This is a genomic window from Halomonas salsilacus (genome assembly GCF_051216275.1).
GTDB lineage: Bacteria > Pseudomonadota > Gammaproteobacteria > Pseudomonadales > Halomonadaceae > Halomonas.
Genome location: NZ_JBPKAQ010000004.1, coordinates 278,945 through 328,166, shown reverse-complemented (window position 1 = coordinate 328,166; position 49,222 = coordinate 278,945). Strand labels below are relative to the sequence as shown.

47 protein-coding genes (1 of these 47 only partly in view) are annotated in these 49,222 nt (G+C 68.7%); 5 read left to right on the top strand and 42 right to left on the bottom strand.

The window, feature by feature from the left end:
• The 16 genes from ACR80S_RS08705 to ACR80S_RS08630 all read right to left on the bottom strand — a co-directional run.
• Positions 1–732, bottom strand: a 732-nt coding sequence (locus tag ACR80S_RS08705) for a sulfurtransferase (protein WP_435403019.1), incomplete at its 3' end; no start/stop codon positions are given.
• Positions 729–2,954, bottom strand: coding sequence for an ATP-dependent helicase (locus ACR80S_RS08700; protein ID WP_435399793.1), 2,226 nt, complete (start codon positions 2,952–2,954; stop codon positions 729–731). The genes ACR80S_RS08700 and ACR80S_RS08705, both read right to left, overlap by 4 nt.
• Entirely contained in the window at positions 2,951–3,508 is a 558-nt protein-coding gene (locus ACR80S_RS08695) for a DUF1285 domain-containing protein (protein ID WP_435399794.1), read from the bottom strand. Before ACR80S_RS08695 ends, ACR80S_RS08700 begins: the two co-directional genes overlap by 4 nt.
• Before the next feature lie 51 nt (positions 3,509–3,559).
• Positions 3,560–4,408: a TatD family hydrolase gene (locus tag ACR80S_RS08690; RefSeq protein ID WP_435403018.1), complete on the bottom strand. Its 849-nt coding sequence runs from the start codon at positions 4,406–4,408 to the stop codon at positions 3,560–3,562.
• A gap of 143 nt (positions 4,409–4,551) precedes the next feature.
• Positions 4,552–4,887 (bottom strand): PilZ domain-containing protein, encoded by a 336-nt coding sequence (locus ACR80S_RS08685; RefSeq protein ID WP_435399796.1) that lies wholly within the window; start codon positions 4,885–4,887, stop codon positions 4,552–4,554.
• A 13-nt stretch (positions 4,888–4,900) separates the two neighbouring features.
• Positions 4,901–5,899, bottom strand: a complete 999-nt coding sequence (locus tag ACR80S_RS08680) for a DNA polymerase III subunit delta' (RefSeq protein WP_435399797.1) — start codon at positions 5,897–5,899, stop codon at positions 4,901–4,903.
• A complete protein-coding gene (gene tmk / locus ACR80S_RS08675; protein WP_435399798.1) occupies positions 5,890–6,579 on the bottom strand; it encodes a dTMP kinase in 690 nt (229 codons plus the stop codon). The genes ACR80S_RS08680 and tmk overlap by 10 nt, the downstream gene beginning before the upstream one ends.
• A gap of 11 nt (positions 6,580–6,590) precedes the next feature.
• Complete coding sequence (gene mltG, locus ACR80S_RS08670) at positions 6,591–7,595, bottom strand: endolytic transglycosylase MltG (RefSeq protein ID WP_435403017.1); 1,005 nt, start codon at positions 7,593–7,595, stop codon at positions 6,591–6,593.
• Positions 7,596–7,631: 36 nt separating this feature from the next.
• Complete coding sequence (gene pabC, locus ACR80S_RS08665) at positions 7,632–8,444, bottom strand: aminodeoxychorismate lyase (RefSeq protein WP_435403016.1); 813 nt, start codon at positions 8,442–8,444, stop codon at positions 7,632–7,634.
• The gene (gene fabF, locus ACR80S_RS08660; RefSeq protein WP_435403015.1) at positions 8,441–9,679 is read right to left on the bottom strand and encodes a beta-ketoacyl-ACP synthase II; all 1,239 of its coding nucleotides are present in this window, start codon (positions 9,677–9,679) and stop codon (positions 8,441–8,443) included. Before fabF ends, pabC begins: the two co-directional genes overlap by 4 nt.
• Before the next feature lie 197 nt (positions 9,680–9,876).
• Positions 9,877–10,110, bottom strand: coding sequence for an acyl carrier protein (gene acpP / locus ACR80S_RS08655; RefSeq protein ID WP_089710620.1), 234 nt, complete (start codon positions 10,108–10,110; stop codon positions 9,877–9,879).
• Positions 10,111–10,241: 131 nt separating this feature from the next.
• A complete protein-coding gene (gene fabG, locus ACR80S_RS08650) occupies positions 10,242–10,985 on the bottom strand; it encodes a 3-oxoacyl-ACP reductase FabG (protein WP_435399802.1) in 744 nt (247 codons plus the stop codon).
• Positions 10,986–11,015: 30 nt separating this feature from the next.
• Positions 11,016–11,984 carry an ACP S-malonyltransferase gene (gene fabD / locus ACR80S_RS08645; RefSeq protein ID WP_435403014.1) on the bottom strand — a complete coding sequence of 323 codons (969 nt, stop codon included), beginning with the start codon at positions 11,982–11,984 and terminating at the stop codon, positions 11,016–11,018.
• Positions 11,985–11,995: 11 nt separating this feature from the next.
• Complete coding sequence (gene plsX, locus ACR80S_RS08640; protein ID WP_435403013.1) at positions 11,996–13,105, bottom strand: phosphate acyltransferase PlsX; 1,110 nt, start codon at positions 13,103–13,105, stop codon at positions 11,996–11,998.
• A gap of 43 nt (positions 13,106–13,148) precedes the next feature.
• Entirely contained in the window at positions 13,149–13,319 is a 171-nt protein-coding gene (gene rpmF / locus ACR80S_RS08635) for a 50S ribosomal protein L32 (protein WP_435399804.1), read from the bottom strand.
• A 32-nt stretch (positions 13,320–13,351) separates the two neighbouring features.
• Positions 13,352–13,879 carry a YceD family protein gene (locus ACR80S_RS08630; protein ID WP_435399805.1) on the bottom strand — a complete coding sequence of 176 codons (528 nt, stop codon included), beginning with the start codon at positions 13,877–13,879 and terminating at the stop codon, positions 13,352–13,354.
• A 172-nt stretch (positions 13,880–14,051) separates the two neighbouring features.
• On the opposite strand from ACR80S_RS08630, the gene ACR80S_RS08625 reads away from it, so the two are divergent.
• Positions 14,052–14,633, top strand: a complete 582-nt coding sequence (locus tag ACR80S_RS08625) for a Maf family protein (RefSeq protein ID WP_435403012.1) — start codon at positions 14,052–14,054, stop codon at positions 14,631–14,633.
• Here the strand turns inward: ACR80S_RS08625 and sppA are convergent.
• The 3 genes from sppA to ACR80S_RS08610 are packed head-to-tail and all read right to left on the bottom strand — an operon-like array spanning position 14,625 to position 17,381.
• Positions 14,625–15,728: a signal peptide peptidase SppA gene (gene sppA, locus ACR80S_RS08620; protein WP_435403011.1), complete on the bottom strand. Its 1,104-nt coding sequence runs from the start codon at positions 15,726–15,728 to the stop codon at positions 14,625–14,627. The genes ACR80S_RS08625 and sppA overlap by 9 nt on opposite strands.
• 3 nt (positions 15,729–15,731) lie before the next feature.
• Positions 15,732–16,385, bottom strand: coding sequence for an HAD-IA family hydrolase (locus tag ACR80S_RS08615; RefSeq protein ID WP_435399808.1), 654 nt, complete (start codon positions 16,383–16,385; stop codon positions 15,732–15,734).
• Positions 16,386–16,433: 48 nt separating this feature from the next.
• Positions 16,434–17,381, bottom strand: a complete 948-nt coding sequence (locus ACR80S_RS08610) for an RluA family pseudouridine synthase (protein ID WP_435399809.1) — start codon at positions 17,379–17,381, stop codon at positions 16,434–16,436.
• A gap of 553 nt (positions 17,382–17,934) precedes the next feature.
• Here ACR80S_RS08610 and rne point away from each other — a divergent pair.
• Positions 17,935–21,234 carry a ribonuclease E gene (rne, locus tag ACR80S_RS08605; protein ID WP_435403010.1) on the top strand — a complete coding sequence of 1,100 codons (3,300 nt, stop codon included), beginning with the start codon at positions 17,935–17,937 and terminating at the stop codon, positions 21,232–21,234.
• A 118-nt stretch (positions 21,235–21,352) separates the two neighbouring features.
• Here the strand turns inward: rne and murB are convergent, their stop codons facing one another.
• Genes murB through ACR80S_RS08560 form a run of 9 tightly spaced genes read right to left on the bottom strand, consistent with a single transcriptional unit; the run spans position 21,353 to position 30,164 of the window.
• Positions 21,353–22,372 (bottom strand): UDP-N-acetylmuramate dehydrogenase, encoded by a 1,020-nt coding sequence (gene murB / locus ACR80S_RS08600; protein WP_435399811.1) that lies wholly within the window; start codon positions 22,370–22,372, stop codon positions 21,353–21,355.
• A complete protein-coding gene (locus tag ACR80S_RS08595; RefSeq protein WP_435399812.1) occupies positions 22,369–22,845 on the bottom strand; it encodes a low molecular weight protein-tyrosine-phosphatase in 477 nt (158 codons plus the stop codon). Before ACR80S_RS08595 ends, murB begins: the two co-directional genes overlap by 4 nt.
• Entirely contained in the window at positions 22,845–23,645 is an 801-nt protein-coding gene (gene kdsB, locus ACR80S_RS08590) for a 3-deoxy-manno-octulosonate cytidylyltransferase (RefSeq protein ID WP_435399813.1), read from the bottom strand. Before kdsB ends, ACR80S_RS08595 begins: the two co-directional genes overlap by 1 nt.
• Complete coding sequence (locus ACR80S_RS08585) at positions 23,645–23,854, bottom strand: Trm112 family protein (RefSeq protein ID WP_435399814.1); 210 nt, start codon at positions 23,852–23,854, stop codon at positions 23,645–23,647. Before ACR80S_RS08585 ends, kdsB begins: the two co-directional genes overlap by 1 nt.
• A gap of 10 nt (positions 23,855–23,864) precedes the next feature.
• The gene (lpxK, locus tag ACR80S_RS08580) at positions 23,865–24,932 is read right to left on the bottom strand and encodes a tetraacyldisaccharide 4'-kinase (protein ID WP_435399815.1); all 1,068 of its coding nucleotides are present in this window, start codon (positions 24,930–24,932) and stop codon (positions 23,865–23,867) included.
• Positions 24,929–26,689, bottom strand: a complete 1,761-nt coding sequence (gene msbA / locus ACR80S_RS08575) for a lipid A export permease/ATP-binding protein MsbA (RefSeq protein WP_435399816.1) — start codon at positions 26,687–26,689, stop codon at positions 24,929–24,931. Before msbA ends, lpxK begins: the two co-directional genes overlap by 4 nt.
• Positions 26,686–27,138 carry an ExbD/TolR family protein gene (locus ACR80S_RS08570; protein ID WP_435399817.1) on the bottom strand — a complete coding sequence of 151 codons (453 nt, stop codon included), beginning with the start codon at positions 27,136–27,138 and terminating at the stop codon, positions 26,686–26,688. The genes msbA and ACR80S_RS08570 overlap by 4 nt, the downstream gene beginning before the upstream one ends.
• On the bottom strand, positions 27,135–27,833 hold the full coding sequence (locus tag ACR80S_RS08565) for a MotA/TolQ/ExbB proton channel family protein (protein ID WP_435399818.1): 699 nt from the start codon (positions 27,831–27,833) through the stop codon (positions 27,135–27,137). Before ACR80S_RS08565 ends, ACR80S_RS08570 begins: the two co-directional genes overlap by 4 nt.
• Positions 27,834–27,875: 42 nt before the next feature.
• The gene (locus ACR80S_RS08560) at positions 27,876–30,164 is read right to left on the bottom strand and encodes a DNA internalization-related competence protein ComEC/Rec2 (RefSeq protein WP_435403009.1); all 2,289 of its coding nucleotides are present in this window, start codon (positions 30,162–30,164) and stop codon (positions 27,876–27,878) included.
• Between the two features lie 123 nt (positions 30,165–30,287).
• On the opposite strand from ACR80S_RS08560, the gene ACR80S_RS08555 reads away from it, so the two are divergent.
• Positions 30,288–30,830, top strand: a complete 543-nt coding sequence (locus ACR80S_RS08555) for a DUF2062 domain-containing protein (protein ID WP_435400087.1) — start codon at positions 30,288–30,290, stop codon at positions 30,828–30,830.
• Between the two features lie 101 nt (positions 30,831–30,931).
• Here the strand turns inward: ACR80S_RS08555 and ACR80S_RS08550 are convergent, their stop codons facing one another.
• The 3 genes from ACR80S_RS08550 to ACR80S_RS08540 all read right to left on the bottom strand — a co-directional run bounded on the left by ACR80S_RS08550 (position 30,932) and on the right by ACR80S_RS08540 (position 35,277).
• Entirely contained in the window at positions 30,932–31,669 is a 738-nt protein-coding gene (locus tag ACR80S_RS08550) for an ABC transporter ATP-binding protein (RefSeq protein ID WP_435399820.1), read from the bottom strand.
• A 7-nt stretch (positions 31,670–31,676) separates the two neighbouring features.
• Positions 31,677–32,918: a lipoprotein-releasing ABC transporter permease subunit gene (locus tag ACR80S_RS08545; protein WP_435399821.1), complete on the bottom strand. Its 1,242-nt coding sequence runs from the start codon at positions 32,916–32,918 to the stop codon at positions 31,677–31,679.
• A gap of 97 nt (positions 32,919–33,015) precedes the next feature.
• Complete coding sequence (locus ACR80S_RS08540; RefSeq protein ID WP_435403008.1) at positions 33,016–35,277, bottom strand: EAL domain-containing protein; 2,262 nt, start codon at positions 35,275–35,277, stop codon at positions 33,016–33,018.
• A gap of 291 nt (positions 35,278–35,568) precedes the next feature.
• Between ACR80S_RS08540 and ACR80S_RS08535 the strand changes: the two genes are divergently transcribed.
• Both ACR80S_RS08535 and ACR80S_RS08530 read left to right on the top strand, forming a co-directional pair.
• On the top strand, positions 35,569–36,612 hold the full coding sequence (locus ACR80S_RS08535; RefSeq protein ID WP_435399823.1) for an agmatine deiminase family protein: 1,044 nt from the start codon (positions 35,569–35,571) through the stop codon (positions 36,610–36,612).
• 160 nt (positions 36,613–36,772) lie between these two features.
• Positions 36,773–37,675 carry a carbon-nitrogen hydrolase gene (locus ACR80S_RS08530; RefSeq protein ID WP_435399824.1) on the top strand — a complete coding sequence of 301 codons (903 nt, stop codon included), beginning with the start codon at positions 36,773–36,775 and terminating at the stop codon, positions 37,673–37,675.
• Between the two features lie 126 nt (positions 37,676–37,801).
• Here the strand turns inward: ACR80S_RS08530 and ACR80S_RS08525 are convergent, their stop codons facing one another.
• From ACR80S_RS08525 to gpt, 11 genes are all read right to left on the bottom strand, one after another.
• On the bottom strand, positions 37,802–39,046 hold the full coding sequence (locus tag ACR80S_RS08525) for a uracil-xanthine permease family protein (RefSeq protein ID WP_435399825.1): 1,245 nt from the start codon (positions 39,044–39,046) through the stop codon (positions 37,802–37,804).
• Positions 39,047–39,121: 75 nt separating this feature from the next.
• The gene (locus ACR80S_RS08520) at positions 39,122–40,765 is read right to left on the bottom strand and encodes a glycerol-3-phosphate dehydrogenase/oxidase (RefSeq protein WP_435399826.1); all 1,644 of its coding nucleotides are present in this window, start codon (positions 40,763–40,765) and stop codon (positions 39,122–39,124) included.
• Positions 40,766–41,127: 362 nt separating this feature from the next.
• Positions 41,128–42,852, bottom strand: coding sequence for an ABC transporter substrate-binding protein (locus ACR80S_RS08515; RefSeq protein ID WP_435403007.1), 1,725 nt, complete (start codon positions 42,850–42,852; stop codon positions 41,128–41,130).
• Between the two features lie 80 nt (positions 42,853–42,932).
• Positions 42,933–43,205 (bottom strand): DUF2160 domain-containing protein, encoded by a 273-nt coding sequence (locus ACR80S_RS08510; RefSeq protein WP_435399828.1) that lies wholly within the window; start codon positions 43,203–43,205, stop codon positions 42,933–42,935.
• A 13-nt stretch (positions 43,206–43,218) separates the two neighbouring features.
• A complete protein-coding gene (locus ACR80S_RS08505; protein ID WP_435399829.1) occupies positions 43,219–44,112 on the bottom strand; it encodes a carbohydrate ABC transporter permease in 894 nt (297 codons plus the stop codon).
• A gap of 1 nt (position 44,113) precedes the next feature.
• Entirely contained in the window at positions 44,114–45,001 is an 888-nt protein-coding gene (locus ACR80S_RS08500) for a carbohydrate ABC transporter permease (protein ID WP_435399830.1), read from the bottom strand.
• On the bottom strand, positions 44,994–46,094 hold the full coding sequence (locus tag ACR80S_RS08495; protein WP_435399831.1) for an ABC transporter ATP-binding protein: 1,101 nt from the start codon (positions 46,092–46,094) through the stop codon (positions 44,994–44,996). Before ACR80S_RS08495 ends, ACR80S_RS08500 begins: the two co-directional genes overlap by 8 nt.
• 1 nt (position 46,095) lies before the next feature.
• The gene (locus ACR80S_RS08490) at positions 46,096–47,184 is read right to left on the bottom strand and encodes an ABC transporter ATP-binding protein (RefSeq protein ID WP_435399832.1); all 1,089 of its coding nucleotides are present in this window, start codon (positions 47,182–47,184) and stop codon (positions 46,096–46,098) included.
• Positions 47,185–47,463: 279 nt separating this feature from the next.
• Positions 47,464–48,093, bottom strand: a complete 630-nt coding sequence (gene upp, locus ACR80S_RS08485) for a uracil phosphoribosyltransferase (RefSeq protein WP_435403006.1) — start codon at positions 48,091–48,093, stop codon at positions 47,464–47,466.
• 127 nt (positions 48,094–48,220) lie between these two features.
• Entirely contained in the window at positions 48,221–48,904 is a 684-nt protein-coding gene (gene ung / locus ACR80S_RS08480; RefSeq protein WP_435403005.1) for a uracil-DNA glycosylase, read from the bottom strand.
• Between the two features lie 3 nt (positions 48,905–48,907).
• Positions 48,908–49,222 carry the 3' portion of a xanthine phosphoribosyltransferase gene (gene gpt, locus ACR80S_RS08475; protein WP_435399835.1) on the bottom strand. The gene runs 165 nt beyond the window's last position, so the window shows 315 of its 480 coding nt (coding positions 166–480); its start codon lies beyond the right edge, outside the window; its stop codon occupies positions 48,908–48,910.

Below are 49,222 nucleotides of genomic sequence, written 5' to 3'. Positions count from 1 at the left end.
GTAGGCCAGGATGGTGTGGCAGGCGGTGACGCCTGACCCACAATAGGCGATCACCTCTTCGGCCTCGGGCAGCTCGGCGGCGAGCTGCGCGGCCGGCTTGAAGCGGCCGTAGGGGGTGAGGTTGTCCATACTGGGCCGGCACACCGCGCCGGGGATATGCCCCGCCACCGGGTCGATGGGCTCGGCCTCGCCGCGGAAGCGTTCGCGGCTGCGCGCATCCACGAGCAGCGCGCTGCCCGATGACAGCTGGGCCACCTCCACCCACCGCTCGTCGTGGAACATCGGCACCCAGGAACTGGCATGGGGTGCGGCGCGATCGCCCTCGGAGAGCTCCTCGCCGGCACCCAGCCAGGCCTTGATGCCGCCGTCGAAGACGCGCACGTCGGGATGCCCGGCCCAACAGGCCAGCATCCACCAGGCTCGCGCCGCGGCCAGCTGACCCCCCATGTCGTCGTAGAGCACCACCGGTAACTCAGGGGCGATCCCCAGCCGCTGCAGGGTGGCGGTGAACGCCTCGCGGCTCGGCAGCGGATGGCGCCCGCCCTGCCCCGGCGGCCCTGCCAGGTTGCGATCCAGATCCAGGTGGTAGCTGCCGGGCAGGTGGGCCTCCCACCACAGGGAGTGGCCCGCATCGGCGTCACCCAGCCTGGCGCGGCAGTCGAGCAGCCGCGGTGGCAGGCGGCTGTCGAGGGCCTCGGCCAGTTCGGAAGCGGTGATCAGGGGGGCGCTCATGGGCGGTCTCCTTCCAGCAGTTCAATGGGCGCGCGGCGCGCGATCAGGCGCCGCCGACCGGCATGGCGAAAGCGCACCTCGATCACCGGGTTGTCCGGGTCGCCCTCCACCAGGTCGATCTCACCCTCACCAAAGACAGCATGGCGCAGCCGCTGCCCCACGTCTAAGACTCGATAGTTAGCGGCCCCCGCGGCCACACCCGAGTCCAGCGGCGCCAGCGGCAGCGGCGTGCCAAGCCTTGCCAGGTAGCGCTCCATCAGGGGCGGCCGCGACACTGCAAGCGGCGCCTCGTCCCTGCCGCCCTGCCGTTCCGGGTGCTCGCCATGCGTCTCGTTCAGCCGCTCGGCGACCCGCTGGCACTCCTCCCAAGCGCTCTCCACCAGGAAGCGGCTCGGCCGGTGGTCGCCGGCGTCGTGGAGCAGCAGCAGCCGTTCCCGCGCCCGGGTGATGGCCACGTAGAAGAGCCGACGCTCCTCCTCAAGGCGCTGGGCCGTCAGGGGGTTGTCTCGACTGTAATGCGGGAAGTCCTGCTCGTTGACCCCGGCCAGCGCCACCAGCGGCCACTCCAGGCCCTTGGCGCCGTGTACCGTGGTGATCAGCACGCCCTCCGCATCGCTCTGGACCGGCCGCTCCAGCAGTTCGATGAAGGCCTCCGGGTCGTTGCCGAGCTCGGCGGCCTGCTCCAGCAGCACGTCGAGCAGGCGCACGTCCTCCTCGCCCTTGTCGCGACGGGCCGCGGCGCGCTTGAGCACCTTCTCGGCCTCCACCGCCTCTACCACATGCTCGAGCAGCCTCGCCGGCGGCCAGGCCGAGCGTTTCGGCAGCTCGCAGAGCAGCGCCCAGCGCTTTCTGAGGGTGCGCTTCTGGTGGGGCTTGAGACCGGCGAGCAGGGGGTCGTGACGCTCCGGCCAGCGCTGGGTGTTGGCCAGCACATCGGCGAGATTCACCAGCCGCTCCCGGGCCACGAAGGGGGTGGGCTGGCTCAGCAGCAGGGCCAGGTGTCCGGGGTCGGCCAGCAGCGACGGCTCCCGGGCCAGGCGCAGGTAGCCGGCCAGGGCCTGCACCAGCGGCAGGCGAAAGACGAAGCGATCCTGCCGGGAGAGCCGGAAGGGAATGCCCTCGCGCAGCAGCGCTAGCTGCAGCGGCACCGAGAGCGACCAGCTGCGCACCAGCACGCAGGTCTCGTTGAGGCGCCTACCCTGGGCCTGCCAGGTGGCCAGCGCCTCGAGCAGGGCACGGCTGCCCTGGGCCTGGGCCAGGCGGGTCCGGGGGTTGCCGGGGGCGGCCAGGCAGAGCTGGTCGGGGCGGCGCCGGTTGGCCTCGATGGCGTGGTTGGCGGCCAGCGCCAGGGCGTGGCCGTGGCGGAATGTGGTGGAGAGCGGATAGTCGACGGCGGCACCGAAGGTCGCGGTGAAGCGTTCCAGCATGGTGTCCGGATGCGCGCCGCGCCATTCGTAGATGCACTGGTTGGCGTCGCCCACCGCCATCACATCGGCCCGGTCGCCGGCCAGCACCGCCAGCAGACGCTGCTGAGCGACGTTGATGTCCTGATACTCATCGATGATGACGTGATCGAGGAAGCCCCGGACGCGGCCGCGCAAGGCGTCGTCGGCCTCCAGGGCGCGCAGCGGGCGGTAGAGCAGGTCCGCATAGCCCATCAGGCCGTGGTCGGTGAGGAGCTCCTCGGCGTGATCGAAAGCCGCCACGAAGTGCTCGGTGGCCTCGCCGAAGTCGAGCCGGGCGTAGAGCTCCGCCGGCGGGACCATCTCGGCCTTCACCAGGGCGCAGAAGTGGGCAAGGGCCTCGAGGCGCTCGGCGTCCAGGGCCGCCTCCCCCGCCTCGGGGGCAGCCCCCAGGGCACGCTGGGTGGCCTGGCGCAGCAGCCGCTCGGCCTGCCAGTCGGCGGTTAGCAGCTGCCGAGGGACCAGCGCTCCCCAGCGGGTCAGGCTGGCGGTGAGGCGGTGGCCCAGGGAGTGAAAGGTGCGCACGTCGGGCAGCGGCTGCCCGACCGGCGCCATGGCGGCGAGCCGCGCCTGGAAATCCTCCCGGGCCGAGCGGTTGAACATCAGCACCAGGATCCGCGATGGCGGCACCCCCCGGGCCAGCAGGAGCAATACTCGGGCCACCATGGTGGTGGTCTTGCCGGAGCCCGCCACCGCGGCGACTCGGGCGTGTCCGGCGGCGTGCTCGACGACAGCCCGCTGTTCGTCGGTGAGCCTCACGCGGTCTCGCCGTCGTCCAGGCGCCCCAGGGGCTGCCAGACGCCGGCGCTGACCAGGCCCAGTTCCTCGCCGCCGCCGGGCAAGGCACGGTGCTCGGCCGCCTCCACCAGGCGGTAGTAGACGTTGCGCCCCAGTCGCGCGGCCAGACCGAAGCGCACCGGCACCTCAGGCACCGTCTCGCCGGTGGGGGTCTCGCTCAGCGACAGGCGGTGGTCCTCGCCCAGCGCCAGGCGATCGCCCACGTTGGTGGTCAACCACCAGGTGCCGTCCTCATCCGGGTCGGCATCCACCACCAGGAAGGGGCGATCCTCCACCCGGATGAGCTGCTTCTCGGCCGGGGTAACCAGGACGTAACGACCGTCTGCCTCGCGGCGCAGGATCGTGGAGAGCAGCCGCACCAGCCGCGGCCGGGCGATCGGGGTCCCCTCATGGATCCAGCGACCGTCGGCGACGATCACCAGGTCCATCTCGCCGGCATGTTTGGGGTGCCAGCGTTCCACCGGAGGAATCTCCCCCTCGGGATCGATATGGGCCAGCAGCGGGTCGAGGTTCATGTCGGCTCCCTTGTCTTGCCATGGTGTCTTGCGATGGCGTCACGGAATGGATCAGCCCAGCAGGCCGCCACCTTGAAGGGCCTCGCGCAGTTCGGCGGGGGCGTCGGGGGCCGCGGCGCGGAACAGGCGGTAGAAGTTGGCGGTGGTCTGCATGGCGACCTCCTCCACGCTGATGCCGCGCTCGGCGGCGATGCACTTGGCCACCTCCACCACCCAGGCCGGCTCGTTGGGTCTGCCGCGGTAGGGCACCGGGGCGAGGTAGGGGCTGTCGGTCTCGATCAGCAGCCGGTCCAACGGCACCCGGCGGGCCACTTCACGCAGCGCCTCGGCGTTGCGGAAGGTAACGATGCCCGAGAACGAGATGTAGAAGCCGTGGCGCACCGCCTCCCGGGCCATGTCGAGATCCTCGGTGAAGCAGTGCAGCACGCCGCCGACGGCCGGGTCGGTGTGCTCGCGGATCAGCGCCAGGGTCTCCTCGCGGGCCTCCCGGGTGTGGATGATCACCGGCAGCGCCAGCTCGGTGGCGGCGATCAACTGGCAGCGGAACCGCTCGCGCTGCACCTCGCGGGAGGGCACCTTGTCCGGCGACGTCTCGAGGTAATGATAGTCCAGGCCACACTCGCCGATGGCCACGGCGCCGAAGCGCTCCGCGGCCTCCTTGATCGCCTCGAGGCTCGGCTCCTCGGCGACGCTGTGCAGCGGGTGCACCCCGGCGGAGAGCACCACATCGTCATGCTCCCGGGCGATGGCGGCGATGCCGGGCAGTGCCTCGAGAGTCACGCCGATGGCCAGGAATTGCTTCACCCCGCGGGCCCGGGCGGCGTCCAGGGTGGCGGCGAGATCGCCGCCGTGGGTCGCGGGATCAAGGCGATCGAGATGGCAGTGGGAATCGACAAACATGGTGATACCGATAGCAGAACGGTGAGTGATGGAGGTGGGAGCGAACGTCGGTTCGCGAATGGCAAGGCCACTGGCGGCTTTTTCAGTCACCGCCTTCGCGCAGCTAGCGGCACTCCCACAGGCAGCCTGGGGCCTGCAACTCGCTAAAGCGTGTAAGTCGGCGCGCCCTTGTCGAGGTGGCCGGCGAGCAGGTTCTCGATGCGATCGCGCACCGCCTGGTCACCGGCGCTGAAGTGGATACCGACGCCGGGCATGCGGCGGCCGGTGACCCCTTCCGGGGAGACCCACACCACCTGGCCGGTGACCGGCGCCCGTTCGCTCTCTCCGGGCAGGGTGAGCAGCAGGTAGATCTCCTGGCCCAGTTCGTAACGCTCCCGGGTAGGCACGAATATGCCCCCCCGCTCGAGCATCGGCATGTAGGCCGACAGCAGGGTCTGCACATCCTGGATATTCAGCGACAGGGCCTTCTGGGCAGCCATGGCCTCTCCTCGTTCACGAGCGCAGCAGCGCGGACCAGCGCACCAACCAGGCTTCAAGCACCAGCTGGGGATTGGGATTGCCGCCCGCGGCCAGCAGGCGACGCTGTTCCCGGGCGTAGTCGAGCAGGCGGAACCAGTCGCGCACCCGGCCATTCTTCACCGCCTGACGGTAGAGGGGCAGCAGATCGGGGTTGCGAAGCTCTCCGGGTTCCCCCGAGAGCCCCAGGCGGATCAGGTCCTCCAGCCAGGCAATACCGTACCACAGGATCGCCTCCACCGACTGGCGATCCAGGCGAGCGGACTCGGCCACCGGCTCGGCGCCGCGCACCAGCGCCTCGAAGCTCTCGAGCAGCTGCTGGCGCAGCGCCCTGGACGCCGGCTCGGCCTGGACCAGGGCGGCCAGCGGCAGTCCGCCGGCCAGACCCAGCCAGAAGCGCGCCTCCTGCTCGTCACCCAGGCGCTCGGCCAGCCAGGGCAGGCAGGCCACCTCGTCGGGAACCGCCAGGCTCCAGTGCTGGCAGCGAGAGCGGATGGTGGGCAGCAGCCGCGAGGGGATGTCGGCGAGCAGCACGAACAGGGTGCGCTCCCCCGGCTCCTCCAGGCTCTTGAGCAGGGCGTTGGCGGCGGCCTGGTTCATGGCCTCCGCCGGGGCGATGAGGATCACCCGGTAGCCCCCCTGCTGGGGAGTCTGGGCCACGAAGGCGTTGACCTCGCGGATGACACCGATGCGGATCTGGCGCTTGCCCTCCTCCGGCTCCACCCGCAGCAGATCCGGATGATAGCCGGACGCCAGCATGCGGCAGCCGTGGCAGGCACCGCAGGCGCTCTCCCCCGGGGCGGCGCAGAGGGTGCGGGCGACCAGGGCATCGGCCAGGGAGTGCTTGCCGACGCCGCGCGGTCCCGAGATCAGCAAGGCATGGGGCAGCCGGTCAGCATCGGCCAGGCGCGTCAGCTCGGCGAAGCGTGGCCGCAGCCAGGGCAGCGGCTGGAGGGACTCGGACGCTACTGCCATGCCGACACCCGCTCGGCCAGGAGCGCCTCGATCTGCTCCCCCACCGCTGCCAGGGGGCGCGAGGCGTCCACCACGGCGATGCGCTCGGGGTCGGCGGCGGCGCGAGCCAGGTAGGCCTGGCGCACCGCCGAGAAGAACTCACCGCGCTCGCGCTCGAAGCGATCCGGCGCCCCGCCGCGCAGGGCCACACGCTCGCGGGCGGCCTCGATGGGCATGTCCAGCAGCAGGGTCAGGTCGGGGGCGAGGCCCCGCTGCACGAAGTGCTCCAGTTCGGCGATGCGCGCGGGGTCGATGCCCCGCCCGCCGCCCTGGTAGGCGAAGGTGGCGTCGGTGAAGCGGTCGCACACCACCCAGGCGCCGCGCGCCAGCGCCGGACGAATCACCCGCGCCAGGTGCTGGGCCCGGGCGGAGAAGACCAGCAGCAGCTCGGCGTCGTCATCCAGCGGCTCCTCGACGCTCGGGTCGAGGAGCATCGAGCGGATCGCCTCGGCGCGAGCCGTGCCGCCAGGCTCGCGGGTCTGCACCACCTCGAGGCCGCGGGCCTCGAGCCAGTCGACCAACCGGGCCAGGTTGGTGGACTTGCCGACTCCCTCGCCCCCCTCAAGGGTGATAAAGCGGCCATATCTCTCCGACCTATCCCCGGCGTCCCTCGCTGGCCGATCAGGGTCGTTATTGCTCATGCCTGCTCCCATCAGCGATTGCGGATATACCGGTTGACCGCATTGTTGTGCTCGCGCAGGGTCCGCGAGAAGTGGTGAGTGCCATCGCCCCGGGAGACGAAGTAGAGGGTCTCGCCGGGCAGCGGATTCACCGCGGCCTCGAGGGACGCCCGGCCGGGCATGGCGATGGGCGTGGGCGGCATGCCGTCGATCACGTAAGTGTTGTAGGGGGTCGCCTCGCGCAGGTCGGCGCGGGTGATGCGGCCCTCATAGCGCTCGCCCATGCCATAGATCACCGTGGGGTCGGTCTGCAGGCGCATCCCGGTCTCCATGCGGCGCTTGAAGACGCCGGCGATCTCGCGACGCTCCGCCGGTGCCCCGGTCTCACGCTCGATCAGCGAGGCCATGATCAGCGCCTCGTAGGGGGTGTCGATGGTCAGGTCGTCGGCACGCACCTCCCAGACTTCCTCTAGGATACCCTCCATGCGGGTGAGCGCCTGGCGCAGGATCTCCACGTCACTCACCCCCTTGTGGTAGCGATAGGTGTCGGGGAAGAACCAGCCCTCGGGGAACACGCCCTCGCGGTCGAGCAGCGCCATCACCTCCTCGTCGGAGAGGCCCGCGGTGCGGTTCTCCAGCTTGGGGGCAGCGTCGAGCAGCTCGCGCATCTGGTGGAAGGTCCAGCCCTCGGGGATGGTCAGCGGGTAGGTGACCACCCGGTCGCTGCCGAGCAGCATCACCAACTCGCGCCCGCTCATGCCGGGCTCCAGCATGTATTCGCCGGCGCGCAGGCTCGGCACGCTTTGCGGCTCCAGGCGGGTCAGCAGGCGGAAGGCCCAGTCGTCGGCGATGACCCCGCGCTGCGCCAGGTCGGCCACCACGCGGTTGTAGCCGGCGCCGCGGGGCACCTCATAGAGGGTCGGCTCGCTCACGGTGATGGGGGCCTCGAGGCGAGACTCCCAGTAGCGGTAGCCGCCGAACAGGGCGGCGCCGGCCAGGAGGGCCAGCACCAGCAGAATTTTCAGCACACGCAGCATCGGCGTCCTCGCGGTCTCATCTCGGGTCGGGTCACGTCAGATCGGGTCAGGAACGGGGTAGCCCAGCAGGCGATGGGCCTCGGCCTGAAGGTCTCGGTGAATGCGCGTGAGCGACCAGCGCTGCCGCTCGATGCCAACGTCATCATCGAGGCGCACCACCGGCCAGACCCCCTGCACCGAGTTGCCCAGCCACACCGCCTCGGCCTGATCCAGCGCCTGGGGCCCGGCATCGACCTCGGCAATGGGCAGGCGTTCTTTCAAGGCCTCACGCAGGGTGCCCGCCACGCCGCAGCGGTCGAGCCGCGGCGTCTCCAGGCGACCCTCGCGCTGCCAGAAGAGATTCATGGCGGTGGCTTCCACCAGCCGGCCATCGCTGTCGCAGAGCAGTCCCTCGGCCACCGCCTCGTCGTCCCATTCGGCCCGCGCCATCACGTTCTCCAGGCGATTGAGGTGCTTGAGGCCAGCCAGCGCGGGCTGTATACCCAGCCGCAGGCGGCAGAAGCGAACCCTTACGCCCTGCTGCCAGCGCGTCTCGGCCGGGGCGAAGACGGCGAGCTGCCAGCGCAGCCGCGCCTGGGGGGAGACCGGCGGCCGGTAGCCTCGCCCTCCGCTGCCGCGGGTCAGCATCAGCTTGAGCACCTCGAGCCCGGTGCCGGCCTTTGCCAGGGGGGCTGCCAGCTCACGTCCGGGAGGCATGGGAATGCCCAGCGCATGGCAGCCGCGGGCCAGGCGCGCCAGGTGCTCGTCCCACAGCAGCGGTCGGCCGTCGCGCAGCAGCATGGTCTCGAACAGGCCGTCCCCATAGGCGGCTCCGCGATCGTCCAGCGGCCAGGCGCCCTCGCCCCTCACACCCGGGAAAAGACCAGGGTGCCGTTGGTGCCGCCGAAACCGAAAGAGTTCGACAGCGCCACATCGATCTTCATCTCCCGGGCGGTGTGCGGCACGTAGTCGAGCACACAGCCTTCCTGGGGGTTGTCCAGGTTGATGGTAGGAGGCGCCACCTGGTCGCGGATCGCCAAAATGGAGAACACCGCTTCCACGGCACCGGCGGCGCCCAGCAGGTGACCGATCATCGACTTGGTGGAGCTGACCGCCACGGACTTCGCCGCCGCCCCCATCACCTTCTCCACCGCGCGGCTCTCGGCGAGATCGCCGGCCGAGGTGGAGGTGCCGTGGGCGTTGATGTAATCGATGGCCGAGGGGTTGAGGCCAGCATCGCGGACGGCGTTGCTCATGGAGAGCGCCGCCCCGCTGCCGTCCTCGGGCGGGGCCGTCATGTGGTAGGCGTCGTCGCTCATGCCGAAGCCGGTCAGCTCGGCGTAGATGGTCGCGCCGCGAGCCTTGGCATGCTCGTAGGCCTCCAGCACCAGGACCCCGGCGCCGTCGGAGAGCACGAAGCCGTCGCGGTCGCGGTCCCAGGGGCGGCTGGCCGCCTCGGGGTCATCGTTACGGGTAGAGAGCGCCCGCGCCGCGGAGAAGCCGCCCAGGCCCAGGGGGGTCGTGGCCATCTCGGCGCCACCGCAGACCATCACGTCGGCATCGCCGTAGGCGATGGTGCGGGCGCTGTAGCCGATATTGTGAGTGCCGGTGGTGCAGGCGGTGGTGATGGCGATGTTGGGACCGCGGAAACCATGCAGGATGGCCAGGTTGCCCGAGATCATGTTGATGATCGAGCCGGGCACGAAGAAGGGCGAGATGCGGCGCGGTCCGCTCTTCAACATGGCGCTGTGATTGTGCTCGATCATCGGCAGGCCGCCGATACCGGAACCGATGGCCACGCCGATCCGGCCGGCGTTCTCATCGGTGCACTCGATCCCCGAGTCCGCGATGGCCTGCCCTCCGGCGGCCACGCCATACTGGATGAAGAGGTCCATCTTGCGGGCTTCCTTCGGGTTCAGGTAGGGACTGATATCGAAGTCCTTGACCGAGCCACCGAAGCGTGTGTTGAATCCGCTGGCATCGAAGTGCTCGATGGGGGTAATGCCGCTCTTGCCGGCCTTGATGTTGGACCAGCTCTCCTCGACGCTATTCCCCACCGGCGTGACCAGTCCCAGACCGGTCACCACAACCCTTCTACGTGCCATCAGTGTTCCTCCAGACATCCAATATGACAGGCCTCCCCCAGGGGAAGCCGTCCGCTGCGGGCATTATAACGAGTCTCCCCGCCCCGCGCTGCCCTGACAAGCCCTGCGGCACCCTGCCACGAAAAAGCCGCCTCGCTGGGCGGCTTTTTTCCGAGGAACCAGGTCCCCGCGTCAGGCGGCATCGACCGCCACCAGGCTTACTGGTGGGAGTTGACGTAGTCGATGGCTTCCTGAACGGTGGTGATCTTCTCTGCTTCTTCGTCCGGGATCTCGGTATCGAACTCTTCCTCGAGCGCCATGACCAGCTCGACGGTATCCAGGGAATCGGCACCCAGGTCCTCGGTGAAGGAGGAGCTGTTCTGGATGTCCTCTTCCTTGACGTTCAGGCGCTCGGCCACAACCTTCTTCACGCGCTCTTCGATGGTGCTCATTATGACGTACTCCAGTCGTTCAAATTGGCCGTCCAGATGACCAGCCGTTGGGGTTCCAGATCCGCAGACGAAAGCTGCGAAGTAGTTTATAGACGCCCCGGGGCCGGCGCAACCGCCGTCCCTGCAGGGTCTCAACGCATGTTCATGCCGCCGTTGACGTGCAGTGTCTCGCCGGTGATGTAGCTCGCCGTCTCGCCGGTGAGGAAGCCCACCGCCGCGGCGATCTCCTCGGGTTGACCCAGACGCGCCAGGGGAATCTGGCCCAGCAGCATCTTGTGCTGCTCCTCGGGCAGCGCCTCGGTCATCTCGGTGGCGATGAAGCCCGGAGCCACCGAATTGACGGTGATGGCGCGAGAGGCGACCTCGCGCGCCAGTGCACGGGTGAAGCCCTCCATGCCCGCCTTGGCGGCAGCATAGTTGGTCTGGCCCATGTTGCCCATGGTGGCGACTACCGAACTGATGTTGACGATGCGACCGAAGCGGGCCCGGGTCATGCCGCGCAGGCACGCCTTGCTGACGCGATAGACCGACGTGAGGTTGGTGTCGACGACGTCATCCCACTCCTCTTCCTTCATGCGCATCAGCAGGTTGTCGCGGGTGATGCCGGCGTTGTTGACCAGGATAGTCGGCGCGCCGAACTCCTCGGTAACCGCCTTGACCAGGGCATCCACGCTGGCCGGGTCGGTGACATCGAGCCTGCGCCCCGCGCCCTGGATGCCCTGGGCCTTGAGGTCGGCGTCGATCTTCTCGGCGCCGGCGTCGCTGGTGGCGGTGCCGATCACGATGCGCCCCTGACGGCCCAACTCATGGGCGATGGCGCGGCCGATACCGCGGCTGGCACCGGTGATAAAGGCAACTCTCGTTTCGGTTGTCATGGTGATCTCGCCTTTGTCCTGAGGAATGGATCAGCCGTTGGCCGCGTTGCCGTTGGCTACGCTGCGGGCCAGTTCCAGGGCCGCCTCAAGGCTGTCCGGATCATTGACCGCCAGCCCCTTGCTGCCGCGGGCGATACGCTTGCCCAGACCGGTGAGCACCTTACCCGGACCGCACTCGATGAACACCTCGGCACCGCCCTCGACCATGGCCTCGACGCAGGAGGTCCAGCGCACGGGGCGATAGAGCTGTTCAATCAGACGGGTACGCAGGGTCTGTGTGTCCGCGTGGGCCTGGGCGTCGACGTTCTGGAACACGGTATAGCGCGGCGAACGCAGCTCGATCACATCCATGGCCTCGGCCAGGCGCTCGGCGGCGGGCGACATCAGTGCGCAGTGTGACGGCACCGACACCGGCAGGGGCATGGCCCGCTTGGCGCCGGCCGCCTGGCAGGCGGCAATGGCACGCTCCACGGCGGCCTGACCGCCGGCGATCACCACCTGGCCGGGCGCATTATAATTGACCGCAGCGACCACCTCACCCTGGGCGGCCTCGGCACAGGCCTGCTCAACGACGGCATCGTCGAGACCCAGGATCGCCGCCATGGCGCCCTCGCCCACCGGCACCGCGGCCTGCATCGCGTCACCGCGCAGGCGCACCAGCTTCACGCCTTCGGCAAAGGACATCACGCCGGCACACACCATGGCGCTGTACTCGCCGAGACTGTGGCCGGCCATGGCGCCGGGGCGCGGCCCCTCCAGTTCCTGCCAGACCCGCCAGATGGCGACGCTGGCGGTGAGCAGTGCCGGCTGAGTGCAGGCGGTGGCGTTGAGCGCGTCCGCCGGACCTTCCTGGACCACCTGCCAGAGGTCATAGCCCAGCGCGTCGGAGGCCTCCTCGAAGGAGGTGCGCACCACGCTGTAGCGTTCCGCCAGCTCCCGCAGCATGCCGATCTGCTGGGAACCCTGCCCGGGGAACACGAGGGCGAGGGATTGAGTCATCATGTTCACCTTTACTCTTGTTGGCTGTCATCCTCACCGGGAAGGCCCGGTGCGAGGAGATCGGGATCGCTGGCGACTCGACCGGCCCTGCCGACCGACTCGCCAACGCCCCGCCTCGGCGCCAGACCGACCGCCAGGCAGCGCGGCAAATCGTGACGCACCTCCTGTACCGCCCGCAACACCGCATAGCGGAAGCCGGCAGCGTCGGCACCGCCGTGACTCTTCACCACGATGCCGGCCAGGCCCAGCAGGCTGGCGCCATTGTAGCGCACCGGGTCGAGCTCGCCCTTCAGGCGTCGCAGCGCCGGCCGCGCCAGTGCCCCCACCAGGCGGCTGCTCAAGTGGGCCTCGAAGGTGGCCTGAACCCGCGCCACCAGCATTCGTGCCAGGCCTTCGCTGGCCTTGAGCACGGCGTTGCCGACGAAGCCGTCGCACACCACCACGTCCACCCGACCCGCGAAGATACCGTCGCCCTCCACGTAGCCGCGATAGTCGAGCTGCTCCATGGCGCGCAGCCGTGCATCCGCCTCGCGAACACTGGCCGTGCCCTTGGTGCCCTCCACCCCGACGTTGAGCAGCGCCACCCGGGGCGCCGCGATCCCGTCCACGTGACGCGCCATCAGCTCGCCCATCAGGGCGAAATCGACCAGCCGCTCGGCGGAGGCCTCGACATTGGCACCCAGGTCGAGCAGGTAGCAACGTCCCTGGCTGCGCGTCGGCATCGCGGTGCTGATCGCCGGACGCGGAATACCGGCCACGGTGCCCAGCGCCTGTCGTCCCAGGGCCACCAGCGCCCCGGTATTGCCGGCGCTGACCCCGGCCGCCGCCTCACCGGCCGCCACGGCGGCCAGCATCCTGGCCATGCTGCTGGCCTGGCCGTGACGCAGCGCGTCGGCAGGACGCTGCCCCGGGGCGATCACCTCGGCGGCATCCACAACCTCCAGACGCGAACCAGCCGCGACGAGACGCCGCGGCAGGCAGAAGATCTCACCCTCCAGCTGGCGTCGGGGGCCAAACAGCCGGATCTCGAGACGAGGGTCGTGCAGAGCCGCGCTGGCCGCCCCCCGCACGGTGGCACGGGGACCGAGATCGCCGCCCATCGCGTCGATGGCGATCCGCACAGGGAGTCAGCGGCCAGACGTTACCGAAGGAAGCGTCGCCGTCTCAGGCGTCGACGACCTTGCGGCCACGATAGAAACCGTCCGGAGAGACGTGGTGGCGCAGATGAGTGGTGCCGGTCTCCTGGTCCTGGGACAGGGCCGGGGCGGTCAGGGCGTCGTGACTGCGACGCATGCCGCGCTTGGAACGGGTCTTGCGGTTCTTTTGAACTGCCATGGGATGTCACTCCAGAGTGAAACGATGATAAATCAGGATTTGCCCTTGAGGTGCTTGAGCACGTCGAAGGGACTCGCTGCGGGCTCCCGGGATGCCGCGGCATCCTCCCCGCTGGTCAGCTGGTCGCGAGAGACCTCACAGTCGGCCTCATCGTGGTAAACCACCTGTGGCAGGCTGAGGATCAGTTCGTCCTCGACCACCGTCAGCAGGTTCAGCTGTTCGTCTTCCACCAGCACCGGCTCGTGAGTGCTCGGCAGCTCGGCGGCCAGGTCGTCGCTGGTGACCATGCCGAGCAGGAACTCGCTCTCCACGTGCTGCGCCATCGGCGACAGGCAGCGCCGACAAGGCAGCTGCAGATCCGCCTCCAGGCGGCCGTGAATCACGCGGCGTCCTTGGGGATCGATGCCGAAATCCAGGGCAACCCGAAGATCGCCGCTCTGAGGCCCGATCTCTTCGGTCAGGCGCGCAAGTTCGGCAAGGGCCATCAGGCCCTCGAGATGCTCGGATCGGGCTGCGAGCTTGTAGGGCTCGACCCTGCTGGGAAGTCGTGTGGTTAACATAGGCGCGCAATGATAGGCACTCCCCCTGCCCCTGTCAAAGCCGCCGTGGCGCAATCTCGCCTGCGTCCGGCAAGCGGGCTTCAACGACCTCCCCGAGCCTTGCTGCCAGCGTCCTTGAGCCCGACGGCTTCATGCTACGCTGCCGCCATCCCCTCGATCAGGAACTGCCCCCATGCCCCGTCTTGTCCTCGCCTCCGGTTCCCGCTGGCGCCGCCAGTTGCTCGACCGGCTGGAAATCCCCTACGCCTGGCAGAGCCCCGACATCGACGAGACCCCGCACTCGGACGAGCCCCCCGAAGCCCTCGTCGAGCGACTGGCGCTGACCAAGGCCCGGCGGCTGGCCGAGGCCTGGCCGGAGCATCTGATCATCGGCTCGGACCAGGTGGCCCTCTTCGAGGGCGAGATCCTCGGCAAGCCCCTGGATGCGTCCACCGCGCGCGCCAACCTGGCCCGCTTCTCCGGCCACCGGGTGCGCTTTCTCACCGGCCTGGCGCTGCTGGATTCCCGGCACGGCCGCGAGCGGGTCTGCCACGAGACCTACGACGTGGTCTTCCGCCGCCTCGGCGAGGACGAGATCGCCCGCTACGTAGATAAGGAGAAGCCCCTGGACAGCGCCGGGAGCTTCCGCATGGAGGGGCTCGGGATCGCCCTGTTCGAACGACTCGAGGGCGATGACCCCAACACCCTGGTCGGCCTGCCGCTGATCCGCCTCTGCGCGCTGCTGCGCGAGGCGGGACTGGACCCGCTAGGGTAGCTGGTAGCGCAGCGGCGAGTCGGCGCGGGGCACACCCAGCAGCTCCATGGCGACGCGGCCGAACTGCCGGGAAAAGCGCTCGAAGGGGTCGAGGCGCGGGGTGTAGTCGCGCACCTTCGGCGCGGGCAGCCGCTCCCGGGCCAGGCCGCCCAGGCTGCCGATGCCGTCCACCAGGCCGAGCTCCAAGGCCTGCTCGCCGCTCCACACCAGGCCGCTGAAGAGCCGCTCGTCGTCGCCGAGGCGATCGCCTCGCCCTTCGCGCACCGCCTCGATGAACTGGCGGTGGGTGGTCTCCAGCACCGACTGCCAGAACTGGCGCTGCTCGGGTGCCAGCGCCGAGAAGGGGTCGAGGAAGGCCTTGTTGTCGCCCGCCGCAAACACACGGCGCTCCACGCCCAGGCGCTCGATCGCCTCCTCTAAGCCGAAGCTGGCCGAGATCACCCCGATGGAGCCCACCAGGCTGGCCGGTGCGACCAGGATCTCGTCTGCCGCCGCGGCGATGTAGTAGGCGCCGCTGGCGCCCACGTCCTCGATCACCGCGATGATCGGCTTGTCGCCCTCGGCACGCAGCCGCATGATCTCGTCATAGATGCGCTGAGACTGCACCGGGCTGCCACCTGGGCTGTCGATTTGCAGCACCACCGCCTCGCTCTCCTCGGCCTCCCAGGCGCGATTGAGCCCGGCAACGATGCGCTCGGCACTGGCCGGTGACTCTGAATCGATCACGCCGCGCACCTTGACCACCCCCAGGTGCGGGCCGACGCCGCCACGGCCGGGAGGACCGGCCAGCAGGCTGTAGAGGCTCGCCGACAGCGACGCCAGGATCACCGCCACGAGCAGGAAGCGGAAGAACAGCTTCCAGCGCCGGGAACGGCGCTGCTCCGACAGCACGCCGCCGATCCAGCGGTCCATCATCTCCATCTGCTGAAGACGCTGACGCTCACGCAGGGTCTCGGCGCTCTCCGCCGGCGCCGCGCCCTGTTCGGACGAGGTACGGCGCACCTCGCGCTCCGCCCGGGCCTGCTCGGGGGGCCGCTCCGGCCCCTGGGTCCAGGGGTCCTGGCTCTCGCCGCGCTTCTGGTCGTCGTCGCTCATCGTTTACCTTCCTTGCAGCCAGTCAAACAGGTCGGGTACCGCCTCGGCGGTGAAGGTCGGCCGACTGGCTGCCAGCCGCGCCGGCGCATGCACGCCCCAGGTCACCGCCACCCGGTCCATGCCGATGGCGCGGGCCATCTCCAGGTCGTACTCGGTATCGCCCACCATCACCGCCTCCGCCAGCGGCACCTCGAGCTCCGCCAGCAGCTCCTCCAGCATCAGCGGATGGGGCTTGGAGCGGGTCTCGTCGGCGGTGCGGCTGGCGTGGAACCAGCGCCCGCTGTCACTCTCGCGGAAGATGCGGTCGAGGCCGCGGCGGCTCTTGCCGGTGGCCACCGCCAGGCGCTGATCGCCACGACCGTGCAGGCCGGCAAGCCCCTCCTCCACGCCGCAAAAGAAGCGCATGGGGGTGTCGTTGCCCTCCACGAAGTGCCAGGCGTAGCGGCTGCGCAGCAGCTCGGCGCGCTCCGGGTCGATGCCCGGGCACAGGGTGGCAATCGCCTCGGGCAACCCCAGGCCAATGATGTTGCTCACGCTCTCCGGCGAGAGCTCTCCCCAGCCGGCGTCCCGCGACGCCGCCTGCATGCAGTCGACGATGCGCGCCACCGAATCCATCAGGGTGCCGTCCCAGTCGAAGATCACCAGTCGATAGCGCATTGTCGGCTCCGTGTAGTCGATGCAAGTGGTATGGGGGCGTGGCAAGGCTCAGGCGTCGCGGCGGGTCCGGGCCAGCACCGCCTTGAGCTCCTCGGGCAGCGGCGCCTTGATCTGCACCGGGCGGCCGCTGGTGGGCTCGGGGAAGCTCAGCGACTCGGCGTGCAGGAACAGCCGCGGGACCCCGAGCGACGCGCTGAGGCGCTGGCTGTCTCGGCTGGCGTACTTGTCATCGCCGAGCAGCGGGTGGCCGGCGTGTGCCGCATGCACACGGATCTGGTGGGTGCGGCCGGTGACCGGTTCGGCCTCCATCAGGGTCGCCCTCGCGAAGGTCTCGCGCACCGCAAAACGGGTCCGCGAGACCTTGCCGGTCGGATCGACCCGCACCCGACGCTCGCCGTTGGCCAGGGTGTAGCGGTCCAGCCGTGCCGCCACATAGTCACGCTTCGCCGGCCAGCGGCCGGCCACCAGGGCCAGGTAGCGCTTGTCCATCTGCTGCTGCTTGAGGGCGGCGTTGAGCGCCAGCAGCGCCGGGCGCGACTTGGCCAGCAGCAGACAGCCGGAAGTGTCACGATCCAGGCGGTGGACCAGCTCCAGGAAATCGAGCTCCTCGCGGACCTGACGCAGCGCCTCGATCAGGCCAATCTTGACCCCGCTGCCGCCGTGAACGGCGAGACCCGCCGGCTTGTTGATCACCAACCAGTCGCGCCCCTCCACCAGCACGCTGCCGGCCAACAGGTTGCGCAGGTTATCGCTCACCTCGAGCACCGCCTCACGGGGCGAGAGCTTGAGCGGCGGGATGCGCACCAGGTCTCCGATGGCCAGGCGGGTGTCCGGCTTGACGCGCTTCTTGTTCACCCTCACCTCGCCCTTGCGCACGATGCGATAGATCAGCGCCCGTGGCGCCCCCTTGATGCGGGTCATCAGGAAATTGTCGACCCGCTGGCCGTCCTGCCCTTCCGTCACCTCGACCCACTGTACGTCGCGCCCTTCGGCCATGCCGAGACTCCACTGCCGGAAACTGCCAAAAGGGTCATTCTATCGCAGCGGGCGCCCCGGCGCGCCAATTGCTGGCGCGGCCCTGTTGCTGTTATATTGCCTGTTCGCTTCAATGGGCCAAAATCAGCCCGCCAGGCGCCTGCTCGACAGACACGCAGGCCGAAGCGAAAAGATCAGGCCGCGACGACGTCGATACGTCCCGCCGCCCGCAGCAACGGAAAGACAGCGAAATAGCGCCACGCCCGGATCCCCCGATGTTTCCCCCGTCATGGAACGTCGGCAGGCCACGGGACACGTTCAACAGCGTGCCGGAGACCGGCGGCGGCGAATCGATGAATGCCAGGTGTTGGCGGTGACCGCAGGGCCGGATGGGTGACCCCCGCCGAGACATGTCCTGCCTCCGCCCCGTACTCAACAGCTCGTGCCGTGACGCCTCGTTATCGAACCGCCACGGCCGAAGATATGCGTATTCCTGCGATACGCTGAGAACAGGCACGCAGCACACAGAGGTTCGTCACGTCGCACTCGCCGGCACCCCATAGTGCGAGACAATATGAAACGGATGCTCATCAATGCGACCCAGCCCGAAGAGCTGCGCGTCGCGCTGGTCGATGGACAGCGCCTCTACGACCTGGACATCGAGTCCGGTGCCAGGGAACAGAAGAAAGCCAATATCTACCGCGGAAAGATCACACGCATCGAGCCCTCCCTGGAGGCCGCCTTCGTCGACTTCGGCGCCGACCGTCACGGCTTCCTGCCGCTGAAGGAGATCTCCCGCGAGTACTTCGTCAAGGAGCCCGCCTCGGGCCGCCCCAGCATCAAGGAGGTGCTGAGGGAGGGCCAGGAAGTCATCGTCCAGGTCGACAAGGAGGAGCGCGGCAACAAGGGCGCGGCGCTCACCACCTTCATCAGCCTGGCCGGCCGCTTCCTGGTGCTGATGCCCAACAACCCCAAGGCCGGTGGCATCTCGCGACGCATCGAGGGCGAGGAGCGCAGCCAGCTCAAGGAATCCATGGGTCAGCTCACCGTGCCCGACCGCATGGGCCTGATCGTGCGCACCGCCGGCATCGGCCGCTCCCCGGAGGAGTTGCAGTGGGACCTGGACTACCTGATTCAGGTGTGGGAGTCGATCACCGAAGAGGCCGGCAAGCGTTCCGCCCCCTTCCTGATCTACCGCGAGTCCAACGTCATCATCCGCGCCATGCGCGACTACCTGCGCCAGGATATCGGTGAGGTGCTGATCGACAGCGAGGCGGTCCACCAGGAAGCGCTGGCCTTCATCCGACAGGTGATGCCCTCCTATCAGTCGAAGATCAAGCTCTACGTCGACGAGGTGCCGCTCTTTTCGCGCTTCCAGATCGAGTCCCAGATCGAGACCGCCTACGAGCGTGAGGTGAAGCTGCCCTCCGGGGGTTCCATCGTCATCGATCACACCGAGGCGCTGGTCTCCATCGACATCAACTCGGCCCGCGCCACCCGCGGCAGCGACATCGAGGAGACGGCGCTGCAGACCAACCTGGAGGCCGCCGACGAGATCGCCCGTCAGCTGCGCCTGCGCGACATCGGCGGCTTGGTGGTCATCGACTTCATCGACATGAGCCCGGCGCGCAACCAGCGCGAGGTCGAGAACCGCATGCGCGACGCGCTGAAGCTGGATCGCGCCCGGGTGCAGATCGGCCGCATCTCGCGCTTCGGCCTGATGGAGATGTCCCGCCAGCGCCTTCGCCCGTCGCTTGGCGAGACCAGCGGCGTGGTCTGCCCGCGCTGCGTCGGCCAGGGCACCATCCGCGACGTGCGCTCCATCTCGCTCTCGATCATGCGCCTGATCGAGGAAGAGGCCATGAAGGAGCGCAGCGCCCAGATCCGGGCCATCCTGCCGGTGCCGGTCGCTACCTACCTGCTCAACGAGAAGCGCGCCGTGCTGGCCGAGATCGAGCGTCGCCAAGGCGTGCGGGTCCTGCTGCTCCCCAGCATCGAAATGGACACGCCCCACTACGATGTCCAGCGACTGCGCGACGACCATGTGGACGAGGACGGCACTGCCTCCCTCTCCAGCTTCGAGCTCGCCACCGAGACCGAGATCGGCCGTGAGCCCGAGTCTACCTTCGCCAAGCCGGCGCAGCGCGCCGAGGCGGCGGTGAAGACGGTGATCCACCACGAGCCCGCACCCGCCTCCCTGCAACAGGAAGAGACACCAACTGCGCAGGAACAGGCCCCCGCGGCCCCGACCGCCCCGGCCCCGGCGGCCAAGAGCCCCGCCAGGCCGCCGATGGTGCAGCAGCCGGTCGTCGAGCCCCAGGCCGGCGTGTTGGGCCGCCTGGTCAAGGGCCTGGCCAAGCTGCTGGGCGGCGACGAAGCGCCTGCCGACAGCGGGCAGAAGCCCCCCGTCCGCACCGAGGAAGCGCGCGGTGACAAGGGCGGCCGCAAGCCCTCACCGCGCGAAGACGAGCGCAGCGGCCGCAACAACCGCCAGCGTCGCCCGCGCAACGAGGAGCGCCGTAGCGCCCCGCGCCAGGAGAACGAGCGCGGCGACAGCCGAGCCGATGGCGCCGACAATCGTGGCAACGCCGGCCGCGGCGGCCGTGGACGCGGGCGCCAGGACGACGCCCGTCAGGCTCGCCCGCCGGAGACGCCCCGGGCGGGTGATGAAAAGCCTCGTGATGAAAAGCCTCGCGATGAAAAGCCCCGCGATGATAAGCCTCGCGCCGACTCGCGTCGCTCCCGCGGCGGCGACAAGCGCGACGAGCGCCCTGCCGAGAAGCCGGTCGACGCGAAGAGCGAGGCACCCAGGCCCGAAGCCCTCAAAACCGAGGCGCCGGTAGACGATGGCAAGCCCAAGCGCGCCCGCAACAATCCGCGCAACCGCAGCCGTCAGCATGCCATCAACCCCAAGGCCGAGGCCGAGCAGCAGCGGCTCCAGGCCGAAGCCGCCGAGAACCAGCCGGCCGAGGCCCAGCCGGATGCGACAGCCGACGCCCCGCAGGCGGACAGGGTCGAAGCCGCCAAGCCCGCCGTGACGGCAGAGACCAGGGGCGAGGCTCAGACTGAGGCCAAGTCAGAGCCCAAGGCCGAGACGCCCAAGGCGGAGCCGCAGCCCACCGCGCAGAAGCCCGCCGACGCCAAGGCAGAGCCCAAGGCCGAGACGCCCAAGGCGGAGCCGCAGCCCACCGCGCAGAAGCCCGCCGACGCCAACGCTGAGGTGAAGGCCGACACGCCCAAGGCAGAGCCGCTGCCCACCACGCAGAAGCCCGCCGACGCCAAGGCAGAGCCCAAGGCCGAGACGCCCAATGCGGAGCCGCAGCCCACCGCGCAGAAGCCCGCCGACGCCAACGCTGAGGTGAAGGCCGACACGCCCAAGGCAGAGCCGCTGCCCACCGCGCAGAAGCCCGCGAACGTGAAGGCCGAAGCAAAGCCCGACACGCCCAAGGCCGAGGTGAGGGCCGACGCGGCCAAGGCGGAGCCGCAGCCCGGCGCGCAGAAGCCGGCCGACGCCAAGACTGAGCTGAAGGCCGACACGCAGAAGCCCGCGAACGTGAAGGCCGAAGCAAAGCCCGACGCGCCCAAGGCCGAGGTGAAGGCCGACGCGGCCAAGGCGGAGCCCCAGCCCGGCGCGCAGAAGCCGGCCGAGGCAAAGACCGAAATACCCAAGGCCGAAATGCCCAAGCCCGATGCGCCCAAGGCGGAGTCGCAGCCCACCGAGGCCAAGGCCGAGGTGAAAGCCGAAGCCCCTAAGGCCGAGGAGACGCAGGAGGAGCGCCGCGCCAATCGCCGTCGTCGGCGCGCCCACAACGACCCGCGGGAGATCCGCCGTCGTGAGCTGGAGGCCAAGGCCCAGGAAAGCCCTCAACGCTAGGAGAAATGGCAAGCAGGGCCGAAGAGGCCCTGCTTTCCTCCCCTGCAACAACAGCGCCCGCAGCCATAGCTGCGGGCGCTGTCGTTTCGGGTCAGGCTGTCAGGCTGTCAGGCCAGACTCATCGCTCACCGGGGAGCCGAGGCTCCCGCTCCAGCGTCACACCGAAGCGCTCACGCACCGTTGTGGCCACCCGGTCGGCGAAGGCAAGCAGTTCGCCGGCACTGCCCCCGCCGAAGTGCACCAGCACCAGCGCCTGGCGGTCATGCACTCCGAAGTGCCCTTCACGCAGGCCCTTGAGGCCACAGCGGTCGATCAGCCAGCCGGCGGCCAGCTTGACCCGCCCATCGGGCTGGCGAAAATGGGGCATCTCGGGGTGCTCGGCCAGCAGACGCTTGGCCTGCTCGTCCTTCACCAGGGGATTCTTGAAGAAGCTGCCGGCGTTGCCGAGCCGAGCCGGGTCGGGCAACTTGTCACGGCGAATCGCACTCACCGCTTCGGCCACCGCCAGCGGTGTCGGGGTCTCCCCCACCCGGGCGGCCAGATCGCCGTAGCCAAGGCGCAGCGTTGCCGAGCGCGTCAGCCTCAGTGCCAGCCGGGTGATCACCACCCGCCCCGCCAGCCGCCCCTTGAAGACGCTGTCGCGATAGGCGAAGGCGCACGCCTCGGGCGTCATCCACGCCGCGCGGCCGTCCGCCAGGTCGACCACCTGCAGCGCCTCCAGCACCTCGCAGAGCTCGACCCCGTAAGCGCCGATATTCTGGATAGGTGCCGCGCCGCAACGGCCCGGAATCAGCGCCAGATTCTCGGTGCCCCAGAGGCCGAGGCCGGCCAAGGCCATCACCAGCTCATGCCAGACCACCCCCGCCTCAGCGTGAACCCGGACCGTCTCGCCCTCGCCCTCCTCCAGCCACCAGTCGCCCATGGCGGGCTGCAGCACCAGGCCGGGAAGGCGCTCGGGCAGGATCAGGTTGCTGCCGCCGCCCAGCAGGGTCAGTGGCCAGCCGTGAACGCGGGCCTCACTCAAGGCCGCCTGCAGCTCGACCAGACTGGCGGGCGCGGCGAAATGCGCCGCCACGCAGGGCAGGCCCAGGGTATTGGCCGCCGTCAGGTCGTGCTCGGCGGCAAGCGTCAGACTCAAGGGCGCCCCTCCAGGCGCGTCTCGATCTGTGCCAGCAGGCCCCGGGCGCCCTGCTCCACGAGGTCGAGCACCTCCTCGAAACCCTGCTTCCCGCCATAGTAGGGATCGGGCACGGCACGGTCGGGCAGACCGGCAAACTCGAGGAAGAGCCCCATATGAGCCTCCAACTCGGCCGGCGCCAGGGCGCGCATCGCCGCCAGGTTGTCATGGTCCATGGCCAGCAAGTAGTCGAAACGGCCAAAGTCGTCGGCGGCCAGCTGCCGGGCGCGCAGCGCGGAGAGGTCCACGCCGCGACGAGCGGCGGCCTCACGGGTACGCGGGTCCGGCGCCTTGCCCACGTGCCAGTCGCCGAGGCCGCAGGAGTCGACCTGGACCCGATGGGCCAGGCCTCGCTCGTCGAGCAGGCGTCGGAAGATTCCCTCGGCGGTGGGTGAACGGCAGATATTACCCAGGCAGACAAACAGTACGCGCATCAGTCACCTCCCCTGTTGGCTTTAGCTTCCAGCAGGCCACGCACCCGGGCCAGGTCCTCGACGGTATCAACCCCGGCGGGGTGCGGCTCCCGGGCCAGCGCCACCTGGATGGCGTGGCCATGGTGCAGCGCGCGCAGCTGCTCGAGCTGCTCGAGGTGCTCCAGGGGGGAGGGTGTCCAGTCACGGTACTCGGCCAGAAACCCCGCCCGATAGGCATAGAGCCCGATGTGGCGCAGCCAGGCGTCGGTCTCGAGCAGCTCGGGGCGCATGGCGAAGGCGTCGCTGTCCCAGGCCTCTCTATCCCAGGGCAGGGGCGCCCGCGAGAAGTAGAGGGCGCGACCGGAGAGCGCACGCACCACCTTCACCACGTTGGGATTGAACAGGCTCTCCACATCGCTGATCGCCTCGGCCAGGGTGGCGATGGAGGCATCGGGGTCGTCGAAGAGCCGATCGGCCACCTGGTCGATCAGCGTCGGAGGGATCAGCGGCTCATCTCCCTGAACGTTGACCAGCACGGCGTCGTCGGCCAGGCCCAGTCGCTCGGCCACTTCGGCCAGGCGATCGGTGCCTGAAGGGTGGTCGGCGCGGGTCATGAGCACCTCGGCGCCCAGCGCCGCCAGGGCCTTTTCGATGCGGGCGTCGTCGGTAGCCACCACCACCCGGGTTGCGCGGCTCTCGCAGGCACGCCGCCAGACGTGGGCCACCATGGGCTGGCCGGCGATCTGGGCGAGGGGCTTGCCGGGCAGCCGCGAGGAGGCGTAGCGTGACGGAATGACGGCGATGAACTCCCGCACGGCCATCACGCGTCCCCCGTGCGCCCGGGCGAGTCGTGAAGCTTCTCGTCGACGGTGAGCTGACGCGCCTCCTCGGGCAGCATCACCGGGATGCCGTCGCGCACGGGATAGGCCAGGCCGTCGAACAGGCAGAGCAGCTCCTTGGCCTCGCGCCGGTACTTGAGCTTGCCCTTGCACAGCGGGCAGACCAGCATGGCCAGCAGTTCCTTGTCCATCGTGTTCACCTCACTCCTGATGGTGAGCCGGCGCACTGCCGGCTCGCGAATTCGTTTCTTCCCGGATAGCCGACGGCGGCGCGCCCAGCCTCGCCAGCCGCTCATCGAGCCAGCCGACGAAGGCAGGTTCGGGCCTGGCCTCTACCTCCAGCACCCAGCTGTCGCCGGGGGTCAGGCCACGACACTTCACTGCGTCCTTGGCGGTCATCACCAGCGGTCGGCCATCGTCGAAGGCGAGCTCCTCGGCGCGATAGGCGTGGTGGTCGCCGAAGGCGTGGGCCGCCGCCTCGACGCCGAGCCCCGCCAGGGTCTCGAAGAAGCGCGCCGGCCGGCCGATGCCGGCCACGGCGTGCACCGGCGTGGAGAACGGCAGCGGCGCCAGGGGCAGTCGCTCGCCGTCGTCCAGCCGTCGCCAGCTTAGGGGCGCGAGGTCCATGGTGAAGGCGCCGGCGGGTGGGGTGAAGGCCGGCTCGCCGTTGATCACGAGGGCATCGACGCCCTCGAGGCGCGAGAGCGGCTCGCGCAGGGGGCCGGCAGGCAGGCAACGCCCGTTGCCGAAGCCCCGGACCCCATCCAACACCACCAGTTCGAGATCGCGCCCCAGAGCCAGGTGCTGCAGACCATCGTCGCTGACCAGGATATCGCAGCCCGCCTCGAGCAGCTTTCGCGCCCCGCGCGGACGGTTCGGGTCAGCCACCACCGGCACGCCGGTCTGATCGGCCAGCATGCGCGGCTCGTCACCGCAGTGGGCCGCCGGCGTCTGGTCCTCGACCCGCAGCGGATAGGCGTCGCTCCTGCCCCCGTAGCCGCGGGAGAGGATCCCCGGGCGCCAGCCGCACTCGACGAGGTGGCTCACCAGCCAGGCCACCAGCGGCGACTTGCCGGTGCCGCCCAGAGTCAGATTGCCCACCACGAGCACCGGCACCGGGGCGCGCCATACCTCCCGGCGGCCCGCCGCGTAGGCGTCGCGGCGACGCGCCACGGCGGCGCAATAGAGCGCTTCCAGGGGGCGCAGCAGGGCGAGCCAGGGCGAGCCCACATAAGCCGCCGCCAGCCAGCGCTCCGCCACTCCCCTCATGCCGGGTCCGCTTCCTGGAACTGCAGGCGATGCAGGGCCGCATAGGCGCCGTCACGGCCGATCAGTTCGGCGTGGCTGCCCTGCTCGATCACCTCGCCTTGCGCCATCACCAGGATGCGGTCGGCGCGCTCGATGGTGGAGAGGCGGTGTGCGATCACCAGAGTGGTACGGCCCTTGCAAACTTCCTCCAGGGCCGCCTGGATATGGCGCTCGGATTCGGTATCCAGCGACGAGGTGGCCTCGTCGAGGATCAAGAGCGGCGCGTCCTTGAAGATGGCGCGGGCGATGGCCAGACGCTGGCGCTGACCGCCGGAGAGCATCACGCCGTTGTCGCCCACCACGGTGGCGTAGCCGCCGGGCAGGCGCTCGATGAACTCGTGGGCGTGGGCGGCCCGGGCGGCAGCCTCGATGGCGGCCGGCTCGGCATCCGGCACCCCGTAGGCGATGTTGTCGGCGATGCTGGCGTTGAACAGGGTCACCTGCTGGGAGACCAGGGCGATCTGGCGTCGCAACGGTGCCAGGCGATAGTCGTCCAGGGGCACGCCGTCGATCAGCACTCGCCCCTCAGTGGGCCGGTAGAAACGCGGCAGGAGCCCTACCAGGGTCGACTTGCCGCTGCCCGACCGGCCGACGATGGCGACCATCTCCCCCGGGGCCACGTCCAGATCGATCCCCTTGAGCACATCGGGCTGGTCCTCTCCGTAGCGGAAGCGCACGCCCTCGAGGCGTACCCGGCCCTCGAGACGCTCGGCCTCATGGTGGCCCTCGTCCCGCTCGGCGGGCACCTCCAGCAGGCCGAACAGCTCGGCGGCGGCGGCCAGGCCCTTCTGGATCTCGCTGTTGATCTCGGTGAGCTGGCGCACCGGCTTCGCCATCAGCGAGGCGGCGGTGATGAAGGCCACGAACTCGCCGGCGGTCATGTTGTCCATCAGCGCCGGCGACATGGCCAGCCACACCAGCACCGCCAGGGCCAGGGCCACCAGCAGCTGGATGATCGGCGTGCTGACCGCCTTGGTCAGCGCCTCCTTCATGCTCTGCTGGCGGTTGTACTCGCTGGCCGCCGCGAAGCGGGCCTTCTCGAAGGGCTCGGCACCATGGGTGCGCACCACCCGATAACCGGAGAGCGCCTCGGAGGCCACATGGGTGACGTCTCCCATGGAGGCCTGAATGCGCGCCGAGATGCGCCGGAAGCGCTTGCTGGCGTAGCTGACCACACCGCCGATCAGCGGGGTCACCGTCAGGAACAGCAGGGTCAGCATCCAGTTGGTCCACAGCAGATAGCTCACCAGGCCGATGACGAAAAGTCCCTCGCGCAGCAGGATGGTCAGCGCCTTGGTGGCCGCCCCCGTCACCTGCTCCACGTGGTAGGTGACCCGCGAGATCAGGTGGCCACTGGAGTGGCTGTCGAAGAAGCGCCCCGGCAGGTGCAGCATGTGGTTGAAGACATCGCAGCGCAGGGTGTGGACCACGTTGCGTGCCACGTTGCTCATGAAGTAGGTGCCGAGGAAGGTACCCAGCCCGCGGGCGGCGAACATGCCCACCACAAACATCGGCAGGAAGAGCCGAAAGCTTGCGCCAGGGTCCTGGATGCCATCGATCAGCCGCTTCATCATCTCGGCCATGGCCGTGCTGGAGGCGGCGTAGATGGCATAGCCGACGATCGCCAGGGCAAAGGAGCGCCAGTGGGGGCGCACATAGCTCAGCAGACGCTTGTAGAGCGTCCAGCCCGAGTGTTGGGGGGTCCCGTCCTGGTTCACGGCGTCTCCGCTGGTGAGGAAGTGGTCTCGCTGGTCGAGGTATCACTGGGGCGGGTCTCGGTGGTGGCGATGCGCACCCGCTGGATGCCCTGCAGGCCGGCCTGGTCGAGCACGCGCACCACGTCGGCGTGGCTGGCGCGGCCGTCGGCCTCCACCACCAGGCCGTGCTCGCGGGCCTCCTCGGCCTCGGCGGCCAGCGCCGCGGGGAGCTCGGCCGGGGACAGCTCGCGCTCGCCGAGCCGGTAGATGCCGGTGGCGGTGATCACCACCGTGACCGGCGAGACCTCGGCGGCGGCACCGCTGGTCGTCTTGGGCAGTTCGAGTTCCAGCGCCTGGCGGGTCTCGAAGGTTGTGGAGACCATGAAGAAGATCAGCAGCAGGAACACCACGTCGATGAGCGGCGTAAGGTTGACCTCCACCGGGTCGCGGCGGGTACGCGCAAACCTCACGGGCGCTTCACCCGCGGCGCCATGCGCCCATCGGCCTCCAGGCGCTCCTCCTCTCCGGTGACCTCGTGGCGTTCGGCCAGGGTCAGCTCGCCGCCGAAATGGGCAAGGAACTCTACCACCTGGCCCGACTGCTCCTCCATGCGCAGAGTGATGTCCTCGATCCGGCGCAGGAAGTAGCGATGGAACATCAGGGCCGGGATCGCCACGGTCAGGCCCGCCGCGGTGGTCACCAGAGCCCGGGAGATGCCGCCGGCCAGGTCGGCGGTGCGGCTGGCGCCGTCGCCGGCGACGATCACCGAGAAGACCTCGATCATGCCCACCACCGTGCCCAACAGGCCGATCAGCGGGGCGATGGCGGCAATGGTGCCCAGCGGGCTGAGGAAGCGTTCCATGTCGTGGATCACCGCCGTACCCGCCTCCTGGAGCCGAGCCCGCACCTGTTCATGGCCGAGCCGGGCGTTGCGCATCCCCGCGGCCAGCACGCCGCCGAGCGGCGAATGGCTTTCCAGCCAGAAAAGGTTGATCTGGCCGCGGGCCACCAGGGTGCAGACCTCCTGGCCGAGTCCCCGGGGAGCGATACGCCCGGCGCGCAGGGTCCAGAGGCGTTCGATGATGATCACCGTGGCCAGCAGCGAACAGCCGAGCAGCGGCAGCATCAGCCAGCCCCCGGCGATCAGGGCCTCCATCATGTCCATGCGCTTCCCCTCGAAGATGCCCCGTGATGCGTGTTCCCGATCTCAGAGCGATTCTAACGCAAGGCAGTCGGCTCCGACACCGCCCCACCGCCAGGGCTGACGTCGCAGGCTCTCAACGAGACGGTCCGGCCCTCCCCCGAGACGCAGGGTCAGGGCCCCATCCAGCGCCGTGCTCCACTGGCAGCTGCCCGCCGCCCGGAAGCGTCTCACCACCTCGTCGTGGGGGTGGCCGAAGGGGTTGCGCCGACCGGCACTGTAGACCACATGGCGCGGGGTGAGCCACTGGACCAGTTGGGGGCCGGAGCTGGTGTGACTGCCGTGGTGGCCCGCCACCAGCAGGGTCACCGGCGCCTCGGCCTCGAGGAGAATGGCGCGCTCCACCCGGCGCCCCACGTCGCCGGTGATCAGCAGCCGCTGCCCGGCCACGCTCGCCTCCAGCACGCAGGAGCGGTCGTTGCTGGAGAGCGTCTCGGTGTCGGCCGGCGGCCACAGGAAGCGAAAGCGCACGCCGTCCCGCTCCCAACCCTCCCCGGCCCGGCAATACGTGAAGGGTACGCCAATCGTCTCGCCGGGGGGCGCCAGGAAGCGCCCCACCCGATGGCGCTCATCGAGCAACGCCACCCCGCCGGCGTGATCGAGGTCGTCGTGGCTGACGATCACATCGTCGAAGCGCTGGCCCGGCGGCCACAGCACGCCAACCGGGGCGAAACCCGAGGCGAAGCGCGGGCCGGCGTCGTAGAGCCCTCGGTAGCTTGCAGTGCGCAGCTCCACCAGTTGCCCCTGGCCCACGTCCATCACCCGCACTTCCAGCTGGCCCTGGGGGATGCCAGACGGCGCCAGGGCCATGGCCACCGCGGCCAGCGCCAGGCTGCCCGCGGCGCGCAGCGCACCCGTCAGTCCGGGCAGCACCCAGAGCAGTGCCACCAGCCCCAGGCAAAGCGCCAGGGGCGTCACCAGGGCCGGTTCGGGGAGCCACAGCGGCAGCCACTCCACCGCCGCCTCCAGCCACCGGGCCAGCGCCTCCGCCAGCCGGGCAAACAACCACCAGCAAAGCGTCGAGAGCGGCGGCAAGGGGGCGAGCAGCCAGCCGAGCAGTCCCAGCGGCACCAGCAGGCTGCTCACCACCGGCACGGCCACCAGGTTGACCAGCGGCGCCGCCGGCGCCAGGCGGGCGAAAGCCAGCAGCACCGCCGCCGCCATCAGCGGCGCCAGCAGCAGCTGGGTCCGGACCAGCGCCCACAGCCAGCCGCGCGCTTCCCGCGGCCGGGGCCGCCCCTGCCAGGCCAGGATCAACAGCGCTACCGCCAGGTAGGAGAGCCACAGCCCCGGGCGCCAGGCGCTCAGGGGATCGAGCAGCAGCACCACCGCCAGGGCCAGCCACCAGCCCTGCCAGGGCCCCGGTGCGTGACGCCCGCTGGCGACCCAGAGCCCCACCAGCGCCATCACCAGGGCCCGCAGCGCCGGAGGCTCCAGCCCCGAGAGGGTCGCATAGCCCGCCGCCGCGGCGCCGGCCAGCCACCAGGGCCACACCGCCAGGCGCCAGCGACCCGGAGTCGCCAGCCTGGCCGCCCCGCGACCCAGCAGCAGGGCGAAGCTCGCCACCAACCCCACGTGAAGCCCGGAGATCACCATCAGGTGGGTGGTGCCGCTGGCGTTGAGCAGCACCCAGTCCTCGGCGGTCAGCTGCTCGCCGGCGCCCAAGGTCAGCGCCGCCAGCCAGCGCTGGGCGCGCGGCGGTAACTCACGCCTCTCCAGATGAGCCAGGGCCCGCTCGCGCAGCCCGGGGATGGCATCGGCCAGCCGCCGCGGCGGCGGCTCACGGCGCACATAGCCGGTGGCCTGGATCCCCTCGCGCCACAGCCAGGCCTCGTAGTCGAAGGTGTGGGGATTGGCGAAGCCCGCCGGCGGGCGCAGGCGAACGGTCAGCGCCCAGCGTTCGCCGGACTGCATGGGAGGCGCCTCGAAGGCACTCAAGCGCACCCGCCGCAGGCGGTCGCAGCCGGGGCGCCCCTCGGCGAGGGGATGACACGCCGTCACCTCCAGGGTCAGGCGGGTCAGGTGCGCCTCCTCGGCGACCGCCACCAGCCGACCCTCCACGGAGAGATCCTCGCGGATCAGCCCCTCGGACAGGCCGGCGCCGCGGACCAGCAGCAGGCCGACGGTCACCCCGACCAGCGCCGCCAGCGGCAGCCAGCCGGCCGACCGCCCCCGGGCCAGCACCGTCAGAGCAAGGACCCCCAGCCCCTCTAGCAGCCCCGGCGGTGGCCGGCTGCCCAGCCCCAGGCCGCCAAGCACCGCCAGGGCCAGGATGATGGCCATTCCTGGTCGCATTCCCTTGCTCCGGGTGGATGCATGACTGCCCGTGCACGGCGCCCAGCGTGGAAGCACCGCCATGGCAAAGGCAGGCCCTTGCATGGATAATAGCCGGTGTCACGATGCTGCGAGCCCGACGACATGCCGCGCCGCTTTCTCCAGCGCTACATGCCCCACCCCGAGACACTCAGGCGCCAGCGCTCGCTGCGTTTCATGAGTCATCTCATCGGTAACCCCGCCCTGTGGGTGCTGAGTCGACGGAGTGTGGCCAACGCCTTCTCGGTGGGCCTGTTCAGCGCCATGCTGCCGATCCCCTTCCAGATGATGGTGGCCGCGCTGGGCGCCTGGCTGGCGCGCGCCAATCTGCCGCTCTCCGTGGGCCTGGTGTGGGTCACTAACCCGCTGACCATGCCGCTGATCTTCTACGGCAACTACCGGCTGGGTACCTGGCTGATGAACACCCCGGCCCGGGAGGTCCCGGAGCGTCTCTCCACCCGCTGGATCGCCGAGCAGATGGCCGATATCCTGCCCGCCCTGGCGGTGGGCTCGGTGGTCACCGCCATCGTACTGGCGCTGCTCGGCAACCTGGTGATCCGGCTGATCTGGCGCTGGCAGGTCTCGCGCAGCTGGAAGGCCCGTCGCCGTCGGCGACGCAGGAGGCCCTGCAAGGACGACCCGCTGTAGCCGTCTGATACTGCTGCTCCACCTACGCCAACGGCCGACCCCAAGGGGGCCGGCCGTTTGCTGTCTGTTACCGGGTGATGCCAGGCTGCCGTGGGCTGGACTCAGTCCGCCGCCGTACCCCGCGGCTGCTCGGTCAGGCGCCCCTCGTCCAGGCGCATGACCCGGTCCTGGTGGGCCGCCAGCGCCGGGTCGTGGGTCACGATCACGAAGGCGCAGGCGGAGGTGCGGGCCAGCTCATCCATCAGCGCCAGGATGCTGGACGCGGTGTGCTGGTCCAGGTTGCCGGTGGGCTCGTCCATCAGCACCAGGCTCGGGTCGGTGACCAGGGCCCGGGCGATGGCCACCCGCTGACGCTCACCGCCGGAGAGCTCGCCGGGCTTGTGGTCCGCGCGCTGGGCCATGCCCACCCGCTCCAGCAGCGTCCGGGCGCTGGCCTCGGCCACCTTCTTGCGCTGGCCACGCACGATCAGTGGCAGCGCGGCGTTCTCCAGAGCGGTGAACTCGGCCAGCAGATGGTGGAACTGGTAGACGAAGCCGATATGCCGGTTGCGAAAGCGGCCCAGGGCCGCGTCGCCCAGTGCCAGCAGCGACTCGCCGGCGATGCGCACCTCGCCCCGGGTGGGCTGGTCGAGGCCACCCAGCAGGTTGAGCAAGGTGGTCTTGCCGGAGCCGGAGCTGCCGACGATGGCGACCCGTTCGCCGGCGTGGACGATCAACGCCAGGCCGTCCAGCACGGTGATGTCCTGGGGGCCCTCACTGTAGACCCGGGTCAGGTCGAGGCACTCCAGCATGACGCTACCCTGCACCGCCCGGGCGCCGTGCTCGGCTGTGGCTTGCATGGTCGTTTCACTCATAGCGCAGTACCTCCGCCGGCTTGACCTTGGCCGCCCGCCAGGCCGGATAGAGGGTGGAAAGGAAGGTCAGGACCAGCGCCGCCGCGACGATATCGCGCACGTCGGTCCAGTCGAGGCGGGAGGGCAGGTTGCTGATGAAGTAGACCCCGGCGTCGAGGAACTGGATGCCGAACAGGCTCTCGACTCCGTCGATGATATGGGAGATGGTCAGGGCCAGCAGCACCCCGAGCACCACGCCGACCAGGATACCGATCACCCCGATGGCCAGCCCCTGGACGATGAAGATGCCCATGATCGAGCGCGGGGTGGCGCCGATGGTGCGCAGGATGGCGATATCGGCATGCTTGTCGGTGACCACCATCACCAGGGTCGACACGATGTTGAAGGCGGCCACGGCGATGATCACCGTGAGCAAAAGCCCGATCATGCGCTTCTCCATCTGGATCGCCTGGAACAGGTTGCCGTGGGAGAAGGTCCAGTCGGTGCCGCGGTAGCCTGGTCCGAGCTCGTTGACGATGCTGCTCGTCTCCGCGCTGGCGGCGAAGAGGTCGTCGAGCTCCAGGCGCAGGCCACCCACGGCGTCACCGAGCCGCGCGAGGGTCTGCATGTCCTCGATATTGGCGTAGGCCAGGGCGGCGTCCAGGTCGGCGCCGACGCTGAACACCCCGCTCACCGTGAAACGCTTGAGCCGCGGAAAGACCCCGGCCGGGGTGATCGAGGCCTCGGGCACCAGCAGGGTCACCGTGTCCCCGACCCCGACCCCCAGCCGTCGGGCCAGGATCGAGCCCAGCACAATGTTCCACTCACCGGGCTGCAAGTCGTCCAGCGCCCCCTGCTGCATGTGGCGACCGATGATCGAAACGCGGTCCTCCCACTCGGGGTGGATGCCGTTGACCATGGCGCCCTCGTTGCGGCCGCCTACCGAGAACATGCCCTGCTGCTCCACGTAGGGGGCAGCGCCGATCACCCGCTCACGCTCCATCAGCCGCGCGGCCAGGGATTCCCACTCCACCATGCCGGTGCGCGACTCAACCTTGGTGTGGGGCACCATGCCGAGGATGCGGGTGCGCAGCTCGTGGTCGAAGCCGTTCATCACCGAGAGCACCAGGATCAGGACCGCGACGCCCAGCATCAGGCCCAGCATGGAGGTCAGCGAGATGAAGGAGATGAAGTGGTTGCGGCGCTTGGCGCGCACGTAGCGCAACCCGATCAGGAAAGGCAGGCGGTCGAGCATGGAGGCGTTCCTTGTCAGCGGGCGCCCATGGTAAGGCTTTTTTGGCGCCGCTGCATCGGGGCACCGGTGCCTTGTCGCGGATTTGCACGACCGTCGCTCAGGGCAGTCGACGCTCGGACGTCGGTTGCGGGACAGGCATGCCGATGCAGGCCCCCTGGGCATGATCGATGCCCAGTTCGCGCACCCGCACCAGCACCTCGGGGCCATGCACGAATTCCGCCACCGTCTCGATGCCCAGTTCCCGTGCGAAGCGCACGATACCGCGGGTCAGGGTCAGGGCCTGGGGGTCATGATCCAGGTGGCGAATCAGGCTGCCATCGATCTTGAGCAGATCCACGTCGAGGCGCAGCAAGTGCTCGAAGTTGGCGTAACCGGTGCCGAAGTCGTCGATGGCGATGCGCACCCCCATCGCGCGGGCCCGCGCAATGGCAACGCTGACCGCCGCATAGCTGTCGATGCTGTGGGACTCGAGGATCTCGAAGATCAGCCGGCCGCCCAGGCCGCTCTCTGCCACCCGGGCGAGCAGCGGTTCACACACCTCTGGATCCACCAGGTCCTCGGCGGCGAGGTTGAGGGAGAAGGCCTGGTCGCTGTCGGCCATGGCCGCCAGACAGCACTCGAGCATGGTCAGGGTCAACCGCCGGTGCAGCCGGCTGCGCCGCGACACCTCCAGGAACTGGCCGGGGTTCATCGCCTCGCCCTGCTCGTCGATCAGTCGTATCAGGCACTCGTGCTTGGTGATACGGCCGCTGGCCAGCTCGAGGATCGGCTGGAAGTAGGCGACGATTCGCCCCTCCTCGAGGGCGGCGGTGAGGCGGTTGGCCCAGGCCAGGTTCTGCTCGTAGCCCTCCCGCACGCCCATGCCGGGGTCATGGATGCGGCTGCCCAGCTGCTGCTCCCTAGCCTGGCGCAGTGCCATCCCGGCGGCGGAAATCAGCGCCTCGCGGTCCTCCTCCTCGAGCTGCCAGGTGGCGGCCAACCCCAGGGTGGCATGCAGCGCCAGCTCCTGCCCCCGCCAGGTCAACCGTGAGCTGCCCACGGCCGCCTGCAGCGTCGCAAGGCGCTGCACCAACGACGCCGGGGAGAGCCGGCCCGGTAACCAGATCGCCTGCTCGTCGGCGGGCATGCGGTAGAGCCGACTCCCGCGCCACTCCGGCCCCTCGAGCGCGTCGGCAAGAAGCGCCGCCATGTGGCGAATCACCTGATCACCGCAGGCCTGACCGAAGACGCCGTTGAACTGTTTGAAGCCATCCACGTTGACCAGCACCAGGGCACCAGGCTTGTGACCCTCCAGGTCGGCCAGCAGGCGGGCACGGTTGGGCAGGCCCGTGAGGGGATCGGTGTAGAGGGTGCGCAGCTGGCGCAACAGGCCGGCCACCAGAAGCAGGATCACCAGCGCCAGCAGCAGCACCCCCGCCCCCACCGTCGCCATGATGCGCAGGTTGGCCTGGCGCATGGGGATCAGCACCGCATCGATCTCGGCCTGGGGCGCGCCGATGCCAAAGACCATGCCGGCCCGGGTGGTGGCGTGCAATAGCATCCAGGGCTCGCCCGCCAGGACCAGGGAACTCAACGTCAGCGCCCTGCTGGCCCCGCGATGCAGCGATTGGTCGATGACCGCCTCGATCAGCGGCCGGGCGCGGGCCTGGTCCTCGGCCAGGGCCAGGCTCGAGAGGTTGCGGTTCTCGCGGTCCACCAGGAAGGTGAAGGCGCTCGGCGTCACTTGTACGTCGCTGATCAGGCCGATGATGTCGCCGGCTACCCAGTCGCTGGCCACCATGCCGAGCACCCGCCCGTCGGCGTCGCGAACCGGGGCGCTGGCACTGATCACCATGTCGTCGATGCGCACCTTGAAGTAAGCGGCGGTCCAGTGCAGTGCCGGCGCCCCCTCGCGCCAGGCGTCGAGCCGCCTGGCCAGCCCGTCGCCCTCGGCCCAGCCCGCCACGAGGGGTGCGATCCGCACTTCACCCCCTTGCCGCCAGACGTACCTGCCCAGCGGCGGCGTGGCGGCGCCGAGCCACAGGGTCAACCCCCGGGCATCGGGAAAGTCGGCCAGCGCCTGACGCAGGGCCTCCTCGGCCGCCGCGGGTCCACCGTCCAGTTCGATGAGCAGCTGGCCCACCCGCGCCAGGTCCTGGGTATTCTGCTCCATGCGCCGATGGTGGGCGTCGATGCGCTCCAGATTGGCCTGGAAGGTCTCGTGGATCTGGTGCTCGCGCAGTTCGGCCAATGAGGATTCGGCGATGCGCAGGTTCAGGTCGGAGAGGAGCCACATGCCGCCGAGGAAGAGCGCCACCAGCAGCGCCAGCAGCAGCATGATGACGTGGCGGCCGGCCAGCCCGGAGGCGGGTCGTTTCATCGTGCGGCCTCGACGCGGCCCCGTCCATGAGAGGCAATCACGCCGGCGCCGCCGCCGAGCAGCCACCACGGGGCGAAGGGCAAGAGGGAGCGGGTCAACGGGCGCATGGGGCTCCTCGATAGATCGGCTGAACCATCAGCGGCACGTCAAGCCGCGATAAACCAAGAATATCATCCAAGCCCGCCTCCGGCCGAGACCGATCCTCGCCCCGGCGCCACTTGCATCGTTACCCGTTGATGCCTACATTCGCGACCTGACCCACCGACTCACCCAGCGGGGCTTCCTGTGACCATGGCCAAACGCCTGCTTCCCGAATGGCATCCCCAGGATGCCGTCCAGCTTACCTGGCCCGGCCCCGAGAGCGACTGGGCGCCCCTGCTCGAGCGCATCGAGGCCACCCTGGAGGCCATGGTGGTCGCCATCGCCTGCTATCAGGACGTGCTGGTCAGCGTGCCCGACACCGCCACCCGCACCCATCTGGCCGGCCGCTTCGCCGCGCTGGGGGTGCCGGACGGGCGCCTGTACCTGGTGGTGGCAGCGTCCGACGACACCTGGACCCGGGACCACGGCCCCCTGGCCGTGGAAGAGAACGGCGCACTGCGCCTGCATGACTACGTCTTCACCGGCTGGGGGGGCAAGTTCCCGGCCGCCCGGGACAACACCCTGACCCGCCGCCTGGCAGATGTCGGCGCCTACGCCTGTCCGGTGAGCGAGCGCGGCCTGGTGCTGGAAGGCGGCGCCATCGAAAGCGACGGTGCAGGCACCCTGCTGACCACCGAGGCGTGCCTGCTCCACCCCAACCGCAACCCGGGCCTGGACCGCCAGGCGGTGGAGGACTGGCTGCACGAGGACTTCGGGGTGACCCGTGTGCTGTGGCTGGCTCACGGCCACCTGGAGGGCGACGACACCGACAGCCACGTGGACACCCTGGCACGCTTCTGCGACCCGGCCACCATCGCCTACATGCGTTGCGACGACGAGGCCGATCCCCACTACCCGGCACTGGCCGCCATGGAGGCAGAGCTCAAGGCGCTGCGCCGCCGTGACGGCGAGCCCTACCGGCTGGTGCCGCTGCCCTGGCCGCGGCCCTGCTTCGACCCGATGGACGGCCATCGCCTGCCGGCCACCTACGCCAATTTCCTGATCATCAACGGCGCGGTGCTGGTGCCGGTCTATGGCGATGCCGCCGACACCCGGGCCCTCACCGCCCTGGCCGGCGCCTTCCCGGGGCGCGACATCATCCCCATCGACTGCCTGAGCGTGATCCGCCAGCACGGCAGCCTGCACTGCCTGACCATGCAGCTGCCACAAGGCAGCCTGGCTACACACGACTGAAGGCAGATCAGAACACAACATCAGGGGCGCTGGGGACAAGCCGAAGAGGAGGTCCTACGCCAGGGATGGCGTCGGTAGCGTGCAGGGAGGTATTCACATCGCCGCCGGAAGGCTTGTCGCCAGCAAAGCCCCGAGAAACGAATCACGAGGAGAGCCCATCATGCCCCGCCATCTGAAGGTCGGCCTGGTCCAGCAGCCCGCCTGGCCCGACAAGGCAAGAAGCCTCGCCGAGAGCGAGGCCGGCATCCGCGAGCTGGCCGCCGCCGGCGCCGAGCTGGTCATGCTGCAGGAGCTGCACGCCACCCACTACTTCTGCCAGTACGAGGACACCGAGCTGTTCGACCTGGCCGAGCCCCTGGATGGCCCCACCGGCACCCGCCTCGCGGCACTGGCCGCCGAGCTCGATGTCGTGCTGGTGGGCTCGCTGTTCGAGCGCCGCGCACCGGGGCTCTACCACAACACCGCTGTGGTCTATGACCGCAAGCGCGGCGCCGTGGGCCACTACCGCAAGATGCACATCCCCGACGATCCGGGCTTCTATGAGAAGTTCTACTTCACCCCCGGAGACCAGGACGACGCCCGCGGCCAGGGCTTCCACCCCATCGACACCTCGCTGGGCCGCCTCGGCGTGCTGGTCTGCTGGGACCAGTGGTACCCCGAAGCGGCGCGGTTGATGGCGCTGGCCGGCGCAGAGCTGCTGCTCTACCCCACCGCCATCGGCTGGGACCCGGCCGACGACGACGCCGAAAAGACGCGCCAGAAGGATGCCTGGACGCTGATCCAGCGCAGCCACGCGGTGGCCAACGGCGTGCCGGTGATCGTCGCCAACCGGGTCGGCCACGAGCCGGACCACTCCGGTGTCGGCCGCGGCATCGACTTCTGGGGCAACAGCTTCATCGCCGGGCCCCAGGGGGAGCTCCTGGCCCACGCCGGGGTGCAGGCCGAGCGCCTGCTGGTGACCCTGGACATGGACCGCGGCGAGGACGTGCGGCGAATCTGGCCGTATCTGCGCGACCGTCGTATCGATGCCTATGGCGATCTGACCCGTCGCTACCGGGACTGAGCCCGACTGGGTTCGTGCAACACCGCTAATCGCGCAGCGGAGCCGCGCTCCCACAGGAGTACGGCTCGGTAACACCGCCCCGTGGGAACGAACGTCAGTTCGCGAATGTAGTAGCCTTCGCGCGCTTTACTCCTCTTCCTCGGCGCGGGGCAGCACCCAGTTCAGCACGATGCCCACCAGGGCGGCGAGGCTGACCCCCTGCAGGGTGAACTGGCCGCCGCCGAACTGCATGCCCCCGATGCCGAACACCAGGATCAGCGAGATCACCACCAGGTTGCGCGGCGCGGTCAGCGAGTGGCCGGCGCGCACCAGGGTGTTCATGCCCACCACGGCGATGGAGCCGAACAGCAGGGTCATGATGCCACCCATCACCGGGCCGGGAATGGTCTGCAGCAGCGCGCCCAGCTTGGCGACGAAAGCGAGACCCACGGCGAGGCAGGCGGCCACGATCATGTAGATCGGGTTGAAGGCGCGGGTCAGGGTCACCGCCCCGGTCACCTCGGAGTAAGTGGTGTTCGGCGGGCCGCCGAACAGCGCCGCGGTGGTGGTGGCCAGGCCGTCGCCCAGCAGGGTGCGGTGCAGGCCGGGCGTCTCCAGGTAGTTCTTGCGGGTTACCGAGCCGATGGCCACCATGTCGCCGATGTGCTCCACCGCCGGCGCAATGGCCACCGGGATCATGAAGAGGATCGCCGCCCAGTGGAAGCTCGGCGCAGTGAAGGCCGGAATCGACAGCCAGGCCGCTTCCTGCACCGGGGTGAAGTCCACCATGCCCATCATCAGTGCCAGCACATAGCCGGTGACGATGCCGCCCATGATCGGGATCAGGCGCAAGATGCCGCGGCCGAATACCGCCAGCACCAGGGTCACCAGCAGGCTGGTCATGGAGAGGAAGATCGCCGGAGCATAGCCGATGTGGTCGCTGGTCTCGCCGGTGGCCATGCTCACCGCCACCGGCGCCAGGGCCAGGCCGATCACCATGATCACCGGCCCCACCACCACCGCCGGCAACAGCCGATGCAGCCAGGCGGTGCCCTTGAGGCGCACGGCCTGGGAGATCGCCACGTAGACCAGGCCCGCCGCCATCAGCCCGCCCATGGTGGCCGGGATGCCGAAGTTGGCCACCGACCCCTGGATCGGTGCGATGAAGGCGAACGACGAGGCCAGGAACACCGGCACGGTGACCCGGGTGATGCCGTGGAATACCAGGGTGCCCACGCCGGCGGTGAACAGCGCCACACTGGGGTCCAGGCCGGTGAGCAGGGGCACCAGCACCAGGGCACCGAAGGCCACGAAGAGCATCTGGGCCCCGGTGAGCAGGACCTTGAGGGGCGACTCGGCCGCTGGGTGGGCGGCCGCCGAGGTGTCAGTCATGGGGGCTCCAGGGAGTCAGCAAGAGGGAATCGGGCGGCATTCTAGCAGTCCGCCCCGCAGGGAACGAGCCACCGCTCAGCCCCCCGCTTCCACCCTGACTTCACGCGGCTCGGGCGGGGCCTCGGCCAGGTACTCCTCCAGGCGCTGCTGCGCCAGGTCCCCGAAGAGTATCCGGCAGGCCTCGTCCAGTCCCGGCGATTCGCGGATGCTCGACTCCGATACCACCAGGGAGACCTTCGAGCGCCGACGCAGAAAATCCTCCAGACGGGTGACCATCTCGCGGCGCCGTGCCTGCTCCAACTCCACCCGCAGGTATTCGGTCCCCTCGATGAGCACTTCGGCCTGGCGTTCGTCCTGCCGGATCGCCTCGAGCATCTCGAAACCCTGTGACCCGTAGCGCCGCCACAGACGCTGGCTGAGCGGTTCGGAGGCGTGCTCGGCGGTCATGGCATCCAGGTCCATCAGCCGGGCCTGGTGCAGGAAGGCCTCGCGTACCGAGGCATCCGGCTCACCGTACCAGCGCTGATCCGGATAGGGCAGATCGATGCCCAGGCCGCGCACCGCCTCGACCACCTCCTCGCCCACGTTGAGGCAGTCGGTGAGCTTGCCGCCGAAGATGCTGAGGTGGGCGCGCTGGCGGTCGAGGTCGATGGCGTGCTTGCGCGACAGGTTGAGGAAGTCCCGCTCGCCGTCGCCGCTGGGCTTCACGGCCAGCGGCCTGACGCCGCAGCGCGTGGCGATGATGTCCGACGCCTCCAGCGGCCTGGGGAGCGCCAGGCGCGTGTTGATGTTGTCGAGCACGAAGCGGATATCCTCCGCCGTTGCCCCGACCTCGGGCGTCTCCACCCGGGTATCGGTGGTGCCGATACAGGTGCGCTGCCCCATGGGAATGACGAAGAAGAGCCGCCCGTCGTCGGCAAAGAAGGCCAGTACCCGATGGCTCTCGGTGAGCCGAGGGACGATCAGGTGGATGCCCTTGGAGAAGACATGGTGGTGCTCGGTGTTCTGCCCGGAGCGCTGGTTCAGCTGGTCGACCCAGGGGCCCGCCGCATTGATAAGCACCCGCGAGCGGATCTCGAAGGTGTCGCCGGTCATGGCGTCGCGGGCCCGGGTGATCCAGACGCCCTCCTCGCGCCGCGACGCCAGGCACTCGACGTAGTTGGCTGCCACGGTGCCGAAGTCCAGGGCCGCCCGCACGAAGTTGAAGACGAAGCGCGCATCGTTGTCGTGGAGATAGGCGTCCGAGTACTCGAAGCCCCCCACCGCCGAGCCGACGTCGATGATCGGCTCCCGGGCGTGGAGCGCAGAGGGCTTCAGGTAGTGGGGCCGCCGGGTGAAGGCGTTACCCATCAACCAGTAGAGCCAGGTACCCGCCCAGGGCACCAGGGGGTGATGGCGAAACCCCTTGTTGATGGTGGTGAGAAAGCGGATCTCCTGCACCGATGAGGGGTAGCTTCTGATCAGGTGGTTGCGACTGCGGCAGAGCTTGCGCACGAGGGCGAAGTCGCCGCTCTCCATGTACTTGATGCCGCCCCATACCAGGTTGGAGGAGTGCATGCTGGTGCTGCCGGCGAAATCGCCCTTGTCGATCAGCGCCACCCGAGCCCCCTTGCCGCTCAGCGCGGCCGCCGCGGAGGCCCCGTTGATGCCGCCGCCGACCACCAGGATGTCGAAGCAGCGTTGGGGCAGCTTGCGCAGGTTGTTCTGTCTGAGTTGCATCTCTTGCCCTTCCTGAAAGCCCTTCCTGAAAACCCGTCTTGAAAACCCTTCTCGAAAAAAAGGGCCCCGCTCGGCATGACCGAGCGGGGCCTGGGTCCCGTTCGGGCAACCGGTCACACGTGTGCTGTTTTCCGGGGGTGCCGGGGTGGGGGGGGGGGGGGGAGGGGGGGGGGGGGGGTGGGGAGAAGGGGGGAGGGGGGGGGGGGGGGTGGGGAGAAGGGGGGAGGGGGGGGGGGGGGGTGGGGAGAAGGGGGGAGGGGGGGGGGGGGGGTGGGGAGAAGGGGGGAGGGGGGGGGGGGGGGTGGGGGGTGGGTGGGACGGGGGAGCGGGTGATGGCGGGCGCGGGCGCCCGCCATCACCTGTTACCGTGTGCCAGCCGCCATCCACGCCGCCATCATCTCGTCATAGGGTACCGTGGTGCCCTGAGGCATCTCGTCGTCGAGCTTCGCCTTGGGCGCGCCCGGCTGGGAGAGCCAGTACTCGGCGTCACGCTCCTCGTTGAGCTGCGGCGCGTAGACCTCGAAGACCCCGGCACGAGCCAGGCGAGCCATGACGCTGTCCAGGTCGCCGGCCAGGTTGTCGAGACCCTCCTGCGGGGAGATCTCGCCGCTGATCACCGGCGCCAGGTTCTGCCACCACAGCGGCGCCATGCGCGGGTAGTCGGGCACGTTGGTGCCGGTCGGCGTCCAGTTGGACTCGTTGGGGCTGCGGTAGAACTCCACCAGTCCGCCCAGCTTCGGCGCCATCTCGGTCATCCGCTCGGAGAAGATGTCCGACTCGCGGATGGGCGTCAGACCGGCCATCAGCTTCTCCAGGGAGACGCTCTTGGCCACGGTGAACTGACCGAACAGCCAGGCGGCGGTGCGGCGGTCCTCGGGCGTCGAGTCGAAGAAGGTCCAGGAGCCCACGTCCTGGTAGCCCACCTTCATGCCCTCCTCCCAGTACGGACCGGTGGGCGACGGGGCCATGCGCCACAGCGGATTGCCCTCCTCATCGGTGACCGGCAGGCCCGGGTCGGTCATGTCGGCGGTGAAGGCGGTGTACCAGAAGATCTGCTGGGCGATGTTGCCCTGGGCCGGCACGGGCCCTGCCTCGCCGAAGGTCATGCCCTGGGCCTCCTCGGGGGCATAGTCGCGGAGCCAGTCCACCGCCTTCTGCATGGCGAACACCGAGGCCGGTGCGTTGGTGCCGCCGCCACGGGTCACGCTGGCCCCCACCGGGCGGCTCTCCTCATCGACGCGGATCCCCCAGTCATCCACCGGGTTGCCGAAGGGCACGCCGGGGCTGCCCATGCCGGCCATGGAGAGCCAGGAGTCATGGAAGCGCCAACCCAGCGACGGGTCGCGACGGCCGTAGTCCATGTGGCCAAAGATCCGGGTGCCGTCGATCTCGCCGACGTGCTCGGTGAAGAACTCGGCGATGTCCTCGTAGGCTGTCCAGTTGGTGGGCACGCCCAGGTCGTAGCCGTAGATGTCCCGGAACTGCGCCTGTAGGTCCTCGCGCTGGAACCAGTCATGGCGGAACCAGTAGAGGTTGGCGAACTGCTGGGCGGGCAGCTGATAGATGCTGCCGTCGGGGCCGGTGGTGTACTGGATGCCGATGAAATCGTCGAGATCCAGGGTGGGCAGGGTGAAGTCGGCCCACTCGTTCTCCATCGCCTCGGAGAGGTTGATGGTGGTGCCATAGCGGATGTGGGTTCCGATAGCGTCGGAGTCGTTGATGAAGCCGTCGTAGATGTTGCGACCCGACTGCATCTGGGTCTGCATGTTGTTGACCAGGTCCCCCTCGCCGATGATGTTGTGGGTGACGTCGATGCCGGTCAGCTCGCTGAAGGCCCTCGCCAGCACGTCCCGCTCATAGACGTGGGTGGTCAGGCCCTCGGCGACGGTGTTGATGGACATACCTCGGAACGGCTCAGCCGCCTCGGCGAACCAGAGCAGTTCCTCGATCTGCTCCTCGCGGGTCAGCGTCGAGTTCTGGAAGTGCTCGTCGACCAGCCGCTCGGCGATGGCGCGTGCCTCGTGGTTGTCGGCGTGCAGGGTGCTACTTGCCAGCATGACACCGGCAGCCAGCAGAGAGAGTCTCATTGTTGTCGCTTTCATATTGACCTCTTCGGTTGTGAGGGTTCGTCCGTGAACGTTCGGTCATTCGGCTCCATGCGTTTCTGTCAGCCCCAGCGCATCAGGATCAGCAGCCACAGGATCGAGATGCCCAGGGCCAGCCAGAGGCTGAGTGAGGTGAAGCCCACCACCATCAGGTGGATGTAGGCCGCGCAGAGCAGCCCGATGAAGAGCCGGTCACCGCGGGTGGTGGCGATCGGCAGGAAGCCCCTGCGCTCGATGGTCGGCGAGGCGAGTTCCCAGGCCGTCATGCCCACCAGGATGGCGGCAATGACGGAGAAGAAGATCGCAGTGGGCGTGGTCCATACCATCCATTCCATGACTGCTTCCTTTTCAGGTCCGACCCAGGGCAAAGCCCTTGGCGATGTGGTTGCGGACGAAGTAGACCACCACGATGCCGGGCAGGATCGTCAGCACCCCGGCGGCGGAGAGCGCTCCCCAGTCGATGCCCGAGGCGCCCTTGGTCTGAGTCATCACCGAGCCGATGGGCTGGGCATTGGTCGCGGTCAGGGTGCTGGAGAGCAGCAGTTCCACCCAGGAGAACATGAACAGGAAGAACAGCGTCACGCCGATGCCCGAGCTGATCATGGGGATGAAGATCTTCACGAAGAAGCGCGGAAAGCTGTAGCCGTCGATAAACGCCGTCTCGTCGATCTCCTTGGGCACGCTGCTCATGAAGCCCTCCAGGATCCAGATCGCCAGAGGGATGTTGAAGAGACAGTGCGCCAGGGCAACGGCCACGTGGGTATCGAACAACCCGACGGTGTAGTACAGCTGGAAATAGGGCAGCAGAAACACCGCTGGCGGCGCCATCAGGTTGGTGAGCAGCCAGAAGAACAGGTGCTTGTCGCCGATGAAGCGATAACGGCTGAAGGCATAGGCCGCCGGCAGGGCCACGGCCAGGCTGATCAGCATGTTCATCAGCACATAGGCGATGGAGTTCACGTAGCCCATGTACCAGTTCGCGTCGGTGAAGATCTTGGCGTAGTGCTCCAGGGTGAAGTCCTGGGGCCACAGGGTCAGGGCCCCCAGGATCTCGCTGTTGGACTGGAACGACATATTGAGCAGCCAGTAGACCGGCAGCAGCACGAAGACGATGTAGGCCGTCATCAGGCCGCGGCGGCGCCACTGGCGGGAAACCGGGCGGGCCTGGCGGCGGCGCCTCGCATCGGCCGCGGCGGCCTGCTTGCGAACCGCTTCCGGCGTGGTGGGGATCGAGTGGTTCATGTCACGCCCCCTTGTCCAGTTGCTTATCCTTCTGGAAGTTCATGATCGCCGTGTAGAAGACCCAGCAGACCAGCAGGATGATCAGGAAGTAGATCAGCGAGAACGCCGCCGAGGGCCCCAGGTCTTGCTGCCCGATGGCCATGGTGGTCAGCGACTGGCTGAGGAAGGTGGTGGAGTTGCCCGGCCCGCCCCCGGTCAGCACGAAGGGCTCGGCATAGATCATGAAGGAGTGCATGAAGCGCAGCAGGATGCCGATGACCAGCACGTTGGTGAGCTTGGGCAGCTGGATGTAGCGGAACACCGCCCAGCGCGAGGCGCGGTCGATGCGCGCCGCCTGGTAGTAGGCGTCCGGGATGGAGCGCAGGCCGCTGTAGCAGAGCAGCGCGATCAGCGGCGTCCAGTGCCAGACATCCATCAGGATGATGGTGCCCCAGGCGTCCACGGCGCTGCGGGTGATGTTGTAGCCGTAGCCGAGCTCACGCAGGCCCCAGCCCATCAAGCCAATGTCGCCACGGGTGAAGATCTGCCAGATGCTGCCCACCACGTTCCAGGGGATCAGCAGCGGCATGGTCACCAGGATCAGGATCGCCGAGGCCTGCCAGCCCTTCTTGGGCATGAGCAGGGCGATGCCGATGCCCAGCGGGACCTCGATGGCCAGCACCGTCAGCGAGAAGGCGAACTGGCGCACCAGCGCCGCCTGTAGGGCCGGGTTGTTGAGTGTGGCCTGGAACCATTCCACGCCGGTGAAGAACCGGGTGTTGGCGTCGAAGACGTCCTGCACGGAGTAGTTCACCACGGTCATCAGCGGGATGATCGCCGAGAAGGCCACCAGCAGCAGCATGGGCAGGATCAGCCACCAGGCACGGTTGTTGTAGATCTTGTTATTCATGGGGAATCTCCACGCGAAACTCGTCGACATAGAGGCCGAGCCGCTCGAGGGGGAAGCGCAGCCAGGCCTTGCCTCGGGGCAGGGTCTCGTCCTCCTCGAGGCGCGCCTTGAAGGGAATCTCCCCCAGCCGCAGCGAGAGGATGGCGTAGGTGCCGAGATCCTGGACATCCTCGACCACGGCCTCCATGGCCTCGTCGATCGGCGTGGCGTGCACCTCGACGAACTCGGGCCGGATGCCCAGCTTGACGTTGGACGAGCGCGCGCCGGCCACGGCCCGATGCACCGCAGGGGATACGCTTAGCGGCAGCGTCCCGGCCACCACGCGGCCGTCGCGGATCTCGACCTCGAGGAAGTTCATCCCGGGGCTGCCGATGAAGTAGCCGACGAAGGTGTGGTTGGGCGTCTCGAAGAGCTCGCGGGGCGTGCCGAACTGGACCACCTGCCCCTCGTACATCACCGCGATCCGGTCGGCGAAGGTCGAGGCCTCGAGCTGGTCGTGGGTCACGTAGACCATGGTGATGTTGAAGCGCTGGTGGATCTCCTTGAGCTTGCGACGCAGCTTCCACTTCAGCTGAGGGTCGATGACCGTCAGCGGCTCATCGAACAGGATCGCCGAGACGTCGTCGCGCACCAGGCCACGCCCCATGGAGACCTTCTGCTTCTCGTCGGCGGTGAGGTTCTTGGCCTTGCGATGGAGCTGCGGGATGAGCTCGAGGACATCGGCCACTTCCATGACCCGCTCGCGCACCTTGTCGGCGGGAGTCCCGACGTTACGCAGCGGAAAGGCCAGGTTGTCGTAGACCGTCATGGTGTCGTAGACGACCGGGAACTGGAACACCTGGGCGATGTTGCGGGCCTCGGGAGGAAGGTGGTTGACCCGCTCGCCGTCGAAGAGCACATCGCCGCTGGAGGGTTCGAGCAACCCCGAGATGATGTTGAGCAGGGTCGATTTGCCGCAGCCGGAGGGGCCGAGCAGCGCATAGGCCCCGCCCTGGTGCCAGATGTGGTTCATCTCGCGGATGGCGTAGTCCTCGGCAGAGGACGGCTCGGCCACGTAAGAGTGGGCCAGGCTCTTGAGGGTGATCTCGGCCATCTCATGCCCTCCCGACGTGGGTCGGAATGTGGACCACGGCACCCTGACGGTCGAAGGCGTAGACCTTGTGGGTGGAAATGAAGAGCCTGACCGCCTGGCCGGGGGTGAACTCGTGGACGCCCTCGAGGTGCACGGTCAGGTGGAACAGCGCATTAGCCACGTGCAGGAAGGTCTCGGAGCCGCTGATCTCGGCCATCTCGACCTCCATCTCGACCTCGATGTCATCGTCGGAGCGCGGCGCGAGGGTGATGTGCGCGGGGCGCACCCCGAAGCGGTACTCGCCCGGCGCCAGGGTGCGCAGGTCGTCGTTGAGCGGGAAGTGGACGCGCTTGTCGAAGGTCACCTCTGAGCCCGAGATGATGCCGCGCATGACGTTGATCGGCGGCTCGGAGAACATCTCGGCGGTGAGGATATCCAGGGGCCGGTGGTAGACGTCGTCGGTGCGGCCATACTGCAGCAGACGCCCCTCGTGGAGCACCGCGGTGTGGCCACCCAGGGCCAGGGCCTCGGCCGGCTCGGTGGTGGCATAGACGGCGATGCAGTTACGCTCGCCGAACAGGTTGCGCAGCTCCTCGCGGAATTCCTCGCGCAGCTTGTAGTCGAGGTTCACCAACGGCTCGTCGAAGAGCACGACCTCGGCATCCTTGACCAGCGCCCGGCCCATGGCGGTGCGCTGCTGCTGTCCGCCCGACAGCTCCAGGGGCAGGCGGTCGAGCAGATGTTCGATATGTAACATTTCGGCGGTTTCACGAACCCGCCGATCGATCTCGGCCTTGCTCACCCGAGCCAGCCGCAGCGGCGAGGCGATGTTGTCGTAGACGCTCAGCGAGGGGTAGTTGATGAACTGCTGGTACACCATGGAGACGTTGCGACGGCGGACCGACACCCCGGTGACGTCCTGGCCGTTCATCAACACTCGGCCGCGGCTGGGTATGTCGAGCCCGGCCATGAGCCGCATCAGGGTGGTCTTGCCAGCCAGGGTGCGTCCCAGCAGGACGTTGAAGGAACCGGGTTCCAGCTCGAGGTTCACATCCGCAACGTGAGTGGCGCCACCGACCGTCAGATCGATATTTTCCAGGATCAATGACATGGCGAGTCTCGGTTGTTCGTTTTTGTATGACGACGATCAAGTCGACGTCCGAACACCATAGTTCAGGCTCGTATTGATGACACTTATGTTGCTTAACGAAAATTAGAACTCCAGGGACCAGATAATAATAACCATTTGATATTAAACTATTTTGTTAAAGGTTATACTTTAGGCGAAGCGAGAAAGAAGAGAATGGGAGCGGATAGCAGACGCGGCCATGTTCGAGTATGAACATGGCCGCGTCGAGAGCGCCTGGGACGGCGCCGAGGCAGGCGGGGCTCAGCGGGTACCGAAGATCTTGTCGCCGGCATCCCCCAGGCCGGGCACGATATAGCCGTGCTCGTCGAGGTGATCGTCCACCGCGGCGGTGTAGATCTCGATGTCCGGATAGGCGTCCTGGACTCGCTTGATGCCCTCCGGGGCGGCCACCAGCACGATCACCTTCATGTTCTTGCAGCCACGCTCGCGCAACATGTCCAGCGTCGCCACCATGGTGCCGCCGGTGGCCAGCATGGGGTCGATGACGATGGCCATGCGCTCGTCGAGGTCGTTGGCGAACTTGGCGAAGTAGGGCACCGGCTCGAGGGTCTCCTCGTCGCGGTAAAGGCCCACCACGCTGATCCTGGCGCTGGGGATCAGGTCCGTCACCCCGTCGAGCATGCCGAGACCCGCACGCAGGATGGGCACGATGGTGACCTTCTTGCCCTTGAGCAGCTGCACCGGGATCTTGTTGCCGCTCCAGCCGTCGATCTCCTGGGACTGAAGTTCCAGGTCCTGGGTCGCCTCGTAGGTCAAGAGCTTGGCCAACTCGCCGGCCAGTTCGCGGAAACTCTTGGTGCTGATGCCGGCTTCACGCATCAGGCCGAGCTTGTGCTGGACCAGGGGGTGCTCGATGGCGTGGACGCTCATGGGCGGACCTCTTCATTCGTGGGAACGGGGGGCGGAGCGGGGGGGGGGGACGATGGCGACCTTCGTTGCATGGCCAGAGTCGACAAATCGGATCTCATTCTACCCACATCCCGCGCCGAGGTTAAGGTCAGGGGATCTCCGGCAGTTGCCAGTCGATGGGCGAACGACCTTGCTCCACCAGGAAGGCATTGGCTCGGGAGAAGTGGTGGTTACCGAAGAAGCCACGATGGGCGGAGAGTGGCGAAGGGTGCGGCGACTCCAGCACCCGATGACGTGAGGTGTCTACCAGCGCCCTCTTCTGGCGGGCATGACTGCCCCACAGCAGGAACACCGACGGTTCGGCCCGGGCGTTGACGACCTCGATGGCCCGGTCGGTGAAGGTCTCCCAGCCTTGGCCGCGATGGGAGCCGGCATTGCCCTGCTCCACCGTCAGCGAGGTGTTGAGCAGCAGCACCCCCTGGCGCGCCCAGTGCTCCAGGTTACCGTGGGCCACCGGCCGGACGTCGACATCGGTCGCCAGTTCCTTGTAGATGTTGGCAAGCGACGGCGGCACGCGCACACCCTCGCGGACCGAGAAGCAGAGCCCATGGGCCTGGTTCGGCCCGTGGTAGGGATCCTGGCCGAGGATTACCACCTTTACGGCGTCCAGCGGGGTGAGATCGAAGGCACGGAACCAGTCCGCCGAGTGCGGATAGATCACTTTCCTTGCGGCCTTCTCGGCGGCCAGGAAGTCACGCAACGCTTGCATGTAGGGCGCCTGGAACTCGTCACCCAGCCAGCGCTGCCAGCTGTCGGAAATCGGACAGGCCATGGGTCAGCGCTTGGCCTGGTCGACCAGCGGCTCGACGTAGGCCACGCCCATGTCCCAGGGGAACTGGATCCAGCAATCCTGCGCCACCTCGGTGAGGTACTGGTCGACCAGCGGCTTGCCCTCGGGCTTGGCGTAGACGGTAACGAAGTGCGCTCTCGGCAGCAGCTCTCGCACCTTGCGAGCGGTCTTGCCGGTATCCACCAGGTCATCCACCAGCAGCCAGCCCTCGCCGTCGTGGTCGACGCCCTTCATCACGTCGAGTCCGCCCTGATCCATGTGATCATAACTCTTGATGCAGACGGTATCGATCAGGCGCAC

Excerpts from the sequence above, each read along its gene's own strand:
- ACR80S_RS08695 (WP_435399794.1), bottom strand. The coding sequence starts at position 3,508 with ATGAACCTCGACCCGCTGCTGGCCCATATCGATCCCGAGGGGGAGATT.
- ACR80S_RS08690 (WP_435403018.1), bottom strand. The coding sequence starts at position 4,408 with ATGTTTGTCGATTCCCACTGCCATCTCGATCGCCTTGATCCCGCGACC.
- ACR80S_RS08685 (WP_435399796.1), bottom strand. The coding sequence starts at position 4,887 with ATGGCTGCCCAGAAGGCCCTGTCGCTGAATATCCAGGATGTGCAGACC.
- ACR80S_RS08680 (WP_435399797.1), bottom strand. The coding sequence starts at position 5,899 with ATGGCAGTAGCGTCCGAGTCCCTCCAGCCGCTGCCCTGGCTGCGGCCA.
- tmk (WP_435399798.1), bottom strand. The coding sequence starts at position 6,579 with ATGAGCAATAACGACCCTGATCGGCCAGCGAGGGACGCCGGGGATAGG.
- mltG (WP_435403017.1), bottom strand. The coding sequence starts at position 7,595 with ATGCTGCGTGTGCTGAAAATTCTGCTGGTGCTGGCCCTCCTGGCCGGC.
- fabF (WP_435403015.1), bottom strand. The coding sequence starts at position 9,679 with ATGGCACGTAGAAGGGTTGTGGTGACCGGTCTGGGACTGGTCACGCCG.
- acpP (WP_089710620.1), bottom strand. The coding sequence starts at position 10,110 with ATGAGCACCATCGAAGAGCGCGTGAAGAAGGTTGTGGCCGAGCGCCTG.
- fabG (WP_435399802.1), bottom strand. The coding sequence starts at position 10,985 with ATGACAACCGAAACGAGAGTTGCCTTTATCACCGGTGCCAGCCGCGGT.
- fabD (WP_435403014.1), bottom strand. The coding sequence starts at position 11,984 with ATGACTCAATCCCTCGCCCTCGTGTTCCCCGGGCAGGGTTCCCAGCAG.
- rpmF (WP_435399804.1), bottom strand. The coding sequence starts at position 13,319 with ATGGCAGTTCAAAAGAACCGCAAGACCCGTTCCAAGCGCGGCATGCGT.
- ACR80S_RS08630 (WP_435399805.1), bottom strand. The coding sequence starts at position 13,879 with ATGTTAACCACACGACTTCCCAGCAGGGTCGAGCCCTACAAGCTCGCA.
- ACR80S_RS08625 (WP_435403012.1), top strand. The coding sequence starts at position 14,052 with ATGCCCCGTCTTGTCCTCGCCTCCGGTTCCCGCTGGCGCCGCCAGTTG.
- sppA (WP_435403011.1), bottom strand. The coding sequence starts at position 15,728 with ATGAGCGACGACGACCAGAAGCGCGGCGAGAGCCAGGACCCCTGGACC.
- ACR80S_RS08615 (WP_435399808.1), bottom strand. The coding sequence starts at position 16,385 with ATGCGCTATCGACTGGTGATCTTCGACTGGGACGGCACCCTGATGGAT.
- ACR80S_RS08610 (WP_435399809.1), bottom strand. The coding sequence starts at position 17,381 with ATGGCCGAAGGGCGCGACGTACAGTGGGTCGAGGTGACGGAAGGGCAG.
- rne (WP_435403010.1), top strand. The coding sequence starts at position 17,935 with ATGAAACGGATGCTCATCAATGCGACCCAGCCCGAAGAGCTGCGCGTC.
- ACR80S_RS08595 (WP_435399812.1), bottom strand. The coding sequence starts at position 22,845 with ATGCGCGTACTGTTTGTCTGCCTGGGTAATATCTGCCGTTCACCCACC.
- kdsB (WP_435399813.1), bottom strand. The coding sequence starts at position 23,645 with ATGGCCGTGCGGGAGTTCATCGCCGTCATTCCGTCACGCTACGCCTCC.
- ACR80S_RS08585 (WP_435399814.1), bottom strand. The coding sequence starts at position 23,854 with ATGGACAAGGAACTGCTGGCCATGCTGGTCTGCCCGCTGTGCAAGGGC.
- lpxK (WP_435399815.1), bottom strand. The coding sequence starts at position 24,932 with ATGAGGGGAGTGGCGGAGCGCTGGCTGGCGGCGGCTTATGTGGGCTCG.
- ACR80S_RS08565 (WP_435399818.1), bottom strand. The coding sequence starts at position 27,833 with ATGGACATGATGGAGGCCCTGATCGCCGGGGGCTGGCTGATGCTGCCG.
- ACR80S_RS08560 (WP_435403009.1), bottom strand. The coding sequence starts at position 30,164 with ATGCGACCAGGAATGGCCATCATCCTGGCCCTGGCGGTGCTTGGCGGC.
- ACR80S_RS08555 (WP_435400087.1), top strand. The coding sequence starts at position 30,288 with ATGCCGCGCCGCTTTCTCCAGCGCTACATGCCCCACCCCGAGACACTC.
- ACR80S_RS08550 (WP_435399820.1), bottom strand. The coding sequence starts at position 31,669 with ATGCAAGCCACAGCCGAGCACGGCGCCCGGGCGGTGCAGGGTAGCGTC.
- ACR80S_RS08545 (WP_435399821.1), bottom strand. The coding sequence starts at position 32,918 with ATGCTCGACCGCCTGCCTTTCCTGATCGGGTTGCGCTACGTGCGCGCC.
- ACR80S_RS08540 (WP_435403008.1), bottom strand. The coding sequence starts at position 35,277 with ATGAAACGACCCGCCTCCGGGCTGGCCGGCCGCCACGTCATCATGCTG.
- ACR80S_RS08535 (WP_435399823.1), top strand. The coding sequence starts at position 35,569 with ATGGCCAAACGCCTGCTTCCCGAATGGCATCCCCAGGATGCCGTCCAG.
- ACR80S_RS08530 (WP_435399824.1), top strand. The coding sequence starts at position 36,773 with ATGCCCCGCCATCTGAAGGTCGGCCTGGTCCAGCAGCCCGCCTGGCCC.
- ACR80S_RS08525 (WP_435399825.1), bottom strand. The coding sequence starts at position 39,046 with ATGACTGACACCTCGGCGGCCGCCCACCCAGCGGCCGAGTCGCCCCTC.
- ACR80S_RS08520 (WP_435399826.1), bottom strand. The coding sequence starts at position 40,765 with ATGCAACTCAGACAGAACAACCTGCGCAAGCTGCCCCAACGCTGCTTC.
- ACR80S_RS08515 (WP_435403007.1), bottom strand. The coding sequence starts at position 42,852 with ATGAGACTCTCTCTGCTGGCTGCCGGTGTCATGCTGGCAAGTAGCACC.
- ACR80S_RS08510 (WP_435399828.1), bottom strand. The coding sequence starts at position 43,205 with ATGGAATGGATGGTATGGACCACGCCCACTGCGATCTTCTTCTCCGTC.
- ACR80S_RS08505 (WP_435399829.1), bottom strand. The coding sequence starts at position 44,112 with ATGAACCACTCGATCCCCACCACGCCGGAAGCGGTTCGCAAGCAGGCC.
- ACR80S_RS08500 (WP_435399830.1), bottom strand. The coding sequence starts at position 45,001 with ATGAATAACAAGATCTACAACAACCGTGCCTGGTGGCTGATCCTGCCC.
- ACR80S_RS08495 (WP_435399831.1), bottom strand. The coding sequence starts at position 46,094 with ATGGCCGAGATCACCCTCAAGAGCCTGGCCCACTCTTACGTGGCCGAG.
- ACR80S_RS08490 (WP_435399832.1), bottom strand. The coding sequence starts at position 47,184 with ATGTCATTGATCCTGGAAAATATCGATCTGACGGTCGGTGGCGCCACT.
- upp (WP_435403006.1), bottom strand. The coding sequence starts at position 48,093 with ATGAGCGTCCACGCCATCGAGCACCCCCTGGTCCAGCACAAGCTCGGC.
- ung (WP_435403005.1), bottom strand. The coding sequence starts at position 48,904 with ATGGCCTGTCCGATTTCCGACAGCTGGCAGCGCTGGCTGGGTGACGAG.